The organism is Polynucleobacter victoriensis, from assembly GCF_900187875.1.
GTDB classification, from domain to species: domain Bacteria; phylum Pseudomonadota; class Gammaproteobacteria; order Burkholderiales; family Burkholderiaceae; genus Polynucleobacter; species Polynucleobacter victoriensis.
In genome coordinates this window covers 626,304-683,974 of sequence record NZ_FYEX01000001.1, presented here as the reverse complement: position 1 = coordinate 683,974, position 57,671 = coordinate 626,304, and the positions used below count along the sequence as shown (strand labels likewise).

The 57,671-nt window shown below is 43.7% G+C and carries 53 protein-coding genes and 2 pseudogenes (2 of these 55 cut by a window edge); 34 read left to right on the top strand and 21 right to left on the bottom strand.

From position 1 onward, the window contains the following. The 4 genes in view from secA to mutT are tightly spaced (at most 16 nt apart) and all read left to right on the top strand, a layout consistent with a single transcriptional unit that may run on beyond the window. Positions 1 to 63: the end of a preprotein translocase subunit SecA gene (gene secA / locus CFR83_RS03540; RefSeq protein WP_088812592.1), read on the top strand. It extends 2,697 nt beyond the left edge of the window; 63 of the gene's 2,760 nt are visible here — the last part of the coding sequence; its start codon lies off the left edge, out of view; its stop codon occupies positions 61 to 63. A 16-nt stretch (positions 64 to 79) separates the two neighbouring features. Continuing rightward, positions 80 to 1,315, top strand: a complete 1,236-nt coding sequence (gene argJ, locus CFR83_RS03535; protein WP_088812591.1) for a bifunctional glutamate N-acetyltransferase/amino-acid acetyltransferase ArgJ — start codon at positions 80 to 82, stop codon at positions 1,313 to 1,315. A gap of 14 nt (positions 1,316 to 1,329) precedes the next feature. Then, positions 1,330 to 2,196: an ATP-binding protein gene (locus CFR83_RS03530; RefSeq protein WP_088812590.1), complete on the top strand. Its 867-nt coding sequence runs from the start codon at positions 1,330 to 1,332 to the stop codon at positions 2,194 to 2,196. Continuing rightward, entirely contained in the window at positions 2,157 to 2,654 is a 498-nt protein-coding gene (mutT, locus tag CFR83_RS03525; RefSeq protein ID WP_341476333.1) for an 8-oxo-dGTP diphosphatase MutT, read from the top strand. The genes CFR83_RS03530 and mutT overlap by 40 nt, the downstream gene beginning before the upstream one ends. Here mutT and zapD read toward each other — a convergent pair. The 6 genes from zapD to CFR83_RS03495 are packed head-to-tail and all read right to left on the bottom strand — an operon-like array spanning position 2,637 to position 7,934. Next, on the bottom strand, positions 2,637 to 3,386 hold the full coding sequence (gene zapD / locus CFR83_RS03520) for a cell division protein ZapD (RefSeq protein ID WP_088812588.1): 750 nt from the start codon (positions 3,384 to 3,386) through the stop codon (positions 2,637 to 2,639). The genes mutT and zapD overlap by 18 nt on opposite strands. Positions 3,387 to 3,439: 53 nt before the next feature. After that, complete coding sequence (gene coaE / locus CFR83_RS03515) at positions 3,440 to 4,099, bottom strand: dephospho-CoA kinase (RefSeq protein WP_088812587.1); 660 nt, start codon at positions 4,097 to 4,099, stop codon at positions 3,440 to 3,442. Further along, positions 4,054 to 4,542 carry a prepilin peptidase gene (locus CFR83_RS03510; RefSeq protein ID WP_088812586.1) on the bottom strand — a complete coding sequence of 163 codons (489 nt, stop codon included), beginning with the start codon at positions 4,540 to 4,542 and terminating at the stop codon, positions 4,054 to 4,056. The genes coaE and CFR83_RS03510 overlap by 46 nt, the downstream gene beginning before the upstream one ends. Further along, complete coding sequence (locus tag CFR83_RS03505; RefSeq protein ID WP_088812585.1) at positions 4,539 to 5,552, bottom strand: type II secretion system F family protein; 1,014 nt, start codon at positions 5,550 to 5,552, stop codon at positions 4,539 to 4,541. The genes CFR83_RS03510 and CFR83_RS03505 overlap by 4 nt, the downstream gene beginning before the upstream one ends. Then, positions 5,549 to 6,664 carry a GspE/PulE family protein gene (locus CFR83_RS03500; RefSeq protein WP_088812584.1) on the bottom strand — a complete coding sequence of 372 codons (1,116 nt, stop codon included), beginning with the start codon at positions 6,662 to 6,664 and terminating at the stop codon, positions 5,549 to 5,551. Before CFR83_RS03500 ends, CFR83_RS03505 begins: the two co-directional genes overlap by 4 nt. After that, positions 6,657 to 7,934, bottom strand: a complete 1,278-nt coding sequence (locus CFR83_RS03495) for an HlyC/CorC family transporter (RefSeq protein ID WP_088812583.1) — start codon at positions 7,932 to 7,934, stop codon at positions 6,657 to 6,659. The genes CFR83_RS03500 and CFR83_RS03495 overlap by 8 nt, the downstream gene beginning before the upstream one ends. A gap of 253 nt (positions 7,935 to 8,187) precedes the next feature. Between CFR83_RS03495 and CFR83_RS03490 the strand changes: the two genes are divergently transcribed. The 4 genes from CFR83_RS03490 to CFR83_RS03475 are packed head-to-tail and all read left to right on the top strand — an operon-like array spanning position 8,188 to position 13,104. Then, positions 8,188 to 10,368, top strand: coding sequence for a TonB-dependent hemoglobin/transferrin/lactoferrin family receptor (locus CFR83_RS03490; protein WP_088812582.1), 2,181 nt, complete (start codon positions 8,188 to 8,190; stop codon positions 10,366 to 10,368). Further along, complete coding sequence (locus tag CFR83_RS03485; RefSeq protein WP_088812581.1) at positions 10,365 to 11,237, top strand: heme/hemin ABC transporter substrate-binding protein; 873 nt, start codon at positions 10,365 to 10,367, stop codon at positions 11,235 to 11,237. Before CFR83_RS03490 ends, CFR83_RS03485 begins: the two co-directional genes overlap by 4 nt. Continuing rightward, positions 11,230 to 12,255, top strand: coding sequence for a FecCD family ABC transporter permease (locus tag CFR83_RS03480; RefSeq protein WP_088812580.1), 1,026 nt, complete (start codon positions 11,230 to 11,232; stop codon positions 12,253 to 12,255). The genes CFR83_RS03485 and CFR83_RS03480 overlap by 8 nt, the downstream gene beginning before the upstream one ends. Positions 12,256 to 12,270: 15 nt before the next feature. After that, the gene (locus CFR83_RS03475; RefSeq protein ID WP_088812579.1) at positions 12,271 to 13,104 is read left to right on the top strand and encodes an ATP-binding cassette domain-containing protein; all 834 of its coding nucleotides are present in this window, start codon (positions 12,271 to 12,273) and stop codon (positions 13,102 to 13,104) included. Here CFR83_RS03475 and CFR83_RS03470 read toward each other — a convergent pair. Then, positions 13,096 to 14,091: a polyprenyl synthetase family protein gene (locus CFR83_RS03470; RefSeq protein ID WP_423808372.1), complete on the bottom strand. Its 996-nt coding sequence runs from the start codon at positions 14,089 to 14,091 to the stop codon at positions 13,096 to 13,098. The genes CFR83_RS03475 and CFR83_RS03470 overlap by 9 nt on opposite strands. Before the next feature lie 190 nt (positions 14,092 to 14,281). Between CFR83_RS03470 and rplU the strand changes: the two genes are divergently transcribed. The 4 genes and pseudogenes from rplU to proB all read left to right on the top strand — a co-directional run. Beyond that, complete coding sequence (rplU, locus tag CFR83_RS03465; RefSeq protein WP_088812578.1) at positions 14,282 to 14,593, top strand: 50S ribosomal protein L21; 312 nt, start codon at positions 14,282 to 14,284, stop codon at positions 14,591 to 14,593. Between the two features lie 21 nt (positions 14,594 to 14,614). Beyond that, on the top strand, positions 14,615 to 14,875 hold the full coding sequence (gene rpmA, locus CFR83_RS03460) for a 50S ribosomal protein L27 (RefSeq protein ID WP_088812577.1): 261 nt from the start codon (positions 14,615 to 14,617) through the stop codon (positions 14,873 to 14,875). Positions 14,876 to 14,958: 83 nt separating this feature from the next. Further along, the gene (gene obgE / locus CFR83_RS03455) at positions 14,959 to 16,053 is read left to right on the top strand and encodes a GTPase ObgE (RefSeq protein WP_088812576.1); all 1,095 of its coding nucleotides are present in this window, start codon (positions 14,959 to 14,961) and stop codon (positions 16,051 to 16,053) included. 24 nt (positions 16,054 to 16,077) lie between these two features. Further along, a pseudogene (gene proB, locus CFR83_RS03450) lies at positions 16,078 to 16,863 on the top strand (glutamate 5-kinase); the annotation flags it as partial. Between the two features lie 21 nt (positions 16,864 to 16,884). Here proB and CFR83_RS03445 read toward each other — a convergent pair. Both CFR83_RS03445 and CFR83_RS03440 read right to left on the bottom strand, forming a co-directional pair. Beyond that, positions 16,885 to 17,358: a CNP1-like family protein gene (locus tag CFR83_RS03445; protein ID WP_165765047.1), complete on the bottom strand. Its 474-nt coding sequence runs from the start codon at positions 17,356 to 17,358 to the stop codon at positions 16,885 to 16,887. Between the two features lie 53 nt (positions 17,359 to 17,411). Beyond that, positions 17,412 to 17,999 carry an RNA pyrophosphohydrolase gene (locus CFR83_RS03440; protein WP_088812573.1) on the bottom strand — a complete coding sequence of 196 codons (588 nt, stop codon included), beginning with the start codon at positions 17,997 to 17,999 and terminating at the stop codon, positions 17,412 to 17,414. Between the two features lie 85 nt (positions 18,000 to 18,084). Between CFR83_RS03440 and CFR83_RS03435 the strand changes: the two genes are divergently transcribed. Next, complete coding sequence (locus CFR83_RS03435) at positions 18,085 to 19,821, top strand: proline--tRNA ligase (protein WP_088812572.1); 1,737 nt, start codon at positions 18,085 to 18,087, stop codon at positions 19,819 to 19,821. An 87-nt stretch (positions 19,822 to 19,908) separates the two neighbouring features. Here the strand turns inward: CFR83_RS03435 and ffh are convergent, their stop codons facing one another. Further along, positions 19,909 to 21,273, bottom strand: coding sequence for a signal recognition particle protein (gene ffh, locus CFR83_RS03430; RefSeq protein ID WP_088813186.1), 1,365 nt, complete (start codon positions 21,271 to 21,273; stop codon positions 19,909 to 19,911). A gap of 20 nt (positions 21,274 to 21,293) precedes the next feature. Between ffh and CFR83_RS03425 the strand changes: the two genes are divergently transcribed. From CFR83_RS03425 to CFR83_RS03405, 5 genes and pseudogenes are all read left to right on the top strand, one after another. After that, positions 21,294 to 22,151 (top strand): cytochrome C assembly family protein, encoded by an 858-nt coding sequence (locus CFR83_RS03425; RefSeq protein WP_088812571.1) that lies wholly within the window; start codon positions 21,294 to 21,296, stop codon positions 22,149 to 22,151. Next, the gene (gene ampD, locus CFR83_RS03420) at positions 22,148 to 22,927 is read left to right on the top strand and encodes a 1,6-anhydro-N-acetylmuramyl-L-alanine amidase AmpD (protein ID WP_341476332.1); all 780 of its coding nucleotides are present in this window, start codon (positions 22,148 to 22,150) and stop codon (positions 22,925 to 22,927) included. Before CFR83_RS03425 ends, ampD begins: the two co-directional genes overlap by 4 nt. Before the next feature lie 302 nt (positions 22,928 to 23,229). After that, entirely contained in the window at positions 23,230 to 26,175 is a 2,946-nt protein-coding gene (locus CFR83_RS03415; RefSeq protein WP_088812570.1) for a ribonucleoside-diphosphate reductase subunit alpha, read from the top strand. Positions 26,176 to 26,227: 52 nt separating this feature from the next. Continuing rightward, positions 26,228 to 27,415 (top strand): ribonucleotide-diphosphate reductase subunit beta, encoded by a 1,188-nt coding sequence (locus tag CFR83_RS03410; protein ID WP_088812569.1) that lies wholly within the window; start codon positions 26,228 to 26,230, stop codon positions 27,413 to 27,415. A 354-nt stretch (positions 27,416 to 27,769) separates the two neighbouring features. After that, positions 27,770 to 28,209 (top strand): annotated as a pseudogene (locus CFR83_RS03405) (histone H1-like DNA-binding protein). Between the two features lie 113 nt (positions 28,210 to 28,322). On the opposite strand, the gene CFR83_RS03400 reads toward CFR83_RS03405, so the two are convergent. From CFR83_RS03400 to CFR83_RS03380, 5 genes are read right to left on the bottom strand one after another with little or no spacing between them, the layout of a single operon-like run. Further along, positions 28,323 to 29,282: a carbohydrate kinase family protein gene (locus CFR83_RS03400; protein WP_088812567.1), complete on the bottom strand. Its 960-nt coding sequence runs from the start codon at positions 29,280 to 29,282 to the stop codon at positions 28,323 to 28,325. Between the two features lies 1 nt (position 29,283). After that, positions 29,284 to 30,852: a 50S ribosomal protein L11 methyltransferase gene (gene prmA, locus CFR83_RS08480; protein ID WP_088812566.1), complete on the bottom strand. Its 1,569-nt coding sequence runs from the start codon at positions 30,850 to 30,852 to the stop codon at positions 29,284 to 29,286. Positions 30,853 to 30,869: 17 nt separating this feature from the next. Further along, positions 30,870 to 32,240 carry an acetyl-CoA carboxylase biotin carboxylase subunit gene (gene accC, locus CFR83_RS03390; RefSeq protein ID WP_088812565.1) on the bottom strand — a complete coding sequence of 457 codons (1,371 nt, stop codon included), beginning with the start codon at positions 32,238 to 32,240 and terminating at the stop codon, positions 30,870 to 30,872. 28 nt (positions 32,241 to 32,268) lie between these two features. Then, positions 32,269 to 32,733 carry an acetyl-CoA carboxylase biotin carboxyl carrier protein gene (gene accB / locus CFR83_RS03385; protein WP_088812564.1) on the bottom strand — a complete coding sequence of 155 codons (465 nt, stop codon included), beginning with the start codon at positions 32,731 to 32,733 and terminating at the stop codon, positions 32,269 to 32,271. A gap of 21 nt (positions 32,734 to 32,754) precedes the next feature. Continuing rightward, complete coding sequence (locus CFR83_RS03380) at positions 32,755 to 33,315, bottom strand: TlpA family protein disulfide reductase (protein WP_243383337.1); 561 nt, start codon at positions 33,313 to 33,315, stop codon at positions 32,755 to 32,757. Positions 33,316 to 33,358: 43 nt separating this feature from the next. Here CFR83_RS03380 and mpl point away from each other — a divergent pair, with 43 nt between their 5' ends. From mpl to mtgA, 6 genes are all read left to right on the top strand, one after another. Next, positions 33,359 to 34,795, top strand: coding sequence for a UDP-N-acetylmuramate:L-alanyl-gamma-D-glutamyl-meso-diaminopimelate ligase (gene mpl / locus CFR83_RS03375; protein ID WP_088812563.1), 1,437 nt, complete (start codon positions 33,359 to 33,361; stop codon positions 34,793 to 34,795). A 17-nt stretch (positions 34,796 to 34,812) separates the two neighbouring features. Continuing rightward, positions 34,813 to 35,571 carry a 3-oxoacyl-ACP reductase FabG gene (gene fabG / locus CFR83_RS03370; protein WP_088812562.1) on the top strand — a complete coding sequence of 253 codons (759 nt, stop codon included), beginning with the start codon at positions 34,813 to 34,815 and terminating at the stop codon, positions 35,569 to 35,571. After that, complete coding sequence (locus CFR83_RS03365) at positions 35,571 to 37,682, top strand: ribonuclease catalytic domain-containing protein (protein ID WP_088812561.1); 2,112 nt, start codon at positions 35,571 to 35,573, stop codon at positions 37,680 to 37,682. Before fabG ends, CFR83_RS03365 begins: the two co-directional genes overlap by 1 nt. Then, complete coding sequence (locus tag CFR83_RS03360) at positions 37,657 to 38,502, top strand: energy transducer TonB (RefSeq protein WP_088812560.1); 846 nt, start codon at positions 37,657 to 37,659, stop codon at positions 38,500 to 38,502. Before CFR83_RS03365 ends, CFR83_RS03360 begins: the two co-directional genes overlap by 26 nt. 35 nt (positions 38,503 to 38,537) lie before the next feature. Beyond that, positions 38,538 to 39,464: a shikimate dehydrogenase gene (gene aroE, locus CFR83_RS03355; protein ID WP_088812559.1), complete on the top strand. Its 927-nt coding sequence runs from the start codon at positions 38,538 to 38,540 to the stop codon at positions 39,462 to 39,464. Positions 39,465 to 39,537: 73 nt separating this feature from the next. Continuing rightward, complete coding sequence (mtgA, locus tag CFR83_RS03350; RefSeq protein WP_088812558.1) at positions 39,538 to 40,236, top strand: monofunctional biosynthetic peptidoglycan transglycosylase; 699 nt, start codon at positions 39,538 to 39,540, stop codon at positions 40,234 to 40,236. Here mtgA and CFR83_RS03345 read toward each other — a convergent pair. From CFR83_RS03345 to pyrF, 3 genes are read right to left on the bottom strand one after another with little or no spacing between them, the layout of a single operon-like run. After that, on the bottom strand, positions 40,213 to 40,707 hold the full coding sequence (locus CFR83_RS03345; protein ID WP_088812557.1) for a CinA family protein: 495 nt from the start codon (positions 40,705 to 40,707) through the stop codon (positions 40,213 to 40,215). The genes mtgA and CFR83_RS03345 overlap by 24 nt on opposite strands. 14 nt (positions 40,708 to 40,721) lie before the next feature. Further along, complete coding sequence (locus tag CFR83_RS03340; RefSeq protein WP_088812556.1) at positions 40,722 to 41,267, bottom strand: phosphatidylglycerophosphatase A family protein; 546 nt, start codon at positions 41,265 to 41,267, stop codon at positions 40,722 to 40,724. Between the two features lie 20 nt (positions 41,268 to 41,287). Beyond that, positions 41,288 to 42,139, bottom strand: a complete 852-nt coding sequence (pyrF, locus tag CFR83_RS03335) for an orotidine-5'-phosphate decarboxylase (RefSeq protein ID WP_088812555.1) — start codon at positions 42,137 to 42,139, stop codon at positions 41,288 to 41,290. Positions 42,140 to 42,303: 164 nt separating this feature from the next. Between pyrF and corA the strand changes: the two genes are divergently transcribed. After that, on the top strand, positions 42,304 to 43,269 hold the full coding sequence (gene corA, locus CFR83_RS03330; RefSeq protein WP_088812554.1) for a magnesium/cobalt transporter CorA: 966 nt from the start codon (positions 42,304 to 42,306) through the stop codon (positions 43,267 to 43,269). A 61-nt stretch (positions 43,270 to 43,330) separates the two neighbouring features. Here corA and thiL read toward each other — a convergent pair whose 3' ends face one another. Continuing rightward, a complete protein-coding gene (gene thiL, locus CFR83_RS03325; RefSeq protein ID WP_088812553.1) occupies positions 43,331 to 44,362 on the bottom strand; it encodes a thiamine-phosphate kinase in 1,032 nt (343 codons plus the stop codon). Positions 44,363 to 44,541: 179 nt separating this feature from the next. On the opposite strand from thiL, the gene CFR83_RS03320 reads away from it, so the two are divergent. Continuing rightward, positions 44,542 to 46,863 carry an NADP-dependent malic enzyme gene (locus CFR83_RS03320; RefSeq protein WP_088812552.1) on the top strand — a complete coding sequence of 774 codons (2,322 nt, stop codon included), beginning with the start codon at positions 44,542 to 44,544 and terminating at the stop codon, positions 46,861 to 46,863. A gap of 126 nt (positions 46,864 to 46,989) precedes the next feature. Further along, a complete protein-coding gene (locus tag CFR83_RS03315) occupies positions 46,990 to 47,532 on the top strand; it encodes a barstar family protein (RefSeq protein ID WP_088812551.1) in 543 nt (180 codons plus the stop codon). Between the two features lie 173 nt (positions 47,533 to 47,705). Here the strand turns inward: CFR83_RS03315 and CFR83_RS03310 are convergent, their stop codons facing one another. Beyond that, positions 47,706 to 48,458 carry a 16S rRNA (uracil(1498)-N(3))-methyltransferase gene (locus tag CFR83_RS03310; RefSeq protein WP_088813183.1) on the bottom strand — a complete coding sequence of 251 codons (753 nt, stop codon included), beginning with the start codon at positions 48,456 to 48,458 and terminating at the stop codon, positions 47,706 to 47,708. Positions 48,459 to 48,578: 120 nt separating this feature from the next. On the opposite strand from CFR83_RS03310, the gene tkt reads away from it, so the two are divergent. Both tkt and gap read left to right on the top strand, forming a co-directional pair. Then, positions 48,579 to 50,558, top strand: coding sequence for a transketolase (gene tkt, locus CFR83_RS03305; RefSeq protein ID WP_088812550.1), 1,980 nt, complete (start codon positions 48,579 to 48,581; stop codon positions 50,556 to 50,558). A gap of 45 nt (positions 50,559 to 50,603) precedes the next feature. Continuing rightward, complete coding sequence (gene gap / locus CFR83_RS03300; RefSeq protein WP_088812549.1) at positions 50,604 to 51,617, top strand: type I glyceraldehyde-3-phosphate dehydrogenase; 1,014 nt, start codon at positions 50,604 to 50,606, stop codon at positions 51,615 to 51,617. Between the two features lie 76 nt (positions 51,618 to 51,693). On the opposite strand, the gene fur is transcribed toward gap, so the two are convergent. After that, positions 51,694 to 52,149: a ferric iron uptake transcriptional regulator gene (gene fur, locus CFR83_RS03295; protein WP_088812548.1), complete on the bottom strand. Its 456-nt coding sequence runs from the start codon at positions 52,147 to 52,149 to the stop codon at positions 51,694 to 51,696. A gap of 37 nt (positions 52,150 to 52,186) precedes the next feature. Here fur and CFR83_RS03290 point away from each other — a divergent pair, with 37 nt between their 5' ends. From CFR83_RS03290 to holA, 5 genes are all read left to right on the top strand, one after another. Then, positions 52,187 to 52,741 (top strand): outer membrane protein assembly factor BamE, encoded by a 555-nt coding sequence (locus CFR83_RS03290; protein WP_243383333.1) that lies wholly within the window; start codon positions 52,187 to 52,189, stop codon positions 52,739 to 52,741. Positions 52,742 to 52,776: 35 nt separating this feature from the next. Then, the gene (dapB, locus tag CFR83_RS03285; RefSeq protein WP_088813181.1) at positions 52,777 to 53,586 is read left to right on the top strand and encodes a 4-hydroxy-tetrahydrodipicolinate reductase; all 810 of its coding nucleotides are present in this window, start codon (positions 52,777 to 52,779) and stop codon (positions 53,584 to 53,586) included. A 62-nt stretch (positions 53,587 to 53,648) separates the two neighbouring features. Then, positions 53,649 to 56,297 (top strand): leucine--tRNA ligase, encoded by a 2,649-nt coding sequence (leuS, locus tag CFR83_RS03280; RefSeq protein ID WP_088812547.1) that lies wholly within the window; start codon positions 53,649 to 53,651, stop codon positions 56,295 to 56,297. A gap of 45 nt (positions 56,298 to 56,342) precedes the next feature. Then, a complete protein-coding gene (locus tag CFR83_RS03275) occupies positions 56,343 to 56,924 on the top strand; it encodes an LPS-assembly lipoprotein LptE (protein ID WP_088812546.1) in 582 nt (193 codons plus the stop codon). 2 nt (positions 56,925 to 56,926) lie between these two features. Further along, a protein-coding gene (gene holA / locus CFR83_RS03270; protein ID WP_207758561.1) for a DNA polymerase III subunit delta crosses the window boundary here: on the top strand, positions 56,927 to 57,671 show its 5' portion. The gene runs 341 nt beyond the window's last position; only the first 745 of its 1,086 coding nucleotides appear in the window; the start codon lies at positions 56,927 to 56,929; the stop codon falls past the right edge of the window.

The following is a 57,671-nucleotide window of genomic DNA, read 5'->3' as shown; positions in this document are numbered from 1 at the left end:
AATGACCCATGTCCTTGTGGTAGTGGCAAAAAATACAAGCAGTGCCATGGCCAGCTTAACTAATAAAGAATGAATCAATATGTCAGTTAATTCTCCTTTACCGATTGCTAGTGATTTAAAACCGGTTAATGGTTTGCGTTTAGGTCATGCCGAAGCAGGTATTAAAAGACCTGGTCGCAAGGATGTATTGGTAATTGAATTGCCTGCTGGTTCTAGCGTTGCTGGTGTATTTACCAAAAATCGTTTTTGTGCAGCCCCAGTGCAAATTTGTAGAGAGCATTTGGCAGCTACAAATAAAGCTGGTCTTGAGGTTAGGGCTTTAGTTGTCAACACTGGTAACGCTAATGCGGGTACAGGTGAGCCTGGTTATCAAAATGCTATTAAGACATGTGATGAATTAGCAAAGCTGATGGGATTGAAGCGTGAACAGGTTTTGCCTTTTTCAACGGGTGTGATTCTTGAGCCTTTGCCCGTTGAGAAGGTTGTGGCTGCAATGCCTCAAGCAATTAGTCGTTTAGAGGCTGATAATTGGTTCAATGCGGCTGAATCAATCATGACAACAGATACTCAGCCCAAGGCTGCATCTAAGCAAGTACAAATTAACGGTCAAACAATCACTTTAACTGGTATCAGTAAAGGTGCTGGAATGATTCATCCCAACATGGCAACCATGTTGGGATATGTCGGTACCGATGCAAAAGTTTCTCAAGCGTTGTTACAACAACTAACTACTGAGGCAGCAGATTTATCATTTAATGCAATCACTATCGACGGTGATACATCCACGAATGATTCATTCATTGTCATGGCAACAGGTGCTAGTGGTGTTGAGATTCCTTCAAGTGGTTCAGCGTTTCATGCCTTCCGCCAAGCCTTGATTGAAATCAGTCAGCAATTAGCTCAAATGATTGTGCGTGATGGCGAAGGTGCCACTAAATTTATTACCATTCAAATTGATGGTGGCAAAACGGTAGCTGAGTGCAAACAAGTTGCTGAAGCCATTGCTCACTCTCCGCTCGTTAAAACTGCTTTTTTTGCTAGTGATCCTAACTTAGGCCGTATCTTGGCTGCAATTGGTTATGCAGGGATTGCTGATTTAGATGTTAGTGGCGTGCAGTTATGGCTAGATGATGTGTGGGTAGCTAAAAATGGTGGACGTCATCCTGACTATAAAGAAGAGGATGGTCAACGCGTGATGAAAAAAGCAGAAATCAAGGTAAAGGCTGATTTGGGTAGGGGTGCGGCAACTCAAACAGTTTGGACTTGTGATCTATCTCACGAGTATGTTTCTATTAATGCGGATTATCGTTCTTAAGCTGATCTAAAGTTATGTCTAATCAATTAGAGCGTCTTGATCACTTGTTGCAAAGACTTGATGAGTGGATGCCTAGGCAATTAACAGAAGATGATTGGAAGTCTTCTGTTGCCTTTCGCTGGCGCCGCAAAGATACTCTTTTTGGTAAGTTAGGGTACTTACAAGCTGTTAAACACACGTCGAATATTTCATTTAACGACTTACAGCATATTGATCGTCAGAAAGATCAAATTTATTCCAATACAAAACATTTTGTAGATGGTAGGCCTGCTAATAACGTTTTATTAACTGGCGCGAGAGGTACTGGTAAGTCATCTTTGATCAAAGCATGTTTGAATGAGTTTTCAGGCAAAGGGCTAAGACTGGTTGAAGTTGATAAAGAACATCTAACAGATTTGGGCGATTTGACAGATATTTTGGCTAATCGTCCTGAGCGATTCATTATTTTTTGCGACGACTTATCTTTTGAAGATGGTGAGTCAGGATACAAATCTTTAAAGTCAGCTTTAGATGGTTCTGTAGCTGCTCAAGTGGATAACATCTTGATTTATGCCACCTCAAATCGTCGCCACTTATTGCCTGAGTATATGAAAGACAATGAGTCTTATCGTCATACTTCTGATGGTGAGATACATCCAGGTGAAGTGGTAGAAGAGAAGATTTCTTTATCAGAGCGTTTTGGTTTGTGGATTTCATTTTATCCACCTAAACAGGATGAGTACCTAGATATGGTCGCTCATTGGTTAAAGCACTTTGGCTTAACTAACCAAAAGATTGACGCAGCAAAACCAGAAGCTTTAATTTGGGCTTTGGAAAGAGGTTCAAGATCAGGTCGAGTTGCATGGCAATTCGCCCGCCACTGGGCTGGCCAAGAATCCTAGGGCATATGCCGTCATCATCCCATCCGGAAGTAACTGCAAGTGGTCGACCTATTGTTGAGGTGGCTGTTGGCATCCTAATCAAACCAGATCAGTCCATTTTGCTTGGCCAAAGACCTGAAGGAAAGCCTTATGCAGGCTATTGGGAGTTTCCTGGGGGCAAGATTGAAATTGGTGAGACCCTGTTGCAAGCCCTACAGCGAGAACTTCAGGAAGAGATTAATGTGTCCATCAATGATGCGAGTGAATTCTTGGTCATTGAACATGATTACCCTCATGCATATGTGCGTTTACATATTTGTTTGGTGAGTTCTTGGGTGGGCGAGCCAAAGGGACTGGAAAATCAAGCACTATCTTGGATTTTTAAAAAAGATATTGCTAAGCCTAGTCTTGAGCCAATTCTGCCCGCAACCTTACCAATTTTAGAAAAGTTAAATGCTTTTTTAGAAGTTGCAAAGTGATAGCTGAAAGCTAACATCTTCACCAATAGGGCGTGGCTTTGTTTCGCCATCACATGTCATGAAGCGAGTCCACAGCATATATTTGTTGGCGCTAATTTCTGGAATCAAGGCAGGGTTCTCAATGCCAACACGCATTAGTTGATATGTTTTGCCAGACAACATTTGCTGATACGCTCCATTTGTAGCCACCATGCTCTCAGCCTTGCCTGAGCTTCTTAGAAGCTTCAAGAACATTTGGCTAGCATCTTTCCATGCTAATAATGGTGCAACGTAGTTTTTAAGACTTTGGCGACGTTGATCGGCAGGCGTGTATTGCCAAGCAAAATAGGCTGGCAAATCTACTGGGCTTGTGCCACCTGGAATACTTAAGCGTGAGCGAATGAGGTTGAGCCACTCGCTTTCAAGAATTTGTGCGTTTGTTTTACCAGTCTGGTTAATCTTGCCCCAGATTCCATCCATATCATTGAGGGTCTTGGATAAAACATCTTGATTAATTTGCGCCGCAGTTTTTAATGACATCAAACTATTTCTTTGGCGATCAAGTTCTTTCATTAAGCTTGATTTCAAATCTGCGCGTGCTGTGATTTCACCTAAATCGAAAAGAATAGCAATCGCTTGATGTTGATCACGAGCGTCATCTTTTTCGACAAAGTATTCAAAACGGTCGAACAGATACTCCAGTCTTAATAGACTGCGAACAAGTTCGTTGAAGGGGTATTCATAAATAATCACAGAGTTATATTCTAGACTGAAAATCTGTGATTTTTGGCAAAAAAAGAGTGTTTTTAGTGACTTTTCTGTCTTAAAAGTATCTGGTGCAGGCGCTTAGACTCCACCTCGAGTTCCCCTAGTGTGCCGTTGTTTTCTATCACGTAGTCAGCCACGCTAATTCGCTCGTGCCGAGTGGCTTGGCTGGCAATAATCTTCTGAATGGTTTCTACAGGCAACTGATTTCTGGCTTGTACCCTGGAAATCTGTAGTTCTTCGCTACAGTCTACTACCACTACATAGTCTATTTTTGCTGGTATTTGGTTAATCCACTGACCCGACTCAATCAATAATGGGACCATAAAGACAACATAAGGGGGCTGTTTTTTAATACCCTCCGATGCGATTTCTTGTGATTTTTGATGAATTAATGGGTGGGTAATGTGCTCTAGGGCTAATTTAGCTTTTGGGTCACTAAAAACTAGGGCCCGCATTTTGCCTCTATCTAATGATCCATCAGGAAGCAAAAACTCATCACCAAATGAGGTTTTGATGGCTGGCATGGCAAGACCATCCCGCCCAGTTATCTGATGAGCAATTAGATCCGTATCGATAACCAGTGCACCCATACTTTCCAAGTGGGCTGCAACGGCATTTTTCCCACAGCCAATGCCACCGGTTAAGCCAACTCTTAGTACATGCTTAAGTGGTTCAGGGGTGCGTTGAGTATTAGCCATATCAATGTGATGATGCCACCGAGTGCAATAAATGGTCCAAATGGAAAAACATGAGATGAGTCTTGTTGATGAACTTTAAGCCATATATAGCCACCTAGTAAACCAGTTATTGATGCGATGATTAAAATATATGGCAAGCTTTGCCAGCCAAAGCATGCGCCTAAGCCGGCGAGTAGTTTGGCATCACCCATGCCAATACCATGCATTTTTTTAATTTTTATATAAGCCAAGTTCAATAAATATAGGCTTAGATAGCCACTCACACAGCCTATTAGTGCTGATGGTGTATCTGTCCAACCTAATCCCAGTATGCCATTTGCTATTAACCCATAAGCAGCAAGAGAAATAGTTAGTGGATCAGGTAACTGGAATGTTTTGAAATCAATCCATGCTAAAGCTACTAGCAGGACTACCAAAACAATCACAGAAATTATTTCTATCAAAGAATTTGCCCCATTTGAAAGATGGGTAAGTATAGAGAAATAACCAAGGTGCCAATAATCAATCCCATGATGATCATTAGTATGGGCTCTAAGCTTTGAGTTAAGCCGTCAACCAACTCATCTAATTGGCATGATGCCTGATTCGATATGAGATCTAACATTGAGCAGAGTTGACCTGATGACTCGCCAACATTAATTAGTTGTAACTGAGCCTTATTTAAAAAATAGCCTGTGGCTTTGAGTTTCGCTAAAGAGTCGCTAAGAGACCACCCCTGACTTAATAAGCCATCTACATCTGAGCATAATTGAAATGTGACCCAGTCGTTTGATATTAAGGCAGTCTGTCTAATCGAATCTAAGATTGGCATACCGCTAGCTAGCAAGGTTGAAATGTTTTTGCTCCATTGGGTTAGCAAAGAAGCCTTTCTGATTGGGCCCGCAATTGGTAGTCGACATAATAAGAAATCAATTTTCTTTTGAAACGGTAAATATCTCTGCCATATCTGAAAAAATATAAATAGTGAAAAAATTACCGCTAAGCCCATTGGCATCCAAAATTCTTTAAACCAATGGGATGAGGCAATCAAAATTAAGGTTGGTGTTGGTAATTCTGCTTGAAAATTAGCAAACATTTGCTCAAAGCTTGGTATGACCCATATAAGCATCGCCCAAAGTATGGCGCATGAGATTAGTAAAACGATTGTAGGGTAATGGAGTGCTTTTTTAACTTTGCGATTTATCTCAATTTTTTTATTGAGGTAGGTCTCAATTTGTTTAAAGCTATTGGTTAATGATCCACTCATTTCACCGGTGTGTATTAGCCCAATACAGAACATATCAAAACCTAACTGCATAAATGACTGAGACAAAGAGTGGCCCTTTTTCAACTCATTGGCAATATCAGACATCTGCATGAGATTAATGGCATCAAGTAGCGGTAGGCCTGCGTCAAGCAATGTTGAAAATTGCTTACTGATAATTAGTTGTTCTGCTAGGTTTAATTGTTTCATGCGGCATATCTCATGGCTTCTGCCGCACTAGTAATACCCCTTTCAACTAATAACTGAGCGCTGTCTTGCAGGCTAATAATTTGATTTGCGTGACAGTAGTTATTGATGGCTGTTAGTGTCGCGCCTGATTCAATCATGATGCGAAGATCATGATTAATTGGAAGCACTTGATGTATACCTGTTCGACCTTTATAGCCTGTGCCATCGCAAACATGACATGACTGGTTATTCTCTGCGGTTAATTTTCCTGCGCAGTGATGGCAAAACAATCTAACTAGTCGTTGCGCTGTAATACAAATTAAATTATTAGCTAGTTGATCTGGGCTAATTCCAAGTTGCTTTAAACGCCATAAAGCGCTAGGGGCATCATTAGCATGCAAGGTCGCTAGGACTAGGTGGCCAGTTTCAGCTGCCTGAAAGGCTACTTCAGCTGTTTTTAAATCGCGAATTTCTCCAACCATAATCACATCAGGATCTTGTCGTAAAAGAGCTCTGAGTGCTGTATCGAACCTTAAGCCCGCTTTTTCGTTGATGTGAACTTGGTTCACGCCTTTTAGATGAACCTCAATCGGATCCTCAATGCTAGTCAGATTTTTGGTGTTATCCATCAATTCTTTTAAGCAGCTATATAAGGTGTGTGTCTTACCGCTGCCAGTAGGGCCGGTCACCAATATAAAACCTTGAGAGCGCGATAAGGCGTGCTTTAAATCTAATAACTGCTTATCTGTAAAGCCAAGCACATTTAGATTTAAATCATCAGCTGATTTATTCAAAATCCTAAGAACAATTTTCTCGCCATGCAAAGTTGGTAGTGTGGAAATGCGACAGTCAACGTTTGGGGAGTCTTGTTGATAGCCAATCAACATTTGACCGTCTTGTGGCAGTCGTTTTTCAGCAATGTCTAGACGCGCAAGAATTTTTATTCGACTAGCAATTCTTTCGTGCCAGTTGCAGGGTGAGCTGGTGAGGTGTTTGAGGTAGCCGTCAACACGCAGGCGTATGTGACTTACGCCATTCTCTGGTTCAATGTGAATGTCACTAGCTCTAGTTTGTAGAGATTGATTAACAACGTTTTGCCAGAAATGAATAATGACATCATCTTGCTCAGGCATTCGGTTGATATATACGAACGGTTTTGATAATTTGATCGTCAACCTGAATGATTTCCATTACAACCCCATCAATCTTGACGCTAACGTTGTTGTCTGGAATATCTTCGAGAGTTTCAATCAATAAGCCGTTTAATGTCTTAGGCCCATCTGTGGGTAAATTCAAATCAAGTAATCGATTCAAATCTCTTAAGCTTGATGACCCATCAGCTATGTAGGTGCCATCTGCTAACCATTTTGTTTTAATGGCTAAGTCGGGGAGTGATGTGGTGAACTCGCCAATCAACTCTTCAAGGATATCTTCAATTGTTACTAAACCTTGAACAATTCCGTACTCATCAACAACTAAGCCAATGCGTTCCTGATTTTCTTGGAAGAATTGAAGTTGTTGTAATACGGGTGTTCCGCTAGGAATGAAGTATGGTTCACTCAATAAATCTCGGAAATTCTGGTGCTCAAGTTCTTCATCGCCTAATAAGCTCAAAGCTTTACGAACAGCAAGAATGCCGATGATTTTGTCAGAATCCTCATCGCATACAGGTAACTTATTGTGATAACAAGTTTCTAACTGATGAATCACATCATCAATTGGTTTGGAAAAATCTAGAACTTCCATTCTGGATCTAGGGGTCATCACATCGTCAACTTGAATACTCTCTAAGTTAAATAGATTGACCAAAATGCTGCGGTGCTTATTTGGAATAAAGTGAGTTGACTCAAGTACCACGGAGCGTAGCTCCTCTGGTGTCATTTGTTGGTTGCTATTGGATTTGGTATCTACCCTAAAAATCTTTAATAAGCCGGTAACAAATAAATTAATTAACAACATCGCTGGCTTTAAGATCACGATCAAGGGTTTGATGATCCAGCTAGTGACGATTGAAATTCTTTCTGGGTAAGTAGCGCCAATCACTTTAGGTGTGATCTCGCAAAAAATAATGATGAGTACTGCAGTTACACCAGTGCTAATTGATAACACAGAGCCATTATTGCCAAATGCATGAATGGCAATTGCTGTTAGCAAGACGGGAACAATTGTGTTGACGACGTTATTGCCAATCAAGATGACAGATAGCAGTTCCTCAGTTTTGCCGAGTAGGTCTTGTGTGTTCTTGGCGCCACGATGACCTCGATTGGCCAAGTGTCTAATTCTGTGACGATTGGCTGCCATCATGCTTGTCTCTGTGATAGAGAAAAATGCAGATATAGCAAGCAACAAAATAACTACAGCTAACTGTGCCCACCACGGCCAATCATTAAGCCAAGAATCCATGAATGCTTTCCAAAGCAAAGAACATGAGAGTGACTATAGCAAACTCATATGAATCTGTATGGGAATAACGGCACAAAATAGGGTAATAAATGCTGAAAGTTTTGTAGGAACTTTCTGACGTATGATCTTAATAACCACTCTAATAAGAATAGTTCTCATCTGTGATAAAGTTTTCATCAATGCTTGATTAAGCATTTCTGACACAAGCAAGCCAGTTTAGTCGCCAGCCAGTGTATTAAATTGAAAGGCTGTTGTGTCTTCGAGTAAAACCATTCATTGGTTGGTGATTATTGCGGGCAGTTCATTTTCTGCCACATCATCAGCTTCAAATTTCAATCAAGCCCTGTACGCAGAATTAAGTTCTCTAGAACCAATTTCGGTCATTGCAACTAAAGGGGATCGTTTGATCACTGATGTGCCGCACTCTGTAGTTCTAATTGATAACAATGAAATTAATCGTAGAAATAGCAAAGATATCAAAGAGCTATTTAGTGAAGATTTAGATATTGAAGTGAGATCACAAACAGCACGATTTGGTGTTTCATCTGGAGTGGGGCGTACTGGGCAAGAAAGTATCAATATTAGAGGTCTTGAGGGTAATAGAGTGTTGATGATGATTGATGGTATTCGTATGCCTCATTCATTTGATTACTCCTCGGCTTCAGTTGGTCGTGGTGATTATGTTGAGTTGGAAGGTATTGGTCAGATAGAGGTGTTAAAGGGGCCTTCGTCAACACAATATGGCAGTGATGGCTTGGCTGGGGCAGTGAACTTTAAAACGATCACCGCTAATGATTTATTAAAAGGGGGAGATAGTTCAGCCGCTATCAAAGTTGGATATCGTTCAGTTAATCAATCATCAACTGGTGCTATCCATTGGGCAAGGAAAGGTTCTGACTGGAATGCATTGTTAGTTTCATCACTTACCTCAAGTTCTCAAATGAGTAACCAAGGTCAACTAGATACACCTGATGCTCTTCGCACAAAGCCAAATCCTGAAGATAACAATCAAAGATACCTGTTGGCTAAGCTAGAAAGGCAGTTCAGACCTAAGCAAAACATGCTTTTAACTCTAGAGGATGTTACAAAAAATCGTCACACGAATGTCTATACCGCTAGAACATCTAGCGTCTTTGATCATCAAGCAAAAGATTGGCTAAAGCGCCAGCGCATCTCTTTAGATCTGGTGACTAATCAAACCATATTTGGTTTTGAAGATGAGTCTTCATTCAAGTTGTGGTTACAAAAGGCTGCAGTTAACCAGCTATCAATTGAAGACCGTCAGATTGATAGAAGTAGAGATAACAATCTTTCTGACAATTCATTTGGATTGAATGCGCATTGGGTAAATTACAAAGAGGGGATTAACTTACAAAAGTGGACATATGGACTTGATATCCAACAATCAAAAATTGTCCAATCAGTTAAACGAACAGGTGACTACAACGATCAGGTGAAGTATTTCCCTGATACGCAAAGAAATCTTTTTGCCATATATGGTCAACTGGAGTTAGACACAGATAAGTTCAGTGTCATTCCAGGGATTCGATTAGATCATTATCAATTTAAGTCATCTCAAGCTGGCTATAGTTTGCCAATAGTCAATTTGAATGATTCCGCTATATCTCCTAGCATCTCAGGAGTGTGGAAGTTGCAACCTTATGCAAAACCATACATAACATGGTCAAAAGGATTTCGTGCGCCTACACAAGATCAAGTTAATAATGGTTTTAGCAATTTGAGGCATGGCTATACCAGTATCGGCAATCCAAATCTTCAATCAGAAAAAGCAAATAGTCTTGAGGTCGGTATCAAGGGTAAATGGCAGAAGTCGCGATATACGATTGCTGGCTACAGTAATCATTACAAAGATTTTATTGAGCAACAGATAGTTGGTGGATCTGGAAGATCCGGTGATCCATTGATTTATCAATACCTAAATCGTAGTCAGGCAACAATTCAAGGTTTGGATGTCAGATTTGAGACCTTGTTTAAACGTCATTGGACTCTAACTTCTGGGTGGGTTTATTCAAAGGGGAAGGCCACATCAAGTGGGGGTCAAAATCAACCCATAGACACCATTCAGCCTATGCGAGCATCTTTAGGCTTGAGCTATCAACGTCAAAACTGGGGTATTACCGGTCAATGGCTGCATACATGGTCGAAAAAACCATCGGATGTGGGAACGGTAACGGATACGCAAACGAGAATGCAAGTTGCCCAATATGTTGCTCCAGCATATTCAGTATTTAATTTGAAGGCGAATTGGCAACCTAGAAAAGATTTAAATCTAAATGTGGGTATTGGTAACTTATTCGATAAGAAATATTGGCGATGGTCGGATGTAAGGGGTGTAGAAGCTGCATCTCCAGTTCTTGATGCCTACACAGGTCCTGGAAGAAACATTTCTGTGACGCTGAGGTATGACTTATGATACTCGCCACCCGTCGAAATTTTTCAAAGCGTTTATTGGGGTTAGGATTATTAAGTCTAGTTAAGCCTTCTTATGCCAATCAAAATCGAGAGCGCCCAATAAGAATTGTTTCTTTAGGTGGTGCGATCACAGAAATTATTTATGAATTGAACTTGCAAAAATATTTGGTAGGAGTTGATGCAACATCTAACTATCCGCTAGAAGTTAGAAAATACCCAAGCGTAGGTTATGCAAGAACTCTATCCGTAGAAGGAGTTTTATCTTTGAGTCCTACTCATATATTGGCTACTGAAGACGTGGGGCCGCCAGCATTTGTTAGAGCAATAAAAAGTAATAAAAAAATCAATTTTCAAATACTGGATTCGGAATATAGCTTTAATGGCTTGATAAAAAGAGTTAGAGAAATATCAAGTATTGGTAAGGCGATAGTTTCCCAAGAAAAATTAATTCAGCGCTTAAATCAATCCTGGCGTGCGGCATATCTGAATCAACCGGTGATTAAGCATCCACCTAAAGTTCTATTTCTGCTATCACATCAGGCATCTCGTTTGTTGGTGAGTGGTCGAGATACGGGTGCAGCTGCAATGATTCAATATGCCGGCGGGATAAATGCCATGACCTCTTATGTTGGATACAAACCATTAAACGTTGAAGTATTTATTGAGGCTAATCCAGACATTATCCTGATGACAAAGCAAAGCGAGAACATCTTAGGCGGTTTGCAAGGACTATTAGAAAATCGTTCCTTAGGTTCAGTGGCAGCAGTAAGAAACCATCGATTTGTATCTATTGATGCTAATCAATTGCTGGGTTTTGGTCCGCGCTTGCCTGAAACTGTTCTTGAATTGAGGCGAGCGCTACTTGTCTAATAAGATCAGTACGACAGTTGGTTTGATGAGCCTTGCATGCATATTCATGCTAGTTGTCATCACGTCGGTTTTAATTGGTCCAGTTGAAATATCTTGGCTTGATATTTATGCCTTGTTGGACGGAAGAATTGAATCATCTAGATCGTTAGATGTTTTGATAGATATCCGATTGCCGCGAGTACTTGCAGCGATGGCTATAGGTGCTTCTTTAGGTTTATGCGGATCTCTAACACAAGCTTTATTTAGAAACCCATTAGCAGATCCTGCATTACTAGGAATCACAAGTGGTGCAGCACTAGCCATTGCCGTGATGATGATTTTTGCCCCTTCATCAAATTACTTAATTGAATCAGGTGAGTTCATTCAATATTGGCTTTATCCAGTTGTGGCATTTTTTGGCTCTGCATTGATGTGCCAGATTTTGTTATTACTCTCAAAAGTCATGTCCTTGGTTTCTATATCTAGCCTATTGTTATGTGGGCTGGCATTAAATGCCTTGGCTTCAGCCATGATTGGATTGTGTATATATCTGGCTAATGATCAACAGTTACGAAGCTTCACATTTTGGACTTTGGGGTCGTTGTCGGGTGTTAACTGGGCTTCATTCTGGATACTGATAGTCGGACTTCTAGTAGGGCTTGGTGTGGTTATTAGATTGGCCTCGCAATTGAATGCTTTAGCCATGGGTGATGCTGTGGCACAGCACATAGGAGTTAACTTACCTCGTATCAAAGTTGTAACCATTTTGTGCATTGCTTTACTTTGTGGACTTTGCGTTGCTACAAGTGGTGTTATTGGTTTTATTAGTCTCATTGCTCCGCAAATTGTCAGAGTTCTGTTTGGCGCAGATCACCGAATTGTTTTGCCCATCTCGATGTTGATGGGGGCACTTTTGTTAGTCATCGCAGATACCCTAGCTAAAAACTTAGCAGCACCTACTGAAATGCCAGTAGGGATTTTCACGGCATTGATTGGTGCGCCGTATTTCTTATATTTGTTAAATAAAAAGAATCATTAAGTCTTGGATTAAGAAATGATTAATTCTATTTCTCAAAGTAAGTATCTTCAGATTTTAGGCATTAAGAAAACTTGGCATATCGACCAGGCTTCTGATAAGTCTAATAGGTCAGGCATTTATATTGCTGAGTTGCATGTAGAAAAGGGTGAGCGTATTGCAGTGCTTGGTCCTAGCGGTTCAGGTAAATCTACTTTTTTAAAGCTATTAGCAAAAGATATTGATCTAGATTTTGGTGAAATATATTTTTTAAATAAGTCGATACTTGATTGGTCATATCAAGAGCTGAGTTTCTATCGGGCTGTATTGCCTCAAGCGCAAGAGATTGGCTTTGATTTTTCAGTTGATTTAATTGTTGGGCTTGGATGCTTAAATCAGAAAAATATATCTGAACCGGAAGTTAAAAAACTAATCAAAAATTCTCTCAGTAGTGCCATGGCATCTCATTTAGCAGGGCGACCATATATGACTTTGTCCGGTGGTGAAAAGGCTCGCGTACAACTTGCAAGAATTTTTGCCCAAATGTGGACTGTGCGTGAAGGTCTTTTACTGGTCGATGAGCCTTTTGCTGCCTTAGACCCTTATTTACAAATAGCTTTACTCTCAAATTTATGTGATTTTGCCAAGCAACGAGCTTTAACTGTGATCGCAATCTTGCATGATGTTAATCACGCTTTACATTATTTTGATCGGGTAATTTTTATCAAAGAAGGGCTGATGAACTTTGATCAACCCATGAATAAAGTTAACCGTATAGATTTGGAAAATCTATACGGAATAAAATTTTTAGAACTAAAGACTAATGATGGTGAGAGCTACTTTTTCCCAGAGGGGTCAAACAAACTATGTTGACCGCTTGAGAGAATAATCACACAAGTCAATCAAGCTCTGAGTGGCTTCATTTTTTGGGAAACAGGCTAGAGCTTCTTTAGCCAATTGAGCTTCTCGTTTTGCTGTTTCTTCTGTATATGTGATTGCATTTGACGCCATGATGGCTTCATAAACTTGTTGGAACATGTCCTCTGGCAACTCATCAGCTTGTTCAATCGCGTGACGCACTAATTTCTTTTGCTCGGCTGTGCCGTGATCAAGTAAATAGATGAGTGGAAGTGTAGGTTTACCTTCTCTTAAATCATCACCTGCATTTTTACCCATTTGTTCTGCGCTAGCGGTGTAATCCAAAATATCGTCAACCAATTGGAATGTTGAGCCAATATGTCTGCCATAAGCTTCTGCCGCAGCATATTGTTCCGGAGTTGCTTTAGCAAGAAGTGCGCCTAATGCTGCAGATGCTTCGAATAATTTACCTGTTTTGTAATGAATTACTTGCATGTAACGTTCTTCATTCACATCAGGGTCATGCATGTTCATGAGTTGCAGTACTTCACCTTCGGCAATCGTATTGGTGGCATCAGCCAAAATCTGCATGATTTTTAATTCATTGGGCGCCACCATCATTTGGAACGCTCTTGAATATAGAAAATCTCCTACTAGAACACTAGCGGCATTCCCGAATGCAGCATTTGCAGTTGCGCGACCACGACGTAAATGAGACTCATCCACTACGTCATCATGTAGCAATGTAGCGGTATGAATAAACTCAACAACTGCCGCCATGTCTAAATGATGTTGAACTGGTTGACCGTTAGCTATGGCCTGACTGGTTAATAGCAATAATGCTGGTCGAATTCTTTTGCCGCCTGCTTCAATAATGTAGGCAGATATTTGATTAATAAGAGCAACTTCTGAGCTCAAACGATCTCTAATAACCCCATTGAGGGCCTGCATATCCCCTGAAATTGGGCTGAGAATTGTTTGTAAGTTAGTGCTCATTAACATTTTATCTTTGATGTTTTCTAATTAACTGCAGTTTAACTCATTGAATTAATTAAGTTTTATTATAAAAACTAGCAATAAATCAACTACAGAGGTATCAATTCTACTTTTTGACTAGAAATTAAGCTAGGGCTATAATCTAAGGCTCTACTCGACATGGGGTCGGGTAGTTATTTAATAGAAAGATTTCAATATGTACGCGGTCATAAAAACCGGTGGCAAACAATACAAAGTTGCTGCTGGCGAAAAATTGAAAATAGAACAGATACCAGCGGATGTAGGCAGCGAAATCACTCTTGACCAAGTTCTCGCCGTAGGCGAAGGCGAATCACTAAAGTTTGGTGAGCCGTTGGTTAGTGGTGCAGCTGTTAAAGCCACTGTTATTTCTCAGGGTCGTCATGACAAAGTGAAGATTTTTAAGATGCGTCGACGCAAGCACTACCAAAAGCGTCAAGGTCATCGTCAGAACTTTACTGAAATTTTGATTAACACCATCAAGGCCTAATAGGCAGAGGCGGAGTAGAAAATGGCACAGAAAAAAGGCGGCGGTTCAACACGTAACGGCCGTGACTCAGAGTCAAAACGATTAGGCGTTAAAGTTTATGGCGGTCAAGCCATCAATGCAGGCGGCATCATTGTTCGCCAACGCGGTACACGCGTTCACCCTGGTGTGAACGTTGGTTGTGGTAAAGATCACACATTGTTCGCATTGGTAGATGGTCATGTTCAATTTGGCGTTAAAGGTGCAGATAAGAAATCTTTCGTTTCTGTACTTCCGAGCGCTTAATTAGCCTTAACTGAGATAACGAAGAACATTCAGAACTCAGCATAAGGCCTCGCCAAATAGCGAGGCCTTTTTTATTGGATCTTATGAAATTTATCGACGAAGCCCGTATTGAAGTAGTTGCAGGCCATGGTGGTTCTGGCAGTGCTTCTATGCGTCGCGAAAAATTTATCGAATTTGGCGGTCCTGACGGCGGAGATGGCGGTCGGGGTGGTAGCGTGTATGCAATTGCAGATAGAAATATCAATACCTTGGTTGATTACCGCTTTGCAAAAAAACACTTAGCTCAAAATGGTGAGCCTGGTCGTGGTTCAGATTGTTATGGCAAAGCTGGTGAAGATATTGAGTTGCGTATGCCAGTTGGCACAATCATTCATGACATGGATACCAACGAGGTGATTGCTGACTTGACGTATCACGGTCAAAGATTGTGTTTAGCCAAGGGTGGTGCGGGCGGTTGGGGTAACTTGCATTTCAAGAGCAGTACCAATCGTGCGCCAAGACAAAAGACCAGTGGGTTGCCTGGCGAAGAACACAAGCTCAGATTAGAGTTAAAAGTATTAGCCGATGTTGGTTTATTAGGTATGCCAAATGCTGGTAAATCTACATTGATTACAGCAGTATCTAATGCACGTCCAAAAATTGCAGATTACCCATTTACAACCTTGCATCCTAATTTAGGTGTGGTGAGGGTTGGAGCGGAGCGCAGTTTTGTGATTGCGGATATTCCTGGTTTGATTGAAGGTGCAGCAGAAGGCGCAGGCCTAGGCCATCGCTTTTTAAGACACTTGCAACGTACAAACTTATTGTTGCATTTAGTCGATATGGCACCGTTTGATGAAAACGTTGATATTGTTGGTGAAGCAAAAGCGATTGTGAACGAGCTTAAAAAGTATGATGAGTCTTTATACGACAAGCCACGTTGGTTGGTTTTAAATAAAGTCGACATGATTGCTGAAGAAGATCGTGCAGCAAAAGTAAAAGCATTCATCAAAGCATATGGTTGGAAAGGCCCTGTATTTGAGATCTCTGCATTGACAGGTGAGGGTTGCCAACAACTTTGTTACGCGATCCAAAAAGATTTGGATGCAAAGCGTCAAGAGCGTGATGAGGCTGAAGAACATGATGCGGATGTACGTTTTCAGAGTAATGATGCTGACGACGAAGAAATTAACGACTAACTATAAAAGTTATAGGAGCAGTTGGTGAGCAGAGCAATACAAGATGCCCAGTGCATTGTGATTAAAGTAGGTTCAACATTGGTAACTAATCGTGGCCAAGGACTTGATCATGATGCGATTGGACGTTGGGCTGCTCAAACGGCTGAACTGCGTAACATGGGCAAGCAAGTTGTTATGGTTAGCTCAGGAGCAATTGCTGAAGGTGTGCAACGCTTGGGTTGGTCAAAAAGACCAACAGATATTCATGAGCTCCAGGCTGCAGCAGCAGTGGGTCAAATGGGCTTAGTGCAAGTCTATGAAACATCTTTTGCAAAGTATGGCATTCGTACAGCGCAGGTGTTGTTGACTAATGCTGACTTGGCAGATGAGCAGCGTTACCAAAATGCCCGTATGACATTGTTAACTTTGATGAAACATGGTGTTGTGCCAATCATCAATGAAAACGATACAGTTGTGACTGATGAAATTAAATTTGGTGATAACGACACATTGGGCGCTTTAGTAACAAACTTAATTGAGGCAGATGCTTTAGTTATTTTGACTGATCAAGGTGGTTTATATAGCGCTGATCCTCGTAAAGATCCTCGAGCTACATTAATTCAGGATGCTGTAGCGGGTGATGCGCAATTGGAAGCTATGGCAGGCGGTGCCGGTAGTGATATTGGTACAGGTGGCATGTTGACCAAAGTATTAGCAGCGAAGTTGGCAGCTAAGTCTGGAGCCAGTACTGTGATTGCTTCTGGCTTGGAAACTAACGTCTTAGTGCGCCTAGCTAATGGCGAGTCAATTGGTTCTCAATTGACTGCTAAAAAATAAAAACTAATTAAGTAACTAAGGTTTTAAAAACGGAATAATTTCTTTCGCACTTCTGCGAGGAATTGAATTTTCACAAAATGCGTCTTGTATTAAAGCTGAGTGATAGCGGTTATAGCTATTGCTTCTAACTGCTTGCCAACGACTATTTGGTGTTTTGACCCATTGATCATCTTTTTGCATGGTTGCATATAAACGCCACTCATGAGTTTCACAGCGGATACCCTCGTAAGTCACTTGCTTGGCGCCGGCGGGGCTAGTGATAACAATGACGTAACGAATTACATCATCTTTTCCAAAAGCAATTGAATTGGCATCAATAGCAAATGTTAGAGGTGTGTTTGGTGACACATAAAAAGGTTTTAAATCTTTTGATGGTGGCGCAGTTGGAATCTTGACTTGAGTTTCTTCCCAAAAGCGTGGGGCATCCGGATCATTTTCATCAGCAGGATCTGCAGTTCTGTATTGAGCTGCAGCGCTTAAGCTAATCATAGCCAAAGAGCACAAAAGATATTTCAATAAATTCATATATGGTTGATTCTTGATCAAGAGTTCTCCGAATCTTTTTTCGCATCATGTGGGTTTGATCTATAAAGATCCAATGGGGATCCCCATGGCATCATCATCATTCTTGGGCCCCGCGCAATGTATCTGGCTAGCTCTGATAGAGCTAATTCATAAACCTCGCGCTTAAAATCAATCACAACATCCAATGGAATCCAATAGGGGCTCCAACGCCATGCATCGAATTCTGGGTGGTCAGTGGCTCGTAGGCACACATCGCTATCACGACCTACCATGCGTAATAAAAACCAAATTTGTTTTTGACCTCGGTAAGCTTGACGGGTCGTACGGCGACCTGATGAAGAATTAGATCGACGCAGGAACTCAGCTGGCACGTCATAACGCAGCCATTCACGAGTACGTCCAATAATTTGAACGTGTTGCGGCTCTAAACCGATCTCCTCATGCAACTCACGATACATCGCCTGTTCTGGGTTTTCACCGTGTTGAATGCCGCCTTGCGGGAATTGCCAAGAATGTTGGCCAACACGTTTCCCCCAAAATACTTCGTTACGTTGATTGAGTAGAACGATGCCGACGTTGGGTCTATATCCCTCTCTGTCGAGCATATTCGTGCCCTAATCCTTTAATCCTTTAAAATCAATAAATTGATTATAGCTATATAGCTAACCCATATATTTTATAAAGTGAACCATGAAAGCATCTCAGTTTTTTATTAGAACCTTAAAAGAAGCCCCAGCTGACGCAGAAATCGTTTCTCACAAGCTTATGATGCGTGCTGGCATGATCCGTAAATTGGGTGCCGGTATCTATAACTATATGCCCATGGGTTTAAAGGTTATCCGTAAAGTCGAGGGCATTATTCGAGAAGAAATGAATCGTGCCGGTGCTGTTGAGTTATTGATGCCGGTGGTTCAACCAGCTGAGCTTTGGCAAGAAACCGGTCGCTGGGACAAGATGGGGCCTGAACTTTTACGCATCAAGGATCGTCATGACCGTGATTTTTTGATTCAGCCAACCTCTGAAGAAGTAGTGACTGATATTGCTCGTCATGAAATCAAAAGTTATAAGCAGTTGCCAGTGAACTTCTATCAAATTCAGACTAAATTCCGTGATGAACGTCGCCCTCGCTTTGGCATCATGCGTGGTCGAGAGTTTTGTATGAAAGACGCATACTCTTTTGACCGTGATGTTGAAGGGATGCAGGTCTCATATGCGAAGATGTTTGAGGCATACACACGTATTTTTAAGCGTTTAGGACTTAACTTTAGAGCAGTTAATGCAGACAATGGTGCCATTGGCGGTACAGGTAGCCAAGAGTTTCATGTGATTGCAGAAACTGGTGAGGATGCGATTGCTTATTGCCCTACATCAGACTATGCAGCCAATATTGAAACTGCGGAAGCTTTGTCACTGATAGCTAATCGTGCCGCACCAACTCAAGAAGTCACTTTGGTGCCAACGCCAGGACAAAGCAAGTGTGAAGATCTTGCTAAATTCTTAAAGCTACCTTTAGACAAGACCGTTAAATCGATTGTTCTAGCTGTTGATCAAGAAGCTGGCCCACAATTATTTTTGTTATTAGTTCGCGGTGATCATGAATTAAATGAAGTTAAGGCAAGCAAAGTGCCAGGTTTAACTGATTTCCGTTTTGCAACTGAAGCAGAAATCATTGACTACTTTGGTACGCCTCCTGGTTATTTAGGGCCTGTGAAAACGAAAAAACCGTTAACTGTTGTGGCTGACAGAACTGTTGCGCAAATGAGTGATTTTGTTTGCGGAGCTAACCAAGAAGGACATCATTTAACTGGTGTTAACTGGGGTCGTGATTTACCCGAGCCAATCATTGCAGATTTGCGTAATGTGATTGCTGGTGACGCATCACCAGATGGTAAGGGCACACTTGAGATTTGTCGTGGTATTGAAGTGGGGCACGTATTCCAATTAGGTACACGTTATTCAGAATCAATGAATGCTGTTTACTTGGATGAAAAAGGGCAATCTCAACCAATGGTGATGGGTTGTTACGGTATTGGTGTGACACGTTTATTAGGTGCGGCGATTGAGCAGTGTTTTGATGATCGCGGCATCATGTGGCCAGTATCAATTGCGCCATTCCAAGTGGTGTTATGCCCAATGGGTTATGACCGTTCTGACATGGTGCGAGAGGCGGCTGACAAGCTGTATCAAGAATTAACTTCCGCTGGTATTGAGGTAATTTTGGATGATCGTGGCGAGCGTCCTGGTGCTATGTTTGCTGATTGGGAGTTAATTGGTGTGCCATATCGTGTTGTGATTGGTGAACGTGGTCTTAAAGAAGGTCAATTAGAGTTCCAAGCTCGTACTGATACAGAGGCCACTAATGTTCCAGTTGCTGAAGTAGCCAACAAAGTGATTGACTCAGTCAAGGCAAAATTGGCCATTAACTAATCCACGTTAATCACACGTATTCAGCATTAACAAAAAAGCCTGTCAATTTCAAACTGACAGGCTTTTTTGTATTTGAAAATACTTAAATTAGCGTTTAAACATCCCGCCCATGCCTTTGGCCGCCATGCCACCAAGCATGCGTGCCATCTTGCCGCCTTTAAATTGTTTCATCATGGTTTGCATTTGTTCAAATTGAGCCAAAACTCGATTCACTTCTTGAACTTGTACACCTGCACCTGCGGCTATGCGACGTTTGCGACTTGCCTTAAGAAGTTCTGGTTTCATTCTTTCTTGAGGGGTCATGCTGTCGATAATGCCTTGAGTGCGACGCACCTGCTTATCAGCAACACTCATATCTTGTTTGGCTGCAGCTTGAGCAAATTGAGCTGGTAACTTATCAATTAAATTGCCAAGACCGCCCATTTGTCGCATTTGACTGATTTGCATGCGGAAATCATTTAAGTCAAAACCACCTTTTTTTACCTTATCAGCTAGTTTTTGAGCTTGCTCGATATCCACATTCTTTTGTGCTTGCTCAACAAGCGCCAAGATATCACCCATGCCCAGAATGCGGCTGGCCATGCGTTCAGCATCGAAAGGTTCTAAGCCATCTAGTTTTTCAGCAACACCGGCAAATTTGATCGGTACACCAGTGATCTGTTGAACAGATAAAGCTGCACCACCACGAGCATCACCATCTAGCTTTGTCAGAACCACGCCAGTGAGGGGTAGTGTGTCATTGAATGCCTTCGCGGTATTAACGGCATCTTGACCCAACATGGCATCAACCACAAACAATGTTTCGACTGGGTTGAGCAATTGATGCAACGATTGAATCTCTTGCATCATGGCTTCATCGATGCCTAATCGACCGGCTGTGTCGACAATCAATACATCATGGTAGTGACGTCTTGCCCAATCAAGAGCATCTCTCGCAATTTCACTTGGCTTTTGTGACTCAGTACTTGGGAAAAAATCTGCTCCAGCTTGCTCTGACACCATCTGTAATTGAGCAATCGCAGCAGGGCGATACACGTCACATGAGACTGTTAATACTTTTTTCTTTTGAGTATCTTTGAGCCATTTGGCTAACTTACCAACAGAAGTTGTTTTACCTGCACCTTGTAGACCTGCCATCAAAATAATGGCGGGTGGTTGTGCAGCTAAATTCAGTTTGCCAGCAGTAGGGTCACCCATGATGGCTGTGAGTTCTTTTTGAACTACACCAACCAAAGCTTGACCAGGGCTTAAACTGCCAATAACTTCTTCACCAAGTGCTTTTTCTTTAATTTTGGTGATAAGTTCTTTGACAACAGGCAAAGCTACGTCAGCTTCTAATAAAGCTAAACGTACTTCGCGCAGCATTTCCGCAGTATTTTCTTCGGTAAGCCTAGCTTGGCCGCGCATGGTTTTAACCACACGACTTAAACGGTCTGTTAGATTTTGAAACATATGAGCATTAAACTGTAGATATGAATATTTTAGGTCACCCCAGCCTCGCATGGTTACCCAGCATCTTATATTTCTTGTTTTTTTGGCAAGAAATCAGGGTTTACTCTCCAAAATCTGAGCAGAATCAAGGCTCTCCACTGGTATCAAACCAGTCTCAGTGGCTTTTATTACCAGTCATTGTGCTGCATGGCTTGATTCTGCATGAGTCTATTTTTACCTCTCAGGGATTTATTTTTGGTTTTGCCCAGGCTTTATCCATGATGGCGTGGATTGGTGTGACTTTTTTTTGGTTTGAGAGTTGGTATTTGCCAATGAAGGGTTTGCGTGCGGTGGTTTTGATTGCCGCAAGTATCTGTGGCATCTTGCCAGTATTGTTTGCAGGCTACTTATTGTCTGAAAGAGCTGTTCATGATCCTTGGTTCAGAGCGCACTTCATTGTTGCGAATATTGCCTATGGTTTATTAAGTTTGGCAGCCTTGCATGCAATCTTGATGCACTGGCAGGATCGTCATCTACATATGCCAACCCATGACAAGGGTAATAGCTTTTTTGCAAGATGGGGTAATCATTTACCGCCATTGATGACCATGGAAAGCATCTTGTTCAGAATCTTATCTGTTGGATTCGTTTTATTAACCCTAACTGTTTTTTCTGGTTTATTTTTTAGTCAAACCTTGTTCGGTAGAGCTTTGTTTTGGGATCACAAGACAGTTTTTGGCATTTTGTCGTGGGGGATGTTTGCTGGATTATTGATTGCGCGTTGGCGCATCGGTTTACGAGGTCTGACTGCCGTTCGCTGGGTTCTAGGTTCATTTGCCGTATTGCTGTTAGCGTACGTAGGTAGCCGTTTTGTTTTGGAAGTGTTAATTCAGCGATGAAATGGCTGTTATTCACTTTAATTCTGACGGGCCTAGTTATTTGGTGGCGTTACGCTCAGCTAGAGCAAAATAAACGATCAAGTGCAAAACCTGCATCAGAAAAACGCGCGCAAGCCGCTATGCAGCAATGTCCCCACTGCGGATTAAGATTTCCTCAAGGTGAAGGATTTGGCGCATATTGCTCTAAAGAACATCGTGTAGCGATTGATCCAAAAGGTTGGTGGGGTGAGGCAGAGTGGGTTAAGTCACCAAACTACGATGATCGACCACAGGGTATGCCTGTTGAATTGGTGTTAATTCATCACATCAGTTTGCCACCTGGTCAATTTGGGGGTAATTACATCGCTGATTTTTTTCAAAATAAGTTAGATCCCAAAGCTCACCCATATTTCGCAGAAATTGCGGATCGCCAAGTATCGAGTCATTTCTTAATTAAACGTGATGGTCAGGTGCAACAATTTGTATCTACCTTGCACCGCGCATGGCATGCGGGAGTATCAAATTTCTTTGGTCGTGAGCGATGCAATGACTTTTCGATTGGCATTGAGTTAGAGGGAACAGATGATTTGCCGTTTCAGCCAGCACAGTACCAATCTCTAAAAAATTTGATTCATGTTTTGAAAAAAGCATACCCAATTGCAGCGTATGCGGGTCACAGTGATGTGGCACCTGGTCGTAAAACAGATCCCGGAATTCATTTTGATTGGCAACATTTTTCAGCCATGGCTGATATTCCAGAAAGACAACTTCCTTATGGTCTGAATAACAGATCGTAATGTCTCAATCAGTATCTATTAGGCTGCTAGGTTAGCAAGCACTAACACACTATTTTCAGTCAATTTTTATCCCCAAAATAGTGCCAAAAATACCCAATATTTGGCCCAATACTAGGGATTCCGATAGGTATTTTTATTAAAAAAACGCTTATCAAATGTCACATAAATATCCTATACTTAGTACCGTTGTCGCTAGTAAAACACTAAATGTAGTGTTCTAAACGGCGAATAGCCATTGAAAAACCCCAAAAAGAACAGCTTTTTTGCCTAATTAATACATATATATAGATATAGGAGTCCGAATGACCTACGTAGACCCACAAGTTACTGGCCAAACAACAAGCCCATTTGCTGGCCAAGCTGGTCAAGTTAGTCAAACCCCATCGCAAGGATTTACTGCAGGTGGAGTTGGTGGTGCACAAGCAACACAATTATCTGATTACAAAATTATTCGTCGTAATGGTTCAGTGGTGGCATTCGAGCCATCAAAAATTGCGATTGCAGTAACTAAAGCATTTTTGGCAGTAAACGGTGGTCAAGGTGCAGCTTCAGCACGTGTGCGTGAACAAGTTGAACAGTTAACTCAAGTGGTTGTGCGCGCATTGTTGCGTAGCCGACCAAATGGCGGCACGTTCCATATTGAAGATATTCAGGACCAAGTTGAGTTGGCATTAATGCGTAGTGGTGAGCACAACGTAGCTCGTGCTTATGTTCTTTATCGTGAAAAGCGTAATCAAGAGCGTGCAGCACAAGTGGCAGCACAACCTGTTGCACCAGTGATTGATCACCCAGGTTTGAATGTGACTGATAACGGTGTGGTTAAGCCATTAGATATGGCAGCACTACAAATGGTGATTCAGGCAGCATGCGAAGGTTTGGGTAATGCAGTGAATGCAGAGCCAATCATCAAAGAAACAATCAAAAACTTGTACGAAGGCGTGCCAATGGCTCAAGTCTATGACTCAGCTATTTTGGCGTCACGTACTTTGATCGAAAAAGATCCTGCATACAGCCAAGTAACGGCTCGTATCTTGATGCACACTATCCGTAAAGAGATCTTGGGTCGCGAAGTACCTCAGGCTGCGATGGCTGCTGAGTACATCAACTATTTCCCACAATTCATCAAAAAAGGTGTTGATGCGGAATTGTTGGATCAAAAGTTATTAACATTTGACTTGGCTAAGTTGGGCGCCGCTCTTAAAGCAGACCGTGACTTGCAATTTAACTACCTTGGTTTGCAAACTTTGTATGACCGCTATTTCTTGCATATCGAAGATCACCGCATTGAAATGCCACAAGCTTTCTTCATGCGTGTGGCGATGGGCTTGGCTTTAAATGAAGTAAACCGTGAAGATCGTGCCATTGAGTTCTATGAAATCCTTTCAACATTTGATTTCATGTCAAGCACGCCAACATTGTTTAACTCTGCAACATTGCGTTCACAGTTATCTAGCTGCTACCTCACAACAATTCCAGATGATTTAGATGGTATTTATGAAGGTTTGAAAGAAAACGCTCTGTTGTCTAAATTTGCTGGTGGTTTGGGTAACGACTGGACAAGCGTGCGTGCTCTAGGTAGCCATATCAAAGGTACAAATGGTAAATCTCAAGGCGTGGTGCCATTCTTGAAGGTTGTGAATGACACAGCTGTTGCTGTTAACCAAGGTGGTAAACGTAAGGGAGCAGTTTGTGCTTACCTAGAAACATGGCACTTAGACGTTGAAGAATTCCTAGAATTGCGTAAGAACACAGGTGACGATCGTCGCCGTACGCATGACATGAACACGGCGAACTGGATTCCTGACTTATTCATGAAGCGTGTGATGGAAAAAGGTGAGTGGACATTGTTCACGCCATCAACATGCCCAGATTTGCATGATAAGTTTGGTCTAGAGTTTGAAAAAGCATACTTAGCCTATGAGCAAAAAGCTGCTAATGGCGAAATTAAGCCATTTAAGAAGGTTAATGCCTTGGATATGTGGCGCAAGATGTTGGGTATGTTGTTTGAAACTGGCCACCCATGGATCACTTTCAAAGATCCTTGCAACGTTCGCAGCCCACAACAACACGTTGGCGTGGTTCACTCATCTAACTTGTGCACAGAAATCACGCTCAACACCAATGATTCAGAAATTGCTGTTTGTAACTTGGGTTCTGTGAACTTGGCGGTGCATTTGAAGGCAGACGCTAATGGTCAATTAGTTCTTGATCATGAAAAACTACAAAAAACGATCCGTACAGCAATGCGCATGTTGGATAACGTGATTGATATTAACTATTACGCTGTTGCTAAGGCTCGTAACTCTAACTTGAAGCATCGTCCAGTGGGTATGGGCATCATGGGCTTCCAGGATTGCTTGCACATGTTGCGTATTCCATACGCTAGTGATGCAGCAGTTCAGTTTGCTGATGAGTCTATGGAAGCAGTTTGCTACTACGCATACCTAGCTTCTACAGAATTGGCAGAAGAGCGTGGCACTTACCAGACTTATAAGGGTTCATTGTGGGATCGCGGCATCCTGCCACAAGACTCTGTGAAGTTGTTGGCTGAGCAACGCGGTGGCTATGTAGAAGTAGACATGTCTTCTAAGATGGACTGGACAAGTTTGCGTAGCCGTATCAAGCAATTTGGTATGCGTAATTCTAACTGCGTAGCGATTGCACCAACAGCAACAATTTCTAACATTATTGGTGTTTCAGCTTGTATCGAACCAACTTATCAAAACCTTTTTGTGAAATCTAACCTTTCTGGTGAGTTCACAGTGGTGAACGACTACTTGGTGCGCGATCTGAAGGCTCGTGGTTTGTGGGATGAAGTGATGATTGCTGACTTGAAGTACTTTGATGGTTCATTGTCAAAAATCGATCGCATTCCTCAAGATTTGCGTGACTTGTATGCAACAGCATTTGAAGTGGAACCAAAATGGTTGGTTGAAGCTGCTTCACGTCGCCAAAAATGGATTGACCAAGCTCAGTCACTCAACATTTACATGGCTGGTGCTTCAGGCAAGAAATTGGATGACACATACAAATTGGCCTGGTTGCGTGGTTTAAAAACAACATATTACTTGCGCACGATTTCAGCTACTCACGTTGAGAAGTCAACTGTGAAAGGTGGTGCATTGAATGCAGTTTCAAACGGTGATCCAACTTTGTCAGCAGCTCCTGCAGCAGTTGAGGCGGATGGTCCAGTTTGCACAATGCGTCCTGGTGATCCTGGTTTCGATGAATGCGAAGCTTGCCAATAAGTCGTATAGTTAAAAAATAATTGCAGTTAAGAAAGAATTTGGAGAAGACATTATGTTGAATTGGGATGAAGAACCAGCGGCAATGCCAGTTGCTAGCGCGGCTCCCGTAATAACACCGGCCGCAGCGGTAGAAAGCAATTTATTGCCTAACCGTCCGATGCCAATGCCAATGGCATCAGCTTCGGCGCCATCAGCAAGTATCAATCCTGAAGATGCGGCTGCTCGTCGTGTAAACGTGGCTGACAAACGCATCATCAATGGTTCGACGGACGTGAACCAGTTGGTGCCATTTAAATATAAGTGGGCTTGGGAAAAGTATTTGTCTGGTTGTGCTAACCACTGGATGCCTCAAGAAATCAATATGACGCGCGATATTGCTCTTTGGAAAGACCCTAATGGTCTAACCGATGATGAGCGTCGCATCATCATGCGTAACTTGGGTTTCTTTGTGACAGCTGACTCATTGGCTGCGAATAATATTGTTTTGGGCACATATCGTCAGATTACTGCTCCAGAATGCCGTCAATATTTATTGCGCCAAGCATTTGAGGAGGCAATCCATACGCATGCTTACCAATACATCGTGGAATCTTTGGGCCTTAACCAAGCTGAAATCTTCAATGCATATCACGAAGTAGCCTCTATTCGTGACAAAGATGAGTTCTTGATTCCATTTATCGACGTTTTGACTGATCCATCATTCAAAACTGGTACGCCAGAGAATGATCAGAAGCTATTGCGCTCTTTGATTGTGTTTGCTTGCATCATGGAAGGCTTGTTCTTCTATGTTGGTTTTACGCAAATCCTAGCGATGGGTCGCCAAAATAAGATGACTGGTGCTGCTGAGCAGTATCAATACATCTTGCGCGATGAATCATTGCACTGCAACTTTGGTATCGACATGATCAATCAGATTAAGTTGGAGAACCCACATCTATGGACTGCAGAGTTCAAAGAAGAGTTGCGTGGTTTGTTTGAGAAAGCAGTTGAGTTGGAGTATCGCTACGCTGAAGACACCATGCCAAGAGGAGTTCTTGGTTTGAATGCGCCGATGTTCAAAGGTTATCTCCGTTACATTTGCAATCGACGTTGTATGCAAATAGGACTTGACGCAATGTTCCCAAATGAAGAGAATCCATTCCCATGGATGAGTGAAATGATCGACTTGAAGAAAGAAAGAAACTTCTTTGAGACTCGTGTCATTGAATATCAAACTGGTGGTGCGTTGAACTGGGAGTAAATTTTTTTAAAATTTTTGATGACAACGCATCTCTTAAGTTGTAGTATCACGAAAGTTACAAAAACTAGGAGAAGAAACGGTTGATAGGTAATAGCCAACAACTTGAGTTCCAAACCAAGGCTCTGAAACCTCAGAGAGAGATGTCATCTCTTTCTTTCAACCGTTCTAAACATTCTTCTTACTCATTTAAAAAGCCGTCGCCTCTTGAGGTCACGGCTTTTTTTCCAGGATTCATTAGCGTGCGACGTGAAGTGAGTGGCGCGCCGATGAATGGCTCGCTCACACGAAATTGGTGTGGTCGGGTCTCTTTAATCAGTAGTATTAGTAAATCACTCTCACGTGAAGGAGATTAATATGGCAACTGCCAAGAAAAAACCTGCTGCAAAGAAACCAGCTGCTAAGAAAGTAGCTGCAAAGAAACCAGCTGCTAAGAAAGTAGCTGCTAAGAAGCCTGCTGCTAAAAAAGCTGCTGCTAAAAAGCCTGCTGCTAAGAAAGTAGCTGCTAAGAAGCCTGCTGCTAAAAAAGCTGCTGCTAAGAAACCAGCTGCGAAAAAAGCTGCTGCTAAAAAGCCTGCTGCTAAGAAAGTAGCTGCTAAAAAGCCAGCGAAAAAAGCTGCTGCTAAGAAGCCTGCTGCTAAAAAAGCTGCTAAAAAAGTAGTAAAAAAAAAGTAAGTAAGCCAGCTGCTAAAAAACCAGCAGCTAAAAAGCCAGTAGCTAAAGCTGCCTCTGCTTCTGCAAAGACAGTTTTGAATCCAGCTGCTGCTTGGCCTTTCCCAACAGGTTCACGTCCTTAATTCGTTAGGGACTGATTCCTGGAAGGGAATCAAACCCGCTAGAGCTTAACGCCTTAGCGGGTTTTTTCTTTGGTAATTAAAAAGTGGAAAACCCGAAAATGTCGGGAGATTCATTAATAGCTGTAGCCGAAGGCTTGTTTGAACTGTGCTTTGATTTGATCTTGAGAGGGTTGGTGATTTTGTGGACCTTGGCTGGCGATTTTGATAGATCCCATCAAACTTGCAAGTCTGCCAGTTGTCTCCCAGTCAAATCCTTGCTCTAAACCATAAAGTAATCCGCCTCTGAATGCGTCACCACATCCAGTTGGGTCAATGGCTTTTGCAACAGGAACTACTGGAATATCAATTTTCTTACCTTTTGCATGGATTTCAGCGCCTTGAGCACCTTTGGTCACAATCAGGGCTTCAACTTGCTCGGCAATTTTTTCTAAAGAGAGACCTGTTCGCTGAGCCAGCATCTCACCTTCGTAGTCATTCACGGCAACATAAGTAGCTTGATCAATAAAACCAAGCAGATCTTTGCCATCAAACATTGGCAAACCCTGACCTGGATCGAAAATAAATGAAATCTTGGCATCAGCTAATTGTTGGCAGTGCTCAATCATGCCTTGCCTGCCATCTGGAGCCACAATCGCAATTTTAGGTAGGCTTAGTTGTTTTGCTTGGCGATGAGTGATGACATCGGCAACTTTATTTAGATGAGACTCGCCCATCGCACCGGGGTGGAATGCTGTGATCTGATTGTTGTCACGATCAGTGGTGATCATGGCTTGAGCTGTAAAAGCCTCTGGTAGCTCACGAATGTGATCGGCACTGATGTCATATTTGGCTAATTGATCATAGTAAGAACCCGCATCACCTCCAACTGTTGCCATGATGATTGGTTCGCCACCCAAGAGTTTATGGTTGTAAGCAATATTTCCTGCGCAGCCACCAAATTCACGACGCATGCTTGGAACTAAAAATGCCACATTCAGAATATGGATTTGGTCTGCCAAGATTTGATCTTGGAAGCGACCTTCAAAATTCATGATTGTGTCGTAAGCGATTGAGCCGCAAATTAAGCTAGACATGCTATTCCTTCGTTGAAGATGGGGTTTGTTGAGGTGAAGATTCTTTTGACTCTTCATTATTAATCTGGGGTGGATTGTCCCTGGCATAGAGCAAGCGCACTCTGAAACCTGCAGCGGTGGTGGGTAGACTCATCAAAACATTGCCAGCGACTTCCGCGGGCCCTTTAGAGCCTTTTGGGTTAATTGATGGATCATCCTCTGGTAACCAATCTTTTGGACTTAATAGTTTTTCAGTGACTACAGCATCGTTGGCATCAGTAATTGATAAAAGAATATGTGGCCAAGCGACATAAGCATTCAATTTATTTCTAATTTGTAGCTCTAGGATGCCAGTTACTGATGAACCTGCTGCCGCAGGAGGGTTAATTTTTAAATTAGCTAGCTCTATTGCCCATGCCGAAAAATCGCGCAGTGCAATATTTTCACAAGGTAAGTGTTGGCAAAGCCAACCATCAATCTTTTGAAATACTTTTAAGCTTGGTTCTTGAAGTGTAGGAGGAAGTTTTGCTAATTGCAGAGCCAAGCCATGCCTACTTAGATAAAAAAGCTGGGCTAAAACCAGTAGTGAGAGCAAAACTAAACAAAAAACAGTTAGTACGCGAGATTTTTTAGGTTGTGCATCAACTGATTTAGTTGTTTTTAGAGTTTTTTTTTGAGCTTCTGATTGTGCGTCGTTCAGTTGCCCTGTGAGGCAAACCCAGCCATCACATTCTCGCCAAATATGTAGATTAATCCATGGTTGATAAGTATCAATCACTTCTTGCGCTTGTCTTTCTAGGATGCCAGATAAAACAATATGTCCATGAGGGGCGATTCTCTGGCAAAGAGCAGGAGCTAATACTTGTAATGGATTTGCCAAAATATTTGCTACAACCACGTCATGTTGGCTATTAACCGTATCTTCTTCGGGGAGTCTGAAGTCAACTATCACTTCATTGCGTACAGCATTATCTTTTGCAGAAATAACAGCTTGCGGATCGATATCTACGCCTAATGCATCGCCGCAGCCTAGACGTTTGGCAGCAATCGCCAAAATTCCAGATCCGCAACCATAATCTAAAAGAGATTTGCTGCCTAAATCAGGATGTTCTTCTAACCACTGCATACACAGTTTGGTTGTGGGATGGCTGCCCGTGCCAAAAGCTAGACCGGGATCTACCGCGAGACATACTGCGTTAGGGTCATTAGGTGCTTCGTGCCATGACGGGACTACCCATAAGCGTTGACCCACTTGAATTGGGTCGAATTGAGATTGAGTTAGTCGAACCCAATCTTGCTCTTCGACACTGCGCTCTGTTGGAGCATTGACTTGAAAGCCTTCTTCGGTCAACGCCAGAGATATTTCAGCGGCAGTTAAACCTTCTTCATCAAAGAGCGCAATTACTTGAGATTGTTCCCAAGCTTGGCGATCAGGTGTTAGACCTGGTTCACCATATAGCGGTTTTTCAGCTTCGGTATCTGCTGCTGCATCGCTAACGGAAATAGATAGTGCGCCCAACTCCATGAGAGCATCTCCGAGATTCTCAGCGAGATCCTCGGAGACCGTAAAAACTAATTCACGAAAAGCCATGAGCGCTAAAGACTAACTTACTTCGTGTTGCCACGACGTGAAGCGGCTTGTTCTTCTAGCTTGTGTTCTAAGTAGTGAATACTTGTACCACCTGCTTCAAATTTTGGATCCAACATTAATTCGCGGTGTAATGGAATGTTAGTCAAAATGCCATCAATCGCAACTTCTGAGAGAGCAATGCGCATACGGCGAATCGCTTGTTCACGTGTTGCGCCATAGGCAATCAACTTACCAATCATTGAATCGTAGGTTGGAGGCACAAAGTAGCCAGCGTAAGCATGAGAGTCAACTCGAATACCAGGGCCGCCTGGCATGTGCCATGACTGAATTCTTCCTGGGCTTGGCATGAATTTCACTGGGTCTTCTGCATTGATACGGCATTCAATAGCGTGACCTTTGAACTCGATATCTTTTTGGCGGAAAGGTAATTTTTCGCCAGCAGCAATGTGAATTTGTTGTTGAACGATATCAATACCAGTAATTAACTCAGTTACTGGGTGCTCAACTTGAACACGTGTATTCATTTCAATGAAATAAAACTCATCGTTTTCGTACAAGAATTCAAATGTACCTGCACCACGGTAACCAATTTTGCGGCAAGCTTCTGCGCAACGTTCACCAATTTTGGCAATTAAACGACGATCAATACCTGGCGCTGGAGCTTCTTCAATCACTTTTTGGTGACGGCGTTGCATAGAGCAATCGCGCTCACCTAAATAAACTGCGTTTTTATGTGTATCTGCAAGAATCTGAATCTCTACGTGGCGAGGGTTCTCTAAGAACTTCTCCATGTAAACCTCTGGGTTACCAAAGGCGCGACCAGCTTCTTCGCGAGTCATGTTCACAGCATTAATCAAATGAGCTTCGGTGTGAACCACGCGCATACCGCGACCACCGCCACCGCCGGCAGCTTTAATAATCACGGGGTAACCAATCTTCTTGGCTGTTGCAATAATCTCTTTTGGATTATCTGGAAGCGCGCCTTCTGAACCTGGTACGCAAGGCACGCCTGAGCGAATCATCGCTTGTTTGGCAGAAACCTTATCACCCATCAAGCGGATAGATTCTGCTGTTGGGCCGATAAATACAAAACCAGATTTCTCAACGCGTTCTGCAAAGTCGGCATTTTCAGATAAGAAACCATAACCTGGGTGAATCGCTTGAGCATCAGTTACTTCAGCAGCAGAAATAATTGCTGGCATGCTGAGGTAGCTTTGTGCTGATGGAGCTGGGCCAATACATACTGCTTCATCGGCTAGCTTCACATATTTTGCATCGCGGTCGGCTTCTGAGAAAACAACCACGGTTTTGATGCCCATCTCACGACAAGCTCTTTGAATACGTAGTGCAATTTCGCCACGGTTGGCGATGAGGATCTTTTCAAACATGGGTAACCCTTTTTAAGCTTTAGCTTGATTAGCCAATAATGAAAAGAGCTTGACCAAATTCAACGCCTTGGCCGTTCTCGCAAAGAATTTCTTTCACTACGCCTGATTTATCAGATTCAATCTCATTCAGTAGCTTCATCGCTTCGATGATGCAAAGAGTTTGACCTTCTTTAACGGTGTCACCAATTTTTACAAACGCATCAGCGCCAGGTGTTGGTGAGCGGTAGAAAGTACCTACCATTGGAGATTTCACGGCATGACCAGTTGGTGCTGCTGGGGCAGCAGCTTCTGCTGGAGCAGTTGGAGCAGCTGCTGGAGCTGGGGCTGCAGGAGCTGCAGCCGGGGCTGGCGCGTAAATTTGTTGTGCGGGTGCGGCGATGGGGGCAGGATTTTTAACGATACGTACTTTGTCTTCACCTTCTGTTACTTCTAGTTCTGATACGCCAGATTCGGCTACTAAATCGATCAAAGTTTTGAGTTTTCGTAAATCCATGATGCCCTTCCTATAGTTTTTTTACTTAGAAGGAATTATAGCGCTATCTATCCATGAACTGAGCTCATCTTCGGTTATTTTGCCGAGTTTTGACTTAATAATGACGCCTTTTTCATTCACGAGCACCGTAAAAGGTAAGCCAGAGCTAGGATTTCCCATACTTTTTGCCCAGTTGGATCCTTCTAGACCTCCCAAAACTATAGGGTAGTTAACAGGGGTTTTAAAAAGAAATTCACGTATATTCGATGGTGAATCGACACCAATGCCGACAAATAGCACATTTTTAGCGGCATATTTGCTTTGGGATCTGACTAATTCGGGCATTTCTTCAACACAGGGTGGGCACCACGATGCCCAATAGTTAAGAACCAGAACTTTTCCGCGCCAATTAGCTGTTGGATGGATTTCGCCGCTAGGGGAGCGCAATTCTTGTTTAAAGAACTCTTCGATTGCTGAATCTTGGGCAGGTTTTGGGTTGTATTTAAAGCTAGCCAAGCTCATGCCCAAAGCGGCTGCAACAAGACCGGCAACAACTAGCAAACTCCATTGACGTTTATTCACTTTATTTCTTTCTGTTTTCAAACATTTACCTTATTTTGCACTGATGTTTCGATAAAATCTTGCCATGCATCTTCATATCTTAGGTATTTGCGGTACTTTTATGGGCGGGATTGCCGCCATCGCACGTCAAGCTGGTCATAAAGTGACTGGTTGTGACGCTAATGTTTATCCTCCAATGAGTACTCAACTGGAGGCTCAGGGTATTGAACTGATTGAAGGATTTTCACCTGAACAGATTTCTTTAAAGCCTGACTTATTCATTATTGGTAATGTGGTTTCTAGAGGTAATCCTTTGATGGAAGCTATTTTGGACCAGGGCTTGCCATATCAATCCGGTCCTCAGTGGTTGGGTGAGCAGGTATTACAAGGTAAACATGTTTTAGCGGTGGCAGGTACTCATGGCAAAACAACTACGACAGCGATGCTCACTTGGATTTTGCAAGCGAATGGCCTGGAGCCAGGTTATTTAATTGGGGGCGTACCTAATAACTTTGATGTTTCTGCACGTCTAGGTCAAAAAACAGGACCCAATACAAATGACCCTCACTACTTTGTGATTGAGGCAGACGAATACGACACAGCTTTCTTTGATAAGCGCAGTAAGTTTGTGCATTACAGGCCACGCACAGCGATATTAAATAATTTAGAGTTCGACCACGCTGATATTTTTGCTGATATCACGGCTATTGAGACTCAGTTCCATCATCTTGTGCGTACTGTGCCGAGTAATGGTTGCTTGGTGGTCAATAGTGCAGAGGACAGTTTAGATCGTGTGATCAAACGCGGTTGTTGGTCGACTCTAGAAAAATTTGGCTTAAACCCAAAACAATCTGATTGGTCTTTACAAGACACTGCTCATGATGGCTTCAAGGTTCTGTTCCAGACTAAAGAGGTGGCAGAAGTGGTGTGGGATGAAGATGCTTCTGTTACGGGTCGTCATAATCAATTGAATGCATTGGCTGCCATAGCGGCAGCGAATCATGTGGGTGTTTCACCGGAGAATGCTGCCAAGGCACTTGGCACATTTAAGAACGTCAAGCGTCGCATGGAAGTAATTGGTCGTGTTAATGGCATCACTATCTATGATGACTTTGCACATCATCCAACCGCCATCACAACTACCGTTGATGGATTAAGACGTAAAGTTGGCAGAAATCCTGGAACACGTATTTTGGCAGTCTTAGAGCCGCGTTCCAATACGATGAAGTTGGGTGTGATGAAAAGTCAGTTACCAGATAGTTTGCAAGATGCTGATTTGGTATTTGGTTACGGTAGTGCATCTGGTAAGGATGCGCTAGGTTGGGACTTGAAAGAATCTTTGGCGCCATTGGGTGCTAAGGCGCAAGCTTTTGATGATTTAGACAAACTCATCGCGGCTGTTAAGAAAGAAGCTAAACCAGGTGATCACATCTTGGTCATGAGTAATGGCGGTTTTGGTGGTGTTCATCGCAAACTCTTGGGTTTATTGCAGCAACAAAAAATATTTTTTAGTAATCACTGAATTTTAGAAAGTTAACTATGACAAAAAATTTAGCAAAACGTTTAGATGGCAAAGTTTGCATCATTACTGGAAGTGCTAATGGAATTGGCTTTGCAACTGCTCAAAAGTTTTGTGATGAAGGCGGTATTTCAATCATTTGTGACATGAATGCTGATCAGGTGAAGGCCGCTACAGAACAACTTCAATCTGCAGGCGGTCAGGCTGAAGGCTTTGTAATGAATGTCACAGATCGTCAAAATATTGATCAGGTTGTTGCTGCGGTGATCGAAAAATACGGCCGCATTGATGTCTTGATTAACAACGCGGGCATTACAAAAGATGCGCGTTTGGTAAATATGACAGAAGCCCAGTTTGATGCTGTGATCGACGTTAACTTAAAGGGCGTGTTTAATTGCACGCAAGCAGTGGTGCCACACATGTTAAAAGCTGGTAAAGGGTCCATTGTGAGCGCTTCAAGCGTGGTTGGTTTGTACGGTAACTTTGGTCAAACAAACTATGCTGCTACTAAGTATGGTGTGATTGGTTTTACAACCACATGGGCGCGTGAGTTAGGGCCTAAAGGGATTCGAGTGAACGCAGTATGTCCAGGCTTTGTGGAAACAAGTATTTTGGCTTCAATGCCAGAAGAAGTATTGAATGGTATGAAGGAGCGTTCTTGGTTGCGTCGCTTAGGTAAGCCAGAAGAAATGGCCAATGTGTACGCATTCTTGGCCAGTGATGAGTCTAGTTACATCAACGGTATTGCATTAGAAGCCAGTGGCGGGATTTCTCTTTAATGCATCTGTTGTATGAAGATGGTGGCGATATCAAAATCGCTACCCTAATTTCAGGTTCTGATAGCGAGCCATTGGCAGTTGAGAGTTTGGGTGGCAAGCGAGGCAAGCTGAAATCTAAAGACGTGTGGTTACGTTTTGAGTATTCGCAACCCGATCAATTTTTATCAGAAGCAAAAAAACTGTCAGAAGAAGTCGATTTAGATTTCTTGTGGGAGTGTGCGGGTGATGGTGAATTTTTATTTACTGATTTAGCCAAAGAATATTTTGGTGATCCTGCCACCCCAATCCAGCAAACAACTTTAGCAATTGCATTGCAAGGTGCACCAGTCTATTTTCGTCGTAAGGGGCGTGGGCAGTTCATGCGTGCACCCGAAGACCAATTAAAAGCGGCACTTTTAGCAGTTGAGCGTAAAAAAGCAGAATTAGCAAAACAGCAAGCTTGGGAGGAAGAGCTTAAAGCGGGGCATCTCCCAGAAGAAATTCGCCCGCAGATCAACGCGCTTTTATTTTCTCCAGATAAAAATACTACCGCTTATAAAGCTGTAGCAAATGCAGCGCAGGGCCTAAAGGGCGGTATTGCCGAATTATTTTTAAAGTGCGGGGTTTTAACTTCAGCATTGGCGTATCACGAAGGAAAATTTTTAAAAGAGCACTTTCCTAAGGGAACGGGTTTTCAAGTTCAATTGCAAGCCAATGAACAGGCATCTTGGGAAGAGGCTTTGCAAAAATTACCCGTGGCTCAGGTACAAGCTTTCTCGATTGATGATGCCACCACCACAGAGATTGATGATGCTTTTTCTGTGACTGCAATCAAAATCAATGATGAAGTTTGTTATCGAGTAGGTGTGCATATTGCGGCGCCAGGACTTGCCATACAGCGTGGTGGTGCATTGGATGAAGTTGGCCGCCAGCGACTTTCAACGGTCTACTATCCAGGTGGCAAGATCACGATGTTGCCTGATGAAATCATTGACGTTTTTTCTTTGCATGCAGCCAATCAAGACTCTTCAAATCAAGAGCCGCCTGTGCGCCCAGCAGTTTCTTTGTATGTCACTTTAAATGTAGATGGCAATCCCATATTAGATGGCGAGTATGCGCCCACCACCAAGGTTGAGCGTGTGCCAATGGCATCTAATCTGCGTTTAGATAATTTAGAAGATTTAGTGACTGAAGAGTCTTTGCAAGATTTAAATAATTCAGCGCAGTTACCTTATCAGCTAGAGCTACAAGTTTTGTGGCGTTCAGCTCAGCAATTGCATGCCAAACGACAAGAACAACGCATGGCCAGTGGTCTTAAGGCGGAGGTTTTAGGGTTGCCTGACCCTAATGCTTTGGCGCGTGACTTTAATTTCAAAGTAACAGATGGCGTGGTTGAAATTTTTGCAAGACAACGTGGATCGGTGCTAGATTCGATTGTGGCTGAGTGGATGATTTTCTGTAACAGTACTTGGGGCAATCAATTAGCCAATCACAGTGTGCCAGGAATCTACCGTACTCAAAAAGGTTGGGGACCGCAACGTACTCGTATGCAAACCCTGCCTGGTCCACATGAAGGTTTGGGTGTTGAAAATTACGCTTGGTGCACATCTCCATTGCGACGTTACGTTGATTTAGTGAATCAGTGGCAGTTGATTGCCATGGCGCAACATGGTGTGACTGCGAAGTTAGTGGCACCATTTAAACTAAAAGATGCTGATTTGATGGCGATAGCTGCAGATTTCGACGGTACTTATGCAGCTTACGGAGAACATCAAAATCAAATGGAGCGTTATTGGTGTTTGCAATATCTAAAGCAAACTGGTTTGCCTTGGAAGGGCGTTGTCAGACACCTCAAAGATGGTCAGGCACGTGTTGAACAAATTCCATTGCGCTTATCAGTTCCTGAGTTGGCGGAGCAACCCAGAGGTGCGCGTGCGGAGGTTGAAGTACTTGAGATTGATTTCTTGGCGCTTGAAGCCAGTGTTCGTTATCTTGGTTTATTGCATCCTGCTGAGCTTGAAGAAGATGAGATGGATGATGAAGTGGGTGATGAGGTTGCAGAGCAACCAGTGGATCAGGCTGTAATAGCTGAAGAGGTGGTTGGTGATGTTAAACCGACTTCAGATCAGTAACTACATCCAGTTGGATTGGCGTGAGTGGAAGACGCCGCTTGCGTATGCGCTTGGCGCATCAATTGTTTTACATATTTTCTTTTTGGCATTTAAGTGGCATTCAGAGACTGAAAAAGAGCGACGTTTAAAAACTCCTTTGAGCGTTGTTTTGGTCAACGCCAGAAGTCAGCAGGCGCCTGTTAATCCAAAGCGACTCGCGCAAGCTGATTTAAATGGTGGTGGTGAGCTAAAGGAATTTCATGCGAGTGCTTTAAGACGTGCTGATCCTGAGTTAGCCCAACAGTTGGAAAAAATGCAGGCAGAACAAAAGCGATTGTTGTCTGAGATGAAGGCTGGCCGTGAGAATCAAGCGAGCACCTTGCAAGGTAAGAGTTCAGAAACAAAAGCAGAGACCAATCCACTTGAAGCTGAACTGGCCAAGCGTTTAAAAAAAGATGGTCAGCAACCAAGGCGAGCCGTTGTCACTGCGACCAGTGCTAAATCAGTTGTATTTGCCCAGTATTACGATGCGATGCGCAAGCAAATTGAAGGTCATGGCACGGCACATTTTCCGAGAGTTCAAGGTAAGGCTTTGTATGGCAGCTTGGTACTGATGGTGAGTGTTGATCAATTGGGCCGCTTGAGTAAAGATGGTATTACTGTGATGAAATCATCGGGTAATCAGGAATTAGATCGTCAGGCTGTAGCGATTATTCGCTCTGCAGCACCATTTGGTAGATTTACAGATGCCATGCGCAAAAAAATCGATGTATTGGATTGGGTATCTACCTTTGAGTTCACTAGAGAAGGTGGTGAGCTTAAGTTAGATTTAAAAAATTGATACACTGAACCAACATCATTAATACAACGGCAACAGTGACTAATCAAGCAACTATCGATCAGGTGAATCCCCAAAGTCATCCAGGCAAGGATGTCTATGCGGTGATTGGTCATCCTATTGCGCACAGTAAGTCACCCATCATTCATGCTTATTTTGCTAAGCAAACCAATCAATCCATTCACTATGGCAGAATTTTTAGCGAATTAAATGCTTTTAAAGAAACCGTTGAGCAATTCTTTGCACGTGGTGGCAAAGGTCTCAACATCACAGTGCCATTCAAGTTGGAAGCTTATGAGTTGGCTCAGAAAAAAACTGAGACGGCAAAGCTTGCACAAGCGGCCAATGTGCTCTGGTACAAAGATGGCGAATTATGGTGTGACAACACTGATGGCGCTGGTTTAACAAGAGATTTACAGCGTTTGTTAAAGCATCAGGGCGCATCTCTAAATCATGCCAAGGTCTTAATTCTGGGTGCTGGTGGCGCTGCGCAGGGAGTAATTGAGCCACTGATGTTAGAGAAGGTTGGGCAAATCACCATTGCCAATCGCACTTTTGCAAAAGCACAACAACTGGTTGAGCAATTTAAACAATCTGCAACATCGGCCCAGGTGCTGCTTGAGGCCATAGAGATTCAGGATCTTGCTCAGAGTGATAGGGACTCTAGCGATGCATTTGATTTAATTATTAATGCCACTGCTAGCGGTTTGGGTGATGCATCGCCAATTTCTAAAGAGCTCTTAAAGGCAATTTCAAATTCAAAAACACTTGCTTATGACATGGTTTACGGCAAAGAAACTCGATTCATGCAAGATGCGAGAGAGCTTGGTCTAAAAGCGAGTGATGGTTTGGGTATGTTGGTTGAGCAGGCCGCGCTTGCTTTTGAAACTTGGCGTAATTTCAAAGGTGCTGATAGCACTTTGGATATTGATGGTGCGATTGCGGCTGTGCGAGCCACCTATTAAAAATAGCCAAGCAAAAAACTAATCAAACGACAAACAATAAGTCCAAGATAATCAAGAAAAGACCAACCTCTTCATGAAATATCTACGTTATTTCATCTCTGTATTTCTCTTGTCGATTTTGGCACTTCAAGCCTTTTTCTTTTTACAAATCTTGGCTTGGCGTTGGGTTAATCCATCGATCACAGCATTTCAGCTAGCTGAGCGTCATCGATTGTGTGGTTGGAGTATTCCATACATTCATTCATGTGGCATCAAACAAGAATGGATTGAATTTAAAAAAATATCACCTTACTTAAAGCGCGCTATCACTATTAGCGAAGATAGTGACTTTTATCGTCATGCTGGTTTTGAACCTCAAGCCATGAAAGATGCTTGGGACAGAAATCAAAAAAACAGTAAACATTTACGTGGTGGCTCAACCATTACTCAACAGTTGGCTAAAAACCTATTTTTATCGGGCGAAAAAAATTACGTGCGTAAGGTGCAAGAGTTGGCCATTACTGCCATGTTAGAAATCACCTTACCTAAAAATCGTATTTTTGAGATTTATCTCAACAGCGTTGAGTGGGGTGAGGGAGTCTTTGGTATTGCAGCTGCTTCACAGCATTACTTTGCCATTAAGCCTAATCAACTATCCATGGAAGAGGCTGCTTCTTTAGCGGCTGCCTTGCCAGCACCTAAATGCTATGACAAAGTTCAGTATTGTTCTAAAGCAAGAGTTAATTTTCCAGCCAGGATAGATTTCATTCTAGAAAGAATGAACAAGCTCTAATAGTTTTCTTAAGGAAAACTCACACGCTTGTTGACGTACTTCTTGGCGATTGCCGCTAAATAGTTTTGTTTCACTATGTATGGCATCGTTTGCCAACACCCATGCAAAGCAAACTGTGCCTACTGGTTTTTGGGTGCTGCCACCTGTTGGCCCTGCAATACCCGTGATTGATAGAGCAACTTCAGTATGACTGCTTTGTTTGGCGCCTATAGCCATCGCCTTGGCAACTTGATCACTCACGGCGCCATGCTGTGTAATTAATTCGGGTGATACATGGATGTCTTCAGATTTTGCGGAATTGCTATAAGTCACATAGCCACGTTCAAACCAATCACTAGATCCTGCTAATTCAGTGATGGTTGCAGCAACTAGGCCGCCTGTGCAAGATTCCGCTGTGCTTAAGTGCCAACGTTTCTCAAGTAGTGCGTTGGCTAATTGAGAAACCAAATCTTGAGTGCTTGAAGTGTTCATAGTGCTCACAATTATTACCCCAGACGAGAGGCAATCGCAATCATGAATAGCGTTGCCACAGCTGCGGCAATGTCATCAATCATCACGCCAAAACCACGTACTACCCATGACGGAATTTTTTTTGGTTGATCTAAGCGTTCAACACTGGGTTGCCATGTTTTGAAGTAGCGATCAATCGATTTGATGGGACCAGGTTTAACAGCATCAAAAAATCTAAATAACAAAAATGCGCCGAGTTGCCCCCAAATATCTGTTGGCATCACCATGAACAGAATCAGCCAAAAAGCTATGAACTCATCCCAAACAATGCCACCATGATCAGGCACACCTAATTCTTCGCCTACCTTGCCACAAATCCAAATGCCAGCGACTGCACCTAATCCAATCACCCAAGCAATCACATGACCATCTAATAAAGCTTGTAGTACCAAATAGATGGCCCACGCATACAAAGTACCAACAGTGCCAGGAGCCTTGATGGATAAGCCAGAGCCAAAGCCAAATGCTAGAGCTCTTTCAGGTCTTGCCCAAATCCAAGATGATTGAGGAATGATTTTCATTAAATCAGTGAATGACTTCTTTAAGCCTTGGCTGCGCGTAGTGCATCGCGTGTCGCAATCGCTACTTGTCTAGCAGCATCCGCAAATTTACTATCTTGGCTCGCATACAAAATAGCTCGAGACGAGTTGATGATCATGCCCGTTCCTGGTGAACCGTGAACGGTACCAGCCTTAACAGTTGATGGAATATCGCCCCCTTGAGCACCAATACCTGGAATGAGCAAAGGCATCTCACCAACGATTGCTCGTACCTTGGCAATCTCATCGGGGAAGGTGGCGCCTACCACCAAGCCCAATTGACCAGTTTTATTCCAACGACTTGCAGCTAAGCGAGCCACACGTTGGTAGAGCTGTTCCTTTGCTGCATTGTCTGGTTCATTAACTTCTAAAAACTGCAAATCTGATCCGCCTGGATTCGAGGTGCGGCACAAAACAATCACACCTTTATCGGCATACTTTAAGTAGGGCTCAATTGAATCAAATCCCATGTATGGGTTCACTGTGACGGCGTCGGCTTTGTAGCGCTCGAAGGCTTCGATAGCATATTGCTGAGCCGTACTACCGATATCTCCACGCTTAGAGTCCAAAATCACCGGCACTTGTGGATGCTGGCGATGAATATGGTCAATTAGTTGCTCTAACTGATCTTCTGCCCCTTGAGACGCGAAATAAGCAATCTGAGGTTTAAATGCACAGACCAAATCAGCTGTGGCATCCACGATTTCTCGACAAAAAGCCAATATGGCGCCGCCTTTACCTTTGATTGAGGCTGGAAACTGCTTAGGGTCTGGGTCTAGGCCCACGCACAGCATGCTGTCTTGGGTAGACCAGGCATTGGCAAGTTGTTCAGTAAATAAAGGACGCGTTTTCATCGGTATTTCATCAATCTTTCATCTAATCTCGTTAATATCTCACGAAAATTGCCAGAGAATTTAACAGGATGCTTTAGTTTTCTCAGACTATAGGATAAACTCCGCGAACCCCTGTGGCTAACTCCTCAACATAAATAGTTGAAAAACAAGATCGGAGCCCCGGCATGATCAACCTATTCGTACTACAAAAAGGTCGCCTAGCCCAGGAGCAGGTCGATGACCGTCAAGAACTACTTGAACACCATAACCCTATTTGGATTGATGTTGTTGATCCTGAAGAAGAAGAACTTCAGTGGATCAAAGAGGCTTTTGGCGTATCACTTCCTGAGCTTGAAGATTTAGGTGACTTAGAAGCTTCTGCCCGTTATTTCGAGGCGGATGATGGCCATTTGCACATTCGTACGGACTTCATCTTGGATGATGATGAAAACTCACGTAACGTGCGAGTTGCTTTCGTATTGACTGACAACATCCTGTTCTCGATACATGAGCAGGACTTACCTGTATTCCGCTTGGTTCGCTTGCGTGCACGTTTGCGCCCTGGTTCTGTGCGCAACGCAAAAGATGTTTTATTAGATCTCTATTCAACAGATGCTGAATATTCTGCAGATGCTTTGGAAGAGGTTTATGAAAATCTTGAAGAGGCTGGTAAGCGAGTTCTAACTCACAACGTTACTGATACCGATGCGGCGGGTGTTTTGGAAACTATTGCCAAAGAGGAAGACTTGAATGGTCGTATTCGTCGTAACGTGATGGATACACGCCGCGCTTTATCTTTCTTAATGCGCAGTAAGTTACTCTCAGATGAGCAGCAAGAAGAGGCACGTCAAATTTTGCGTGACATTGACTCCTTAGAAAATCACACGGCTTTCTTGTTCGATAAGATCAACTTCTTGATGGATGCAACCGTTGGTTTCATTAACATCAATCAGAATAAGATCATCAAGATCTTCTCGGTTGTGTCTGTGGCCTTAATGCCGCCAACACTCTTAGCAAGTATTTGGGGTATGAACTTTGACCATATGCCAGAACTACGCTCAACGATTGGTTACCCATTTGCAATTTGCATGATGTTGGTATCTGCTTTCATTCCATTGGTGTACTTCCGCAAAAAAGGATGGATGAAGTAAGCGTTAATCAGATAAAAAGCAAAGATAAAAAAGCCTCTTGTTCAAACAAGAGGCTTTTTTGTTATTTGAAGTGATCAAATGATTTGAGGTACTGTGCGCTTAGGTTGGGTGGCAAAGGATGTCCGTCGCCATCAATCAGAGTAATTAACTGTGTTGATGAAGAAGTAATTTTTCCAATCTTGGTTAAGGCAAGACCTAACTCTTTGGATAAATTATTGATTGCGGCAGACTTTTCGGTAGAAGCGGTAAAGCAAAGTTCGTAGTCATCACCGCCCGATAATTTGCACAGGCGTTGAAGCTCTAATGACTTGCTATTTAAAACATCAGAGCCAGGTACCTGATCAATTAGAACCTCTGCTGACACTTTGGATTGAAGCAGTATGTGAGATAAATCACCTAACAAACCATCAGAAATATCAATCGCAGCATGAGCAATACCTAAGAGCTTTTGACTTAATTCAACGCGAGGTGTTGGGGCATGCATGCGAGCAGACACCACGTTGAATTCCTCGGTGCTGAGTGGCCATTCCAATCGAAGTGACCCGAGAGCCAGGCGAGCATCACCTATTTGGTGAGAGACCCAAATGTCATCACCCACTTGTGCTTTGTGGCGGGCGAGTGCCTCGCTACCAGACACTCGACCAAATACAGTGATGCTGATTGTGAGAGGTCCAGCGGTGGTGTCGCCGCCAATTAGTGGGCATTGATGCTGATTGGCTAAATCAAAAAGACCATTGGAAAAAGCTTCTAACCACGCAGCTTTTACTTCTGGCATGGCAATCGCCAAGGTAAATCCGAGTGGGCGTGCACCCATGGCAGCCAAGTCAGAGAGGTTCACGGCTAAGCATTTATGACCCAGTAAATAAGGATCGGCATTGGGTAAAAAATGTCGACCTTCTACCAACATGTCGGTACTGATGGCTAAATCTTTCAAGCCGCTGGTATTCAAAGACTTTTCTAAACCAATTAAGGCGCAGTCATCCCCAATACCTAGATGGATTTCGGGGTGATTCTTTAATTGTTGATTGGCGCGATTTTTGAAAAATCGTTCAATCAGATCAAATTCACCGAGTGGTTTTGCAGAATCAGTCATGGCTTTATTGTAGGGTCAAAATACTCATTTGCATCATGGCTATATTTAAGAAATCGTCCGAGTTTCTTGAAGAGGAATAGAATCTAGGGACAAATTAACAAAAATAGCAAACTAACCACGAGACACTAACGAGATACAACTAAAACATCTTCACTTGTGAAGGTTGAAAGAACTATCCAATGACATCAGCAAAAAATATTAAAAACTCTAGTGATCAACAAAAAGAAGCATTGCGCAAAGCAGCTCTCGAGTATCACGAGTTTCCAACGCCGGGCAAGATTGCAATTGCTCCTACCAAACAACTTACTAACCAGCGAGATCTAGCTTTAGCTTATTCACCAGGCGTTGCAGCTGCCTGTGAAGAAATCGTAGCCGATCCAGCCAACGCTTTTCGTTACACCTCGCGCGGTAATTTGGTGGGTGTGGTCACCAACGGTACAGCTGTTCTTGGTTTAGGTGACATCGGACCATTGGCCAGTAAGCCAGTGATGGAAGGTAAGGGCGTTCTATTTAAAAAGTTTGCAGGCATCGATGTATTTGACATTGAGATCAATGAAAAAGATCCGGACAAGTTAATTGAAATTATTGCCTCGATGGAGCCGACATTCGGCGGCATTAACTTAGAAGACATTAAAGCACCTGACTGTTTTTATATTGAGCGCAAGTTGCGCGAGCGCATGAAGATTCCAGTCTTCCATGATGACCAACACGGCACAGCGATTGTGGTGGGTGCGGCCATCATGAACGGTTTGAAGGTGGTTGGTAAAGATCTTAAGAAAGTTAAATTAGTTACTTCTGGTGCTGGCGCTGCTGCTTTGGCCTGTCTAGATCTTTTGGTTGATTTGGGCATGCCCATTGAAAACATTTGGGTCACAGACTTGGCCGGTGTGGTGTACAAGGGTCGTAAAGAGTTAATGGATCCTGATAAAGAGCCATTTGCCAAAGACACGCCACAGCGCACCTTGGCTGAAGTGATTGATGGCGCTGATGTGTTCTTAGGTTTATCTGCTGGTGGAGTATTAAAGCCAGAGATGGTGGCAAAGATGGCAGCAAAACCTTTGGTATTTGCCTTGGCCAATCCAACCCCAGAAATCTTGCCTGAGGAAGTGAAGGCGGTACGTGATGATGCGATCATCGCCACAGGTCGTACAGACTATCCCAACCAAGTAAATAACGTTTTGTGCTTCCCATTCATTTTCCGTGGTGCATTGGATGTGGGCGCTACAACGATTACGCGCGAGATGGAAATTGCTGCTGTGAACGCGGTGGCTGATTTGGCGCAGGTGGAGCAAAGTGATGTGGTGGCATCTGCTTATGGTGCAAGTAACTTATCGTTTGGTCCAGAGTATTTGATTCCGAAACCATTTGATCCTCGTTTGATTGCCATCATTGCTCCTGCTGTCGCTAGAGCGGCGATGGATTCTGGTGTGGCCACTCGCCCAATTAAAGATTTCACGGCATACAAAGATCAGTTGCAACAATTTGTCTACCACTCAGGCACTTTGATGAAGCCATTGTTCTCTGTGGCTAAAAAAGTGCCGATGTCTAAAAAGCGCATTGTGTTCTCCGAAGGTGAGGACGAGCGCGTACTGCGTGCCGTTCAAGTGCTTATCGATGAAAAGATTGCTAATCCAATTTTGATTGGCCGTCCTGCAGTGATTGCCCGTCGTGTGGAACGTTTTGGTTTGCGCATGAACCCTGGTGTGGATGTGGATGTATGTAACCCAGAGTTTGATGAGCGCTATCGTGACTACTGGCAAACCTACCATCGCTTAACTGAGCGTAAAGGAGTAACAGAATCGTATGCTCGTTTAGAGGTGCGTCGTCGTAATACCTTGATCGGTTCATTGATGGTATTAAAAGGTGAAGCTGATGGCTTAATTTGTGGCACGATTGGTCAGACTGGCGCTCACTTACATTACATCGATCAAGTGATTGGTCATGAAGAGGGCGCTAAAACTTATGGCGCGATGAACGCGTTGGTATTGCCGGGTCGCCAGGTATTCTTGGTAGATACACACATCAACGTTGATCCCAGTGCTGAACAGTTGGCTGAGTTAACTATTTTGGCTGCTAAAGAATTGCGTGCGATGGGCATTGAGCCGAAAGTCGCTTTGTTGTCACACTCTAACTTTGGTTCTAGCAATGCACCGTCTGCGCAAAAAATGCGTGAGACCCTCAGAATTTTGAAAGAAATTGCGCCAGACATGAAAGTCGATGGCGAAATGCATGGCGACTGTGCTTTGGATGAGGCGATTCGTAAAAACATCATGCCTGATTCCACATTGACTGGCGATGCCAACTTATTGGTGTTGCCAAACATTGATGCGGCGAATATTTCTTATAACTTGCTAAAAACTGCTGCTGGTAACGGTATTGCGATTGGCCCGATCTTGTTGGGTGCTGCAAAACCAGTGCATATTCTCACTCCGTCAGCGACACCTCGCCGGATCGTGAACATGACAACACTAGCTGTAGTAGAAGCAGCGCAACAGAAATAGACCCTAAAAACTATATGTGAGCAAACGCTCACATATTTATTTTTATATACAAAACAATGGCTTAGTAAAAATAAGCCATTGCGTCACTTGTCTTTGGGGGACAAAAAGGGTACTCTACACCCCATTATGACGATCAATATTTCAGAAAATAACCTCTATGGCCAGTCCGTTCTGGGTAATCTGAACTCGTCTGTCGCTAATACAGGGGTTTCTGGCCCTAAATCGACTTCGACATGGCGTACTGCTTTAGCAGCTCGCGAAGCAGGCCCTACAGCCGCTTTACGCGCTGTTCGCACCAATATTGTTCAGTCTATTCGTGCATTTAGAACGGTTGACTTGCAAGAAGCTGCGAGTGAGTTGGGTCAGCACTTTATTTACGCTAGTTGCGCACATGCAATTACTAAGTCTGAAGTGTTAGAAGCGATTGGTAATGGCTTTTACTTCCCAAGACAGCAGGCTAAGAACTTTGATAACTTATTGGATTCATTGACAACTTTGATCGATCGCTCAGGCCCTCAGCCTGGTTTTGTGATTGTTCTGGAAGGTTTGCCTTGCACACACAAGTTTGACAAAGAAGCGCGCGAAACACTCTTGGACGTGTTCCGTGATGCAGTTGAGTTTTGGGCAGATCGTCGCGTATCGTGCCGTATTTTTTACTCTTTTGCCTGAAAATATCGCTAAAAAACATTAAAAGTTGTTAACTTGATTAATTAAATTTAGTTAACGCCATTAAAAAAGCCGCTAAATACAAAGCGGCTTTTTTTAATTCCAAGGGCAGGATAAATTAACCATGAATCTCAACTAAGCAATCAGTTAAAAGAGTCTAAATGTAGTTAAATATCTCAAAATTGATTCCAAATCGTATGAATTGTCGCTAAAGCGACAATTCCTGCTGTCTCGGTGCGTAAAATTCTGTGACCCATTGATACCGGTACAAACCCAGCACGCTTGGCCTGTTCTTCTTCAGAGTCGGTTAAACCACCCTCCGGCCCAATCAAAATCATGAGAGCCTGAGGTGTGCAGCGCTTCAGAACACTCAAGATGGTGCTATCGGCTCTGGGGGAGAGCATTAAGCGCAAGGCATTGTCATGAGGGTTGAGGCTAGATAGCCAAAGCGGTAAGTTTTGTACAGGAGCCAAGCTTGGTAATACCGTGCGACCTGATTGCTCGGAGGCGGCCACTAAGATGCCTTCCCAGTGCGTGGCTTTCTTAGCGGCTCTCTCACCGTCTAGTCGAACCACGGATCGTTCTGTGTGTAGCGGGATCACTTCTGAGATGCCTAACTCCACTGATTTTTCAATCAACCAGTCCATCTTGTCACTGCTGGCCATCCCTTGGGCCAAGGTGATCGGACTTTTAGTTTCGGTGCGCAGATTTTCAGAGACCTCGGACAAACGTACGGCTGCTGATTTTTTATCCATGGCGACCAAACAAGCATTGGCGGTCATTCCTTTGCCATCAAATACCTGAAAGCTTTCTCCAACTTGGATTCTGCGGACCCGTAAATGATGGGCTAGTTTGACGTCCAAAATCAGCTCATCGCTGATGTCAACGCCAGGTTTAGGCCAGGGGCCAGGGAGATAAAAATGGGACATAAAACAATCATAAGGGATGTGGCGCCAATGATAAAATGTTGAGCTTTGAGGGATCGGGACTTTTTTGGCAATAAATGCTGAAAAATGGCTTAAATCCAAAAACAAGCCGCAGGGAAAATAATGTCGTCTAAGCAAAAAAATATGGCTAACGCAATTCGTGCATTAGCTATGGATGCAGTTCAGCAAGCTAATTCTGGTCATCCAGGTATGCCAATGGGTATGGCTGAAATTGCAGTAGGTCTCTGGGGTGAACATCTCAAACACAATCCTAAAAATCCATTGTGGATGAATCGTGATCGTTTTGTTTTATCGAATGGTCACGGCTCTATGTTGTTGTATGCGTTATTGCATTTGACGGGCTACGACTTGCCGATGCAAGAGTTGAAAAATTTCCGTCAGTTGCACAGTAAAACTGCGGGGCATCCTGAGTACGGTATTACGCCTGGTGTAGAAACTACAACCGGCCCATTGGGTCAAGGTATTACTAATGCTGTGGGCATGGCCTTGGCAGAAAAACTTCTTGCACAAGAATTCAATAAACCAGGTCTAGAGATTATTGATCATCACACCTATGTATTTTTAGGCGATGGTTGTTTGATGGAAGGTGTGAGTCATGAAGCTTGTTCATTGGCTGGCACACTCAAGCTCAATAAATTAATTGCTCTTTGGGATGACAACGGCATTTCAATTGATGGCAAGGTGGTGAATTGGTTTGCTGAAGACACGCCTAAACGTTTTGAGGCCTATGGCTGGAACGTGATTCGTAATGTGAACGGTCATGATGCAGATGCAGTGGCCGAAGCCATTGCACAAGCAAAGAAGAGCGATAAGCCGACATTCATTTGTTGCAAAACATCGATTGGCCAAGGTTCACCGAACTTGGCTGGCACAGACAAAGTTCACGGCGCGCCGTTGGGTGCTGCTGAGATCGCAGCGACGCGCGCAGCGATTGGTTGGGAGCATGCACCATTTGTTATTCCGGAAGATGTTTACAAGGCTTGGGATGCAACTGTTAAGGGTTCAAATTTAGAGAGCGACTGGAATAGTCAGTTTGGTGCTTATCGCGCTAAATATCCGCAAGAGGCTAAAGAGTTGGTGCGACGCATGGCTGGTGAGTTACCAGGCAACTTTGAGCAAACAGTGGATGCTTATCTAAGCAAGTGCGCAGAAAAGGCAGAAACAATTGCAACGCGTAAAGCCAGCCAAAATGCGATTGAAGCGTTGGCGCCGGCCTTGCCAGAGTTCATGGGTGGTTCTGCTGACTTAACTGGTTCTAACTTGACTAATTGGTCAACCTGCAAAGCAGTGCGTGGAGACCAGTGGGGTAACCACATTAACTACGGTGTGCGTGAGTTTGGTATGAGCGCCATCATGAACGGCATTGCCTTGCATGGCGGTTACATTCCATTTGGTGCGACCTTCTTGACCTTCTCGGACTACAGCCGTAATGCCTTGCGCATGGCAGCCTTGATGAAGATCCGCAGTATCTTTGTGTTCACGCATGACTCAATTGGTTTGGGTGAAGACGGTCCAACGCATCAGTCTGTGGAGCATGTGGCGAGTTTGCGTTTAATACCGAACATGGACGTGTGGCGTCCTTGTGACACCACAGAAAGTGCTGTGGCATGGGCGTCTGCTGTTAAGCGCAAGAATGGCCCATCTAGTTTGATCTTCAGTCGTCAAAACTGTCCATTTGTAAAACGTGATGCCAAACAGGTGCAAGCGATTTACAAAGGTGGTTACGTGATGCGAGACGCTAAAAATGCACAAGCTGTCTTAATCGCCACGGGTTCAGAAATTGCGATTGCTTTAGAAACTGCTGAGTTACTCAGCAAAGAAGGTATTGCAGTCAGAATCGTTTCGATGCCAGCAACCACTGTATTTGATCAACAAAGCAAGGCGTACAAAGATTCAGTATTGCCAGCAGGTTTGCCACGCATTGCAATTGAAGCGGGTGTGACAGATTACTGGTGGAAGTATGGCTGTGCAGCGGTGCATGGCGTGGATACCTTTGGTGAGTCTGCGCCTGCGGGAGTGCTCTACAAGCACTTTGGCTTAACGGCTGAGTCTGTTGCAAAAACAGTCCGTCAATGCATTTAAATAAAAATAAACACTGAAACAGAATTTATATAGAGGGAGTTGTTCATGACAATCAAAGTAGCTATTAACGGTTATGGTCGTATTGGTCGTATGGTTGTTCGCGCTATTTATGAAGAAAAGCGTGATGACATCAAAGTGGTAGCGATCAATGGTTTGGGTGGTATTGATATCAATGCGCACTTGACTCAATATGATTCTGCGCACGGCAGATTCCCAGGTACTGTTGTGGTCGATGGCGATCACCTCGTGATTAATGGTGACCGCATCAAGATGTTCTCAACCCGCAACCCCCTAGAAACAAATTGGGGCGATTATGGCGTGGACGTGGTGTTGGAGTGTTCAGGCGCTTTCACATCCAAAGAAAAAGCCATGGTGCACATTCAGCAGGGCGCCAAGAAAGTTGTGATTTCTGCCCCTGGTGAAAAAGACGTGGATGCCACTATTGTGTATGGCGTGAACCATCAGGTTCTCAAAGCTAGCGATCAAGTAATCTCTAACGCGAGCTGCACAACCAACTGTTTGGCTCCAGCAGTAAAACCATTGTTGGAATCAATTGGTATTGAATCTGGTTTGATGACAACGATTCATGCGTACACGAACGACCAAGTATTAACGGACGTATATCACAAGGATATGCGCCGCGCACGTTCAGCCACGATGAGCATGATCCCAACCAAGACGGGTGCTGCTAAGGCTGTTGGTTTGGTGTTGCCAGAGCTACAAGGTAAGTTTGATGGCTTTGCGATGCGCGTGCCAACAATCAACGTATCAGTGGTTGATTTGACATTCACACCATCCAAGGCAACCAGCGTTGAAGAAGTGAACGAGATCATCAAAAAAGCCAGCGAAGGTCAGCTCAAGGGCATCTTGGGCTACAACACCTTGCCATTGGTATCGGTGGACTTTAACCACGACCCACGCCCAAGTATTTTTGACAGCACACAAACACGTGTCTCAAAAGATGGCAAATTGGTAAAAATCTTGGCTTGGTACGACAACGAATGGGGCTACAGCTGCCAGATGTTGAATGCGACCAAGGCGTTGGTGCAAGCTAAGTAAATCAACATCAGTCACGGCTTGGCTGTGATGAATAAAAAACCCGCTGAGGCGGGTTTTTTATTGGGAAATATTTTTATTACTTGCTCTTTTTTCGCTTGGCGCAGTTCTTCTTGCTACAGGTGCCGTACAGCGCTAGTGCGTGGTCCACGATCTCAAATCCTAGGTTTTTAGCGATTTCTTGCTGGCGCTTCTCGATGGCAGGGTCCACAAACTCCTCAACGTGGCCACAGTCGACGCAAACGAGGTGATCGTGGTGATCCCCCTCATTGAGCTCAAAAATGGCCTTACCCTCGGCCTTGCCAGACTCAAAATGATTGCGTAAAAGTAGGCCAGCTTGCTCAAATTGGGTCAGAACGCGGTAGACTGTCGCTAGTCCGACATCCATGCCATCGGCAACCATGGCAAGATAGACGTCTTCGGCGCTGAAGTGCTTGTGGCGGTTCTGGTGAAAGAACTCCAAGATCTTCATCCGAGGGCCTGTAACCTTGAGACCCATGTCTCTTAAATTATTTGGAGATATTGTGTTTGTCATAGCGCTAAAATCAATTTTTCTCATGATACGGCTTACCATGCAAATCTGCTTAAAAAACCTTAAAAAAATCGCCAAATCAGGCTTTGTGGCTCTGTTTGTGGTGGGTTTAACCGCCTGCAGCGGCTTGACCACCTTTTCTGATGACTCTAAGAGCAAGTTGGGCAAGGTATTCAATCCCTACCGTCCAGACATGGTGCAGGGCAACTTTATTTCTAAGGAGCAATTGGAGCGCTTAAAGGTTGGTATGGACCGTGAAGAAGTCAAAGTGATTCTGGGTACTCCTTTACTAACCAGTGTGATGCACACCAATCGTTGGGATTATGTTTTTGCTTTCAAGCGTGGTGATACTCAATTGGTGGAGCAACGCCAGGTAACACTATTCTTTGAAAAAGAAGCGCTTGTAAAAATTGCAGCCGATGACCTACCAACAGAATACGAGTTGATTGCTGAGATTGATGGTATTAAAGGTGCTCGCCCTCAACGCAAGCCAGTTGCGAAGGAACTTGACAGCAAACACGCAGCACCAACTGTAGAAACAGTGCCAAATCCTACGCAAGGTGTTGGCATTCCTCGTGGTGACACCAGAAACTAATCAATAAAAATAATTCAGAGAAAAATATGACAAGTTTGAAATTTGCCATTGCAGGTGCTTCGGGTCGCATGGGGCGCATGTTGATTGAGACGGTTTTAAATACCCCTGATGCCCAACTCGTGGGTGCCTTGGATATTCCGGGCAGTCCCTACTTGGGCCAAGATCCGGCAGCTTTTTTAGGCAAAAGCACCGGCATCAAAATTACTGCCGATATCAAAGATGGTTTAAAGGGTGCTGATTTTTTAATTGACTTCACTCGTCCTGAGGGTACCTTGGCTCACCTAGAGGTGGCCAAAGAGATGGGCGTGAAGATGATCATTGGCACCACTGGTTTTACAGAAGAGCAAAAGGCAGCATTAAAAAAAGCCAGCGAAAAACTAGCCATTGTGTTTGCCCCCAACATGAGCGTGGGTGTCAACGCCACATTCAAGTTATTGGAAGTGGCTGCAAAGATTTTGAACCAAGGCTACGACATTGAAATCGTTGAGGCACACCACAAGCACAAAGTCGATGCGCCATCAGGCACAGCGATTGGCATGGGCGAGGTGATTGCTAAGGCTTTGGGTAAAGACCTCAAGGATTGCGCTGTGTACGCTAGAGAAGGTCATACAGGTGAGCGTGAAGCGGGCACCATTGGCTTTGCCACCATTCGTGGTGGCGATATCGTGGGCGATCACACAGTGATGTTCTGCGGTGACGGCGAGCGCATTGAGGTGACTCATAAGTCGGCCAGTCGCATGTCTTACGCACAAGGCTCTGTGAGAGCGGGTCGCTTTTTGGCAAATCAAACGAGCGGTCTATTTGATATGCAAGACGTGTTGGGTCTGAAAAACTTAGAGATCTAACGTCATCAACTGCCACTGATATCAGTTTTAAAAAATAATTTGAGAAATACAAAGGTCTTGTTTTGAGTTCAGAAGTAACAGTTAGTAAAGAATACGATCACCGCGCCATTGAAGCGGCGGCCAACGCGCACTGGAAGTCAGGCGATGTGTATCGCGTTGATGAAAATGCCAAAGATAGCAACGGCAAACCTAAGAAAAAATACTATGCCTGTTCGATGTTGCCTTATCCATCAGGTAAGTTGCACATGGGGCACGTGCGTAACTACACCATCAATGATGTGATGACCCGTCAGTTGCGCATGCAAGGCTATAACGTCTTAATGCCAATGGGTTGGGATGCGTTTGGTATGCCTGCGGAAAACGCTGCCTTGAACAACAATGTGCCGCCAGCAGCTTGGACCTACGACAACATCGCTTACATGAAAAAGCAAATGGATGCGATGGGCTTGGCGATTGATTGGTCGCGCGAAGTCACCACCTGCAAGCCAGAGTACTACCGTTGGAATCAATGGCTCTTTTTGAAGATGTTGGAAAAGGGTATTGCCTATCGCAAGACCCAAGTCGTGAACTGGGATCCCATTGATCAAACTGTATTGGCCAATGAGCAGGTAATTGATGGGCGTGGTTGGCGCTCAGGTGCATTGGTAGAGAAGCGCGAGATTCCTGGCTACTACTTGAACATCACGTCCTATGCTGAAGAGCTATTGAGTGGCCTAGAAGGTTTGGGTTGGCCTGAGCGTGTCAAGCTCATGCAGCAAAACTGGATTGGCAAGAGCTTTGGTGTGCGCTTTGCATTCACGCACGACATCAAAGATGCAGATGGTCAATTAATCCAAGACGGCAAGATGTATGTGTTCACCACGCGTGCAGACACCATCATGGGCGTCACCTTCTGCGCAGTGGCTGCTGAGCATCCATTGGCTACGTATGCAGCAAAAACAAACTCTGCTCTAGCTGCCTTCATTGAGAAGTGCAAGCAGGGCAGTGTGATCGAAGCCGATTTGGCCACCCAAGAAAAAGAGGGTATGCCGACTGGCTTGAAGGTCAAGCATCCTCTAACTGGTGAAGAGGTTGAAGTATGGGTTGGTAACTACGTGTTGATGACCTACGGCGATGGCGCTGTGATGGGTGTGCCTGCCCACGATGAGCGTGACTTTGCCTTTGCATTGAAATACAAGATTGCAATCAAGCAAGTGATGGCAATCGCCAACCAAGAATTCAACGCTACGGCTTGGCAAGATTGGTATGCTGATAAAGAAACTGTTAAAGCTGTTAACAGTGGCAAATATGATGGACTTGGTCACGCAGATGCAGTGCAAGCAGTTGCCAAAGACATTGCAGCACTGGGTCTTGGTGAAATGAAAACCACCTACCGCTTAAGAGACTGGGGTATTTCTCGTCAGCGTTATTGGGGTACACCGATTCCAATCATTCATTGTGAGTCTTGTGGTGAAGTGCCCGTTCCAGAAAAAGATTTGCCGGTGGTGTTGCCAGAAGATTGTGTGCCAGATGGTTCTGGTAATCCGCTCAATAAACGCGAAGACTTTTTAAGCTGCACCTGCCCAAGCTGTGGCAAGCCAGCGCGTCGCGAAACCGACACGATGGATACTTTTGTCGACTCCAGTTGGTACTTCATGCGCTACACATCACCAGGTGCTAATAGCATGGTGGATGCGCGTAATGACTACTGGATGCCAATGGATCAGTACATCGGCGGCATTGAGCATGCGATCCTTCACTTGTTGTACGCACGTTTTTGGACCAAGGTCATGCGTGACTTGGGTCTTGTGAAGTTTGATGAGCCCTTTAGCAACTTGCTCACGCAAGGCATGGTGCTGAATGACACGTATTACATTGATGAGCCGAACGGTCGCAAGACTTGGGTGAATCCAGATGATGTTGCCGTAGAAACAGATGACAAAGGTCGACCTATCTCAGCCAAACACAAAGCCACTGGTCAAGCAGTGCAAATTGGTGGCGTGGAGAAAATGGCTAAGAGTAAGAACAACGGTATTGATCCACAGTCTTTGATTGATCAATATGGAGCTGATACGGCGCGTTTGTTCACAATGTTTGCTGCTCCTCCTGAGCAGCAACTAGAGTGGTCTAGCTCGGGCGTCGAGGGGGCTTCACGTTTCTTACGCAGGTTGTGGGTCTACGGAGCAACGCACGCGGCGACTATTCAGTCAGCTGCGCCTAACTTGCCTGCAGTATTGAGTGATGCTGATCAGGCTTTGCGTTTGGAAATCCATGGCGTCTTAAAGCAAGCGAACTTTGACTATCAACGCAAGCAATACAACACTGTGGTTTCTGCCACGATGAAGATGTTGAATGCACTTGAGCAAGCTAAAACAGTGAGCCCAGAAGTGCGTCGTGAAACTTTCGGCATTTTGTTGCGCGTACTCTATCCAGTCGTGCCCCATATTACTTTCTCTTTGTGGAATACGGCTGGCTACCAAACTCAGTTGGGTGACCTTCTTGATGCGCCATGGCCAGAGGTGGATGAGTCAGCTCTAGTTCAAAATGAAATCACTTTGATGATTCAGGTGAACGGTAAATTGAGAGGTCAAGTCTTGGTGCCAGTGGATGCAGATAAAGCGACCATTGAGTCCTTGGCTTTGGCCAGTGAGTCAGCGCAAAAGGCGATGGCTGGCGCACCGGCTAAAAAGGTCATTATTGTGCCGGGTCGCTTGGTCAACATTGTGATCTAGTGAGAACTTCAAGAAGAGTTTTGAAATAGCGCACAATAGCCATATATGAAAAAAATCATGACCACCAATCACAAGTTCTCGAGTAAACGCCGAGACTCTTTGCTTGGGGGTTTAGCAATTTTTTCATTGGCCACTTTGAGTGCCTGTGGTTGGAGAGTCAGAGGCAAGATTGATTTGCCTTACACGAATATTTTCCTTAGTGGCGCGATGACGCCAGAGTTTCGAGATACTCTGGAGATGTATTTGAAGGTCAATGACATTAATTTGGTCAAAAGCGTTAAGGAAGCAGATTTGGTTTTAGAGATCATCACTGAACAAAATGCTAAGCAGGTACTTTCATATAACGGTTCTGGCCAAATCACGGCGTACCGAATTATTAGCAGAATTGCTTTTCGTGCTTTTAATCCAGATGGAATTGAGTTGATGCCTGAGGCAGATATTTATCTGACGCGCGACATTGATTTTAATCAGGCAAATATTCAATCATTTGATTTATTGGTGGCCGAGTTTGTCAAGACCATGCGTGTTGATATTGTGAATCAATTGATGCGTCGCTTATCCGCTATCAAGAAGTTGCCTGGTAAAAATTCCTCAAAAACAACAACTTCTAAAGAAGATCAACGTTAATCATCATGTTGAAGGCTGATGCTTTCGAAGCGCATTTGGCGCAGGCCAAAAAAAATGGCCCACACCCCCTTTATGTTTTAACTGGTGATGAACCTTTATTGGTGATGGAGCTGCAAGACCAGTTAAGGGCCATGGTGATTGCTCACGGTCACACAGAGCGTGAAGTGATGGTTCAAGAAAAAGGCTTTGACTGGTCGTCTCTCATGAATGCTGGTCAAACCATGTCTTTGTTTGGGGATAAGCGCTACGTCGAGTTGCGTATGCCCACCGGCAAGCCTGGCAGGGACGGCGCAGATGCGATTAAACAATTTTGTGCCCAAATACAAGCGCAGGTAACAGCCAAAGATCCTGTGGATACAGTGACTTGTATTTTTTTACCCAGGGTAGATTTTCAGACACAAAAATCTGCCTGGTTCACCGCCTTGGATGAAGCTGGAGTAGCAGTCAGAATTGATCCAATTGATCGCACTCACTTACCTAACTGGATTGCGCAACGCTTAAAAAAACAACAGCAACATGTTGAGCCTGGTGAAGCTGGTCAACGAGCCCTGCAGTTCATGGCTAATCAAATTGAAGGTAACTTGATCGCCGCTCACCAAGAAGTGCAAAAGTTAGGATTACTCTACCCAGAAGGTGTTTTGACTGAAGACAACATTCGTGACGCCGTACTCAATGTGGCAAGGTACGACGTCTTTCAGTTGACCGAATCATTGTTAGCTGGCGATCTTGCGCGCTTTAATCGCATGG

Coding starts and splice junctions, on each gene's coding strand:
- argJ (WP_088812591.1), top strand. CDS start 80: ATGTCAGTTAATTCTCCTTTACCGATTGCTAGTGATTTAAAACCGGTT.
- CFR83_RS03530 (WP_088812590.1), top strand. CDS start 1,330: ATGTCTAATCAATTAGAGCGTCTTGATCACTTGTTGCAAAGACTTGAT.
- mutT (WP_341476333.1), top strand. CDS start 2,157: ATGGCAATTCGCCCGCCACTGGGCTGGCCAAGAATCCTAGGGCATATG.
- coaE (WP_088812587.1), bottom strand. CDS start 4,099: ATGGCTAATACTCAACGCACCCCTGAACCACTTAAGCATGTACTAAGA.
- CFR83_RS03505 (WP_088812585.1), bottom strand. CDS start 5,552: ATGAAACAATTAAACCTAGCAGAACAACTAATTATCAGTAAGCAATTT.
- CFR83_RS03500 (WP_088812584.1), bottom strand. CDS start 6,664: ATGCCTGAGCAAGATGATGTCATTATTCATTTCTGGCAAAACGTTGTT.
- CFR83_RS03495 (WP_088812583.1), bottom strand. CDS start 7,934: ATGGATTCTTGGCTTAATGATTGGCCGTGGTGGGCACAGTTAGCTGTA.
- CFR83_RS03485 (WP_088812581.1), top strand. CDS start 10,365: ATGATACTCGCCACCCGTCGAAATTTTTCAAAGCGTTTATTGGGGTTA.
- CFR83_RS03475 (WP_088812579.1), top strand. CDS start 12,271: ATGATTAATTCTATTTCTCAAAGTAAGTATCTTCAGATTTTAGGCATT.
- CFR83_RS03470 (WP_423808372.1), bottom strand. CDS start 14,091: ATGTTAATGAGCACTAACTTACAAACAATTCTCAGCCCAATTTCAGGG.
- rplU (WP_088812578.1), top strand. CDS start 14,282: ATGTACGCGGTCATAAAAACCGGTGGCAAACAATACAAAGTTGCTGCT.
- rpmA (WP_088812577.1), top strand. CDS start 14,615: ATGGCACAGAAAAAAGGCGGCGGTTCAACACGTAACGGCCGTGACTCA.
- obgE (WP_088812576.1), top strand. CDS start 14,959: ATGAAATTTATCGACGAAGCCCGTATTGAAGTAGTTGCAGGCCATGGT.
- CFR83_RS03445 (WP_165765047.1), bottom strand. CDS start 17,358: ATGATTAGCTTAAGCGCTGCAGCTCAATACAGAACTGCAGATCCTGCT.
- CFR83_RS03440 (WP_088812573.1), bottom strand. CDS start 17,999: ATGCTCGACAGAGAGGGATATAGACCCAACGTCGGCATCGTTCTACTC.
- CFR83_RS03435 (WP_088812572.1), top strand. CDS start 18,085: ATGAAAGCATCTCAGTTTTTTATTAGAACCTTAAAAGAAGCCCCAGCT.
- ffh (WP_088813186.1), bottom strand. CDS start 21,273: ATGTTTCAAAATCTAACAGACCGTTTAAGTCGTGTGGTTAAAACCATG.
- CFR83_RS03425 (WP_088812571.1), top strand. CDS start 21,294: ATGAATATTTTAGGTCACCCCAGCCTCGCATGGTTACCCAGCATCTTA.
- ampD (WP_341476332.1), top strand. CDS start 22,148: ATGAAATGGCTGTTATTCACTTTAATTCTGACGGGCCTAGTTATTTGG.
- CFR83_RS03415 (WP_088812570.1), top strand. CDS start 23,230: ATGACCTACGTAGACCCACAAGTTACTGGCCAAACAACAAGCCCATTT.
- CFR83_RS03410 (WP_088812569.1), top strand. CDS start 26,228: ATGTTGAATTGGGATGAAGAACCAGCGGCAATGCCAGTTGCTAGCGCG.
- CFR83_RS03400 (WP_088812567.1), bottom strand. CDS start 29,282: ATGTCTAGCTTAATTTGCGGCTCAATCGCTTACGACACAATCATGAAT.
- prmA (WP_088812566.1), bottom strand. CDS start 30,852: ATGGCTTTTCGTGAATTAGTTTTTACGGTCTCCGAGGATCTCGCTGAG.
- accC (WP_088812565.1), bottom strand. CDS start 32,240: ATGTTTGAAAAGATCCTCATCGCCAACCGTGGCGAAATTGCACTACGT.
- accB (WP_088812564.1), bottom strand. CDS start 32,733: ATGGATTTACGAAAACTCAAAACTTTGATCGATTTAGTAGCCGAATCT.
- mpl (WP_088812563.1), top strand. CDS start 33,359: ATGCATCTTCATATCTTAGGTATTTGCGGTACTTTTATGGGCGGGATT.
- fabG (WP_088812562.1), top strand. CDS start 34,813: ATGACAAAAAATTTAGCAAAACGTTTAGATGGCAAAGTTTGCATCATT.
- CFR83_RS03365 (WP_088812561.1), top strand. CDS start 35,571: ATGCATCTGTTGTATGAAGATGGTGGCGATATCAAAATCGCTACCCTA.
- CFR83_RS03360 (WP_088812560.1), top strand. CDS start 37,657: ATGTTAAACCGACTTCAGATCAGTAACTACATCCAGTTGGATTGGCGT.
- mtgA (WP_088812558.1), top strand. CDS start 39,538: ATGAAATATCTACGTTATTTCATCTCTGTATTTCTCTTGTCGATTTTG.
- CFR83_RS03345 (WP_088812557.1), bottom strand. CDS start 40,707: ATGAACACTTCAAGCACTCAAGATTTGGTTTCTCAATTAGCCAACGCA.
- CFR83_RS03340 (WP_088812556.1), bottom strand. CDS start 41,267: ATGAAAATCATTCCTCAATCATCTTGGATTTGGGCAAGACCTGAAAGA.
- pyrF (WP_088812555.1), bottom strand. CDS start 42,139: ATGAAAACGCGTCCTTTATTTACTGAACAACTTGCCAATGCCTGGTCT.
- corA (WP_088812554.1), top strand. CDS start 42,304: ATGATCAACCTATTCGTACTACAAAAAGGTCGCCTAGCCCAGGAGCAG.
- thiL (WP_088812553.1), bottom strand. CDS start 44,362: ATGACTGATTCTGCAAAACCACTCGGTGAATTTGATCTGATTGAACGA.
- CFR83_RS03320 (WP_088812552.1), top strand. CDS start 44,542: ATGACATCAGCAAAAAATATTAAAAACTCTAGTGATCAACAAAAAGAA.
- CFR83_RS03315 (WP_088812551.1), top strand. CDS start 46,990: ATGACGATCAATATTTCAGAAAATAACCTCTATGGCCAGTCCGTTCTG.
- CFR83_RS03310 (WP_088813183.1), bottom strand. CDS start 48,458: ATGTCCCATTTTTATCTCCCTGGCCCCTGGCCTAAACCTGGCGTTGAC.
- tkt (WP_088812550.1), top strand. CDS start 48,579: ATGTCGTCTAAGCAAAAAAATATGGCTAACGCAATTCGTGCATTAGCT.
- gap (WP_088812549.1), top strand. CDS start 50,604: ATGACAATCAAAGTAGCTATTAACGGTTATGGTCGTATTGGTCGTATG.
- fur (WP_088812548.1), bottom strand. CDS start 52,149: ATGACAAACACAATATCTCCAAATAATTTAAGAGACATGGGTCTCAAG.
- CFR83_RS03290 (WP_243383333.1), top strand. CDS start 52,187: ATGCAAATCTGCTTAAAAAACCTTAAAAAAATCGCCAAATCAGGCTTT.
- CFR83_RS03275 (WP_088812546.1), top strand. CDS start 56,343: ATGAAAAAAATCATGACCACCAATCACAAGTTCTCGAGTAAACGCCGA.